Origin of the sequence: Brachybacterium sp. AG952, assembly GCF_004362645.1 — a bacterium.
Lineage (GTDB): Bacteria > Actinomycetota > Actinomycetes > Actinomycetales > Dermabacteraceae > Brachybacterium > Brachybacterium conglomeratum.
In genome coordinates this window covers 55,597-112,222 of the sequence record NZ_SNXV01000005.1, presented here as the reverse complement: position 1 = coordinate 112,222, position 56,626 = coordinate 55,597, and the positions used below count along the sequence as shown (strand labels likewise).

At 73.3% G+C, this 56,626-nt stretch carries 51 protein-coding genes (2 of these 51 running past the window's edge); 30 read left to right on the top strand and 21 right to left on the bottom strand.

Going from position 1 to position 56,626, the window contains the following annotated elements; all coding sequences use genetic code 11:
• Positions 1-803, top strand: partial view of an MFS transporter gene (locus DEU31_RS12945; RefSeq protein ID WP_133677457.1) — the 3' portion only. Its footprint begins 508 nt before the window's first position; only the last 803 of its 1,311 coding nucleotides appear in the window; its start codon lies beyond the left edge, outside the window; it ends in the stop codon at positions 801-803.
• A gap of 89 nt (positions 804-892) precedes the next feature.
• Here the strand turns inward: DEU31_RS12945 and DEU31_RS12940 are convergent, their stop codons facing one another.
• Together DEU31_RS12940 and DEU31_RS12935 are read right to left on the bottom strand one after the other, a co-directional pair.
• Positions 893-1,528, bottom strand: a complete 636-nt coding sequence (locus DEU31_RS12940) for an L-threonylcarbamoyladenylate synthase (protein WP_070499988.1) — start codon at positions 1,526-1,528, stop codon at positions 893-895.
• A gap of 91 nt (positions 1,529-1,619) precedes the next feature.
• Entirely contained in the window at positions 1,620-1,985 is a 366-nt protein-coding gene (locus tag DEU31_RS12935) for a DUF952 domain-containing protein (RefSeq protein ID WP_010551005.1), read from the bottom strand.
• A gap of 24 nt (positions 1,986-2,009) precedes the next feature.
• On the opposite strand from DEU31_RS12935, the gene DEU31_RS12930 reads away from it, so the two are divergent.
• From DEU31_RS12930 to DEU31_RS12915, 4 genes are read left to right on the top strand one after another with little or no spacing between them, the layout of a single operon-like run.
• Entirely contained in the window at positions 2,010-2,339 is a 330-nt protein-coding gene (locus tag DEU31_RS12930) for a GNAT family N-acetyltransferase (protein ID WP_053918891.1), read from the top strand.
• An 11-nt stretch (positions 2,340-2,350) separates the two neighbouring features.
• Positions 2,351-2,860, top strand: coding sequence for a low molecular weight protein-tyrosine-phosphatase (locus DEU31_RS12925; RefSeq protein WP_133677456.1), 510 nt, complete (start codon positions 2,351-2,353; stop codon positions 2,858-2,860).
• Positions 2,857-4,401 (top strand): amidase, encoded by a 1,545-nt coding sequence (locus DEU31_RS12920; RefSeq protein ID WP_133677455.1) that lies wholly within the window; start codon positions 2,857-2,859, stop codon positions 4,399-4,401. Before DEU31_RS12925 ends, DEU31_RS12920 begins: the two co-directional genes overlap by 4 nt.
• The gene (locus DEU31_RS12915) at positions 4,398-4,838 is read left to right on the top strand and encodes an RNA-binding S4 domain-containing protein (protein ID WP_126985047.1); all 441 of its coding nucleotides are present in this window, start codon (positions 4,398-4,400) and stop codon (positions 4,836-4,838) included. The genes DEU31_RS12920 and DEU31_RS12915 overlap by 4 nt, the downstream gene beginning before the upstream one ends.
• Before the next feature lie 90 nt (positions 4,839-4,928).
• Here the strand turns inward: DEU31_RS12915 and DEU31_RS12910 are convergent, their stop codons facing one another.
• Positions 4,929-6,326: a PrsW family intramembrane metalloprotease gene (locus DEU31_RS12910; RefSeq protein WP_133677454.1), complete on the bottom strand. Its 1,398-nt coding sequence runs from the start codon at positions 6,324-6,326 to the stop codon at positions 4,929-4,931.
• A gap of 286 nt (positions 6,327-6,612) precedes the next feature.
• Between DEU31_RS12910 and clpB the strand changes: the two genes are divergently transcribed.
• On the top strand, positions 6,613-9,255 hold the full coding sequence (clpB, locus tag DEU31_RS12905; protein WP_133677453.1) for an ATP-dependent chaperone ClpB: 2,643 nt from the start codon (positions 6,613-6,615) through the stop codon (positions 9,253-9,255).
• A 92-nt stretch (positions 9,256-9,347) separates the two neighbouring features.
• Here the strand turns inward: clpB and DEU31_RS12900 are convergent, their stop codons facing one another.
• From DEU31_RS12900 to panD, 5 genes are all read right to left on the bottom strand, one after another.
• Complete coding sequence (locus DEU31_RS12900; RefSeq protein WP_133677452.1) at positions 9,348-10,223, bottom strand: hypothetical protein; 876 nt, start codon at positions 10,221-10,223, stop codon at positions 9,348-9,350.
• Positions 10,224-10,324: 101 nt separating this feature from the next.
• Positions 10,325-11,539, bottom strand: coding sequence for a hypothetical protein (locus DEU31_RS12895; RefSeq protein ID WP_133677451.1), 1,215 nt, complete (start codon positions 11,537-11,539; stop codon positions 10,325-10,327).
• Between the two features lie 211 nt (positions 11,540-11,750).
• Positions 11,751-14,708: a leucine--tRNA ligase gene (gene leuS, locus DEU31_RS12890; RefSeq protein WP_133677450.1), complete on the bottom strand. Its 2,958-nt coding sequence runs from the start codon at positions 14,706-14,708 to the stop codon at positions 11,751-11,753.
• A 251-nt stretch (positions 14,709-14,959) separates the two neighbouring features.
• A complete protein-coding gene (locus DEU31_RS12885; protein ID WP_010551015.1) occupies positions 14,960-15,886 on the bottom strand; it encodes an AEC family transporter in 927 nt (308 codons plus the stop codon).
• 159 nt (positions 15,887-16,045) lie between these two features.
• Positions 16,046-16,471 carry an aspartate 1-decarboxylase gene (gene panD, locus DEU31_RS12880; RefSeq protein WP_029360570.1) on the bottom strand — a complete coding sequence of 142 codons (426 nt, stop codon included), beginning with the start codon at positions 16,469-16,471 and terminating at the stop codon, positions 16,046-16,048.
• A gap of 69 nt (positions 16,472-16,540) precedes the next feature.
• Between panD and DEU31_RS12875 the strand changes: the two genes are divergently transcribed.
• Positions 16,541-18,181, top strand: a complete 1,641-nt coding sequence (locus tag DEU31_RS12875; RefSeq protein ID WP_133677449.1) for a DEAD/DEAH box helicase — start codon at positions 16,541-16,543, stop codon at positions 18,179-18,181.
• A 111-nt stretch (positions 18,182-18,292) separates the two neighbouring features.
• Entirely contained in the window at positions 18,293-19,687 is a 1,395-nt protein-coding gene (locus tag DEU31_RS12870; RefSeq protein WP_010551018.1) for an L-serine ammonia-lyase, read from the top strand.
• Here the strand turns inward: DEU31_RS12870 and DEU31_RS12865 are convergent.
• The 3 genes from DEU31_RS12865 to DEU31_RS12855 are packed head-to-tail and all read right to left on the bottom strand — an operon-like array spanning position 19,668 to position 22,943.
• The gene (locus DEU31_RS12865; RefSeq protein WP_133677448.1) at positions 19,668-20,975 is read right to left on the bottom strand and encodes an AMP-binding protein; all 1,308 of its coding nucleotides are present in this window, start codon (positions 20,973-20,975) and stop codon (positions 19,668-19,670) included. The two genes, DEU31_RS12870 and DEU31_RS12865, sit on opposite strands and share 20 nt — an antisense overlap.
• Positions 20,972-21,820: an SDR family NAD(P)-dependent oxidoreductase gene (locus tag DEU31_RS12860; RefSeq protein ID WP_133677447.1), complete on the bottom strand. Its 849-nt coding sequence runs from the start codon at positions 21,818-21,820 to the stop codon at positions 20,972-20,974. The genes DEU31_RS12865 and DEU31_RS12860 overlap by 4 nt, the downstream gene beginning before the upstream one ends.
• 19 nt (positions 21,821-21,839) lie before the next feature.
• Positions 21,840-22,943: an NADH:flavin oxidoreductase/NADH oxidase gene (locus DEU31_RS12855; RefSeq protein ID WP_133677446.1), complete on the bottom strand. Its 1,104-nt coding sequence runs from the start codon at positions 22,941-22,943 to the stop codon at positions 21,840-21,842.
• 139 nt (positions 22,944-23,082) lie between these two features.
• Here DEU31_RS12855 and acs point away from each other — a divergent pair, with 139 nt between their 5' ends.
• A complete protein-coding gene (gene acs, locus DEU31_RS12850; protein WP_133677445.1) occupies positions 23,083-25,062 on the top strand; it encodes an acetate--CoA ligase in 1,980 nt (659 codons plus the stop codon).
• A gap of 22 nt (positions 25,063-25,084) precedes the next feature.
• Here acs and DEU31_RS12845 read toward each other — a convergent pair whose 3' ends face one another.
• From DEU31_RS12845 to DEU31_RS12835, 3 genes are read right to left on the bottom strand one after another with little or no spacing between them, the layout of a single operon-like run.
• Positions 25,085-26,095, bottom strand: a complete 1,011-nt coding sequence (locus DEU31_RS12845; RefSeq protein ID WP_133677444.1) for a DUF4097 family beta strand repeat-containing protein — start codon at positions 26,093-26,095, stop codon at positions 25,085-25,087.
• Entirely contained in the window at positions 26,092-26,748 is a 657-nt protein-coding gene (locus DEU31_RS12840) for a response regulator transcription factor (RefSeq protein ID WP_062949631.1), read from the bottom strand. The genes DEU31_RS12845 and DEU31_RS12840 overlap by 4 nt, the downstream gene beginning before the upstream one ends.
• The gene (locus tag DEU31_RS12835) at positions 26,745-28,130 is read right to left on the bottom strand and encodes a histidine kinase (RefSeq protein WP_133677443.1); all 1,386 of its coding nucleotides are present in this window, start codon (positions 28,128-28,130) and stop codon (positions 26,745-26,747) included. The genes DEU31_RS12840 and DEU31_RS12835 overlap by 4 nt, the downstream gene beginning before the upstream one ends.
• Before the next feature lie 162 nt (positions 28,131-28,292).
• Between DEU31_RS12835 and DEU31_RS12830 the strand changes: the two genes are divergently transcribed.
• The 4 genes from DEU31_RS12830 (at position 28,293) to rlmB (ending at position 32,550) form a co-directional block, all read left to right on the top strand.
• On the top strand, positions 28,293-29,480 hold the full coding sequence (locus tag DEU31_RS12830; protein ID WP_133677442.1) for a LacI family DNA-binding transcriptional regulator: 1,188 nt from the start codon (positions 28,293-28,295) through the stop codon (positions 29,478-29,480).
• Positions 29,481-29,552: 72 nt separating this feature from the next.
• Positions 29,553-30,035: a phage holin family protein gene (locus DEU31_RS12825; protein WP_010551027.1), complete on the top strand. Its 483-nt coding sequence runs from the start codon at positions 29,553-29,555 to the stop codon at positions 30,033-30,035.
• A gap of 85 nt (positions 30,036-30,120) precedes the next feature.
• Positions 30,121-31,566, top strand: a complete 1,446-nt coding sequence (gene cysS / locus DEU31_RS12820; protein WP_133677441.1) for a cysteine--tRNA ligase — start codon at positions 30,121-30,123, stop codon at positions 31,564-31,566.
• Positions 31,567-31,587: 21 nt separating this feature from the next.
• Positions 31,588-32,550, top strand: coding sequence for a 23S rRNA (guanosine(2251)-2'-O)-methyltransferase RlmB (gene rlmB / locus DEU31_RS12815; protein WP_133677440.1), 963 nt, complete (start codon positions 31,588-31,590; stop codon positions 32,548-32,550).
• 81 nt (positions 32,551-32,631) lie between these two features.
• Here the strand turns inward: rlmB and DEU31_RS12810 are convergent, their stop codons facing one another.
• The 3 genes from DEU31_RS12810 to ugpC all read right to left on the bottom strand — a co-directional run bounded on the left by DEU31_RS12810 (position 32,632) and on the right by ugpC (position 35,889).
• Positions 32,632-33,318 (bottom strand): membrane protein, encoded by a 687-nt coding sequence (locus DEU31_RS12810; RefSeq protein ID WP_010551030.1) that lies wholly within the window; start codon positions 33,316-33,318, stop codon positions 32,632-32,634.
• 28 nt (positions 33,319-33,346) lie between these two features.
• Positions 33,347-34,588: a DUF4032 domain-containing protein gene (locus DEU31_RS12805; protein WP_010551031.1), complete on the bottom strand. Its 1,242-nt coding sequence runs from the start codon at positions 34,586-34,588 to the stop codon at positions 33,347-33,349.
• Positions 34,589-34,803: 215 nt separating this feature from the next.
• Positions 34,804-35,889 carry a sn-glycerol-3-phosphate ABC transporter ATP-binding protein UgpC gene (gene ugpC / locus DEU31_RS12800; RefSeq protein WP_062949645.1) on the bottom strand — a complete coding sequence of 362 codons (1,086 nt, stop codon included), beginning with the start codon at positions 35,887-35,889 and terminating at the stop codon, positions 34,804-34,806.
• 270 nt (positions 35,890-36,159) lie between these two features.
• Between ugpC and DEU31_RS12795 the strand changes: the two genes are divergently transcribed.
• Positions 36,160-36,846, top strand: a complete 687-nt coding sequence (locus DEU31_RS12795; RefSeq protein WP_010551033.1) for a peptide deformylase — start codon at positions 36,160-36,162, stop codon at positions 36,844-36,846.
• 206 nt (positions 36,847-37,052) lie between these two features.
• Positions 37,053-37,805, top strand: a complete 753-nt coding sequence (locus DEU31_RS12790) for a hypothetical protein (protein WP_243733838.1) — start codon at positions 37,053-37,055, stop codon at positions 37,803-37,805.
• Positions 37,806-37,911: 106 nt separating this feature from the next.
• On the opposite strand, the gene DEU31_RS12785 is transcribed toward DEU31_RS12790, so the two are convergent.
• Positions 37,912-38,424, bottom strand: a complete 513-nt coding sequence (locus tag DEU31_RS12785; RefSeq protein ID WP_010551035.1) for an inorganic diphosphatase — start codon at positions 38,422-38,424, stop codon at positions 37,912-37,914.
• Between the two features lie 93 nt (positions 38,425-38,517).
• On the opposite strand from DEU31_RS12785, the gene DEU31_RS12780 reads away from it, so the two are divergent.
• From DEU31_RS12780 to DEU31_RS12715, 15 genes are all read left to right on the top strand, one after another.
• Complete coding sequence (locus DEU31_RS12780) at positions 38,518-39,927, top strand: D-alanyl-D-alanine carboxypeptidase (RefSeq protein ID WP_243733837.1); 1,410 nt, start codon at positions 38,518-38,520, stop codon at positions 39,925-39,927.
• Complete coding sequence (tilS, locus tag DEU31_RS12775) at positions 39,927-41,021, top strand: tRNA lysidine(34) synthetase TilS (RefSeq protein WP_010551037.1); 1,095 nt, start codon at positions 39,927-39,929, stop codon at positions 41,019-41,021. The genes DEU31_RS12780 and tilS overlap by 1 nt, the downstream gene beginning before the upstream one ends.
• Positions 41,022-41,064: 43 nt before the next feature.
• Positions 41,065-41,619 carry a hypoxanthine phosphoribosyltransferase gene (gene hpt / locus DEU31_RS12770; RefSeq protein ID WP_010551038.1) on the top strand — a complete coding sequence of 185 codons (555 nt, stop codon included), beginning with the start codon at positions 41,065-41,067 and terminating at the stop codon, positions 41,617-41,619.
• A gap of 4 nt (positions 41,620-41,623) precedes the next feature.
• Positions 41,624-43,762 carry an ATP-dependent zinc metalloprotease FtsH gene (gene ftsH, locus DEU31_RS12765; protein ID WP_010551039.1) on the top strand — a complete coding sequence of 713 codons (2,139 nt, stop codon included), beginning with the start codon at positions 41,624-41,626 and terminating at the stop codon, positions 43,760-43,762.
• A gap of 1 nt (position 43,763) precedes the next feature.
• Positions 43,764-44,330, top strand: a complete 567-nt coding sequence (gene folE, locus DEU31_RS12760; RefSeq protein ID WP_010551040.1) for a GTP cyclohydrolase I FolE — start codon at positions 43,764-43,766, stop codon at positions 44,328-44,330.
• A gap of 4 nt (positions 44,331-44,334) precedes the next feature.
• Entirely contained in the window at positions 44,335-45,192 is an 858-nt protein-coding gene (gene folP / locus DEU31_RS12755; RefSeq protein WP_010551041.1) for a dihydropteroate synthase, read from the top strand.
• Entirely contained in the window at positions 45,189-46,154 is a 966-nt protein-coding gene (gene folK, locus DEU31_RS12750) for a 2-amino-4-hydroxy-6-hydroxymethyldihydropteridine diphosphokinase (RefSeq protein WP_133677437.1), read from the top strand. The genes folP and folK overlap by 4 nt, the downstream gene beginning before the upstream one ends.
• Positions 46,151-46,657, top strand: a complete 507-nt coding sequence (locus tag DEU31_RS12745) for a DUF3180 domain-containing protein (protein WP_133677436.1) — start codon at positions 46,151-46,153, stop codon at positions 46,655-46,657. The genes folK and DEU31_RS12745 overlap by 4 nt, the downstream gene beginning before the upstream one ends.
• A 152-nt stretch (positions 46,658-46,809) precedes the next feature.
• Positions 46,810-47,382 carry a PH domain-containing protein gene (locus DEU31_RS12740; RefSeq protein WP_010551044.1) on the top strand — a complete coding sequence of 191 codons (573 nt, stop codon included), beginning with the start codon at positions 46,810-46,812 and terminating at the stop codon, positions 47,380-47,382.
• On the top strand, positions 47,379-49,064 hold the full coding sequence (locus DEU31_RS12735) for a PH domain-containing protein (protein WP_010551045.1): 1,686 nt from the start codon (positions 47,379-47,381) through the stop codon (positions 49,062-49,064). The genes DEU31_RS12740 and DEU31_RS12735 overlap by 4 nt, the downstream gene beginning before the upstream one ends.
• Positions 49,061-49,963 (top strand): DUF2520 domain-containing protein, encoded by a 903-nt coding sequence (locus DEU31_RS12730; RefSeq protein ID WP_010551046.1) that lies wholly within the window; start codon positions 49,061-49,063, stop codon positions 49,961-49,963. The genes DEU31_RS12735 and DEU31_RS12730 overlap by 4 nt, the downstream gene beginning before the upstream one ends.
• Positions 49,964-49,977: 14 nt before the next feature.
• Positions 49,978-50,832, top strand: a complete 855-nt coding sequence (gene panC / locus DEU31_RS12725) for a pantoate--beta-alanine ligase (RefSeq protein ID WP_166649514.1) — start codon at positions 49,978-49,980, stop codon at positions 50,830-50,832.
• 43 nt (positions 50,833-50,875) lie between these two features.
• Positions 50,876-52,384, top strand: coding sequence for a lysine--tRNA ligase (gene lysS / locus DEU31_RS12720; protein ID WP_133677435.1), 1,509 nt, complete (start codon positions 50,876-50,878; stop codon positions 52,382-52,384).
• Position 52,385: 1 nt separating this feature from the next.
• Positions 52,386-52,559, top strand: a complete 174-nt coding sequence (locus DEU31_RS16870) for a hypothetical protein (RefSeq protein WP_010551049.1) — start codon at positions 52,386-52,388, stop codon at positions 52,557-52,559.
• A 152-nt stretch (positions 52,560-52,711) separates the two neighbouring features.
• Positions 52,712-53,044 carry an Lsr2 family protein gene (locus tag DEU31_RS12715; protein ID WP_133677434.1) on the top strand — a complete coding sequence of 111 codons (333 nt, stop codon included), beginning with the start codon at positions 52,712-52,714 and terminating at the stop codon, positions 53,042-53,044.
• A gap of 154 nt (positions 53,045-53,198) precedes the next feature.
• On the opposite strand, the gene DEU31_RS12710 is transcribed toward DEU31_RS12715, so the two are convergent.
• The 3 genes in view from DEU31_RS12710 to DEU31_RS12700 are tightly spaced (each overlapping or abutting the next) and all read right to left on the bottom strand, a layout consistent with a single transcriptional unit that may run on beyond the window.
• A complete protein-coding gene (locus DEU31_RS12710; protein ID WP_133677433.1) occupies positions 53,199-54,182 on the bottom strand; it encodes an aldose 1-epimerase family protein in 984 nt (327 codons plus the stop codon).
• Complete coding sequence (locus tag DEU31_RS12705; RefSeq protein WP_133677432.1) at positions 54,179-55,012, bottom strand: LUD domain-containing protein; 834 nt, start codon at positions 55,010-55,012, stop codon at positions 54,179-54,181. The genes DEU31_RS12710 and DEU31_RS12705 overlap by 4 nt, the downstream gene beginning before the upstream one ends.
• Positions 55,009-56,626, bottom strand: the 3' portion of a protein-coding gene (locus DEU31_RS12700) for a lactate utilization protein B (protein ID WP_133677431.1). 20 nt of this gene lie beyond the right edge of the window; the window shows 1,618 of its 1,638 coding nt (coding positions 21-1,638); its start codon lies off the right edge, out of view; the stop codon is at positions 55,009-55,011. The genes DEU31_RS12705 and DEU31_RS12700 overlap by 4 nt, the downstream gene beginning before the upstream one ends.

The following is a 56,626-nucleotide window of genomic DNA, read 5'->3' as shown; positions in this document are numbered from 1 at the left end:
AGGTGGGACTGCCGCTGTGGGCGCAGGGCGTGGCGAGCCTGATCGTCTTCGGCGCGCTCGTGCTCGGCTCCTATCGGTTCCTGCTCCCGGGCGACGACTCGACCGAGCGCGCCCCGGTCGCCCCGACGGACGGCGCCGGTGGGGCGTCGAGCGACTCCCCGGCGGGTCCGTCGGCCGCCTCCGCCGCAGAGGTGCCGCCGGTCGCGCCCGCGGGACGGCGCATCGCGGGGATGGGCCTGCGCTCGCTGGGGCTCGTGGCGGCGCTGGGCATGGTGCTCGTGTTCGCGGGGTCGACCGAGGACGCCGGAAACACCTGGGGCGCGCTGTTCATGCGCTCCACCTTCGAGGCGACCCCGTTCCTGGCCGGCATGGCCTTCGTCGCCCTCCAGGGCGCCCAGACGATCGGCCGCTTCACCGGCGACGCGATCGTGGACCGGCTCGGCGACCGCGTCACCGCCCGCGTCGGCGCCCTCATCGCCCTGGTCGGGATGAGCATCGCCCTGCTGCTGCCCAGCCCGGCGACCGCGCTGCTCGGCTTCGCGGCGGCGGGCTGGGGGATCGCCACCCTGTTCCCGGCGGCCTTCCGCACGGCCGACAACCTCCCGGGCGTGCCCTCCGGCGTCGGCATCACGGTGGTGGGCTGGTTCGCGCGGCTCGGCTTCTTCCTCACCCCGCCGCTCGTCGGCGCGCTCGCGGACGCGCTGACGCTGCGCTACGCGCTGTGGCTGGTGCCGATCTACGCGCTGGGGATCCTCGCGTTCTCCGGGGTCCTCTCCACCCGCCGGACCGCGGCGCAGGGCTGACGATCCCGGGGTCGGGGCGCGGCGAGGCGGCGGGGAGCCGCGAGGAGGGGCCGGTGCGGGGTCGGACGGACGGGGCGGGAGCTCGCCGATCAGATCCGGTCGACGTCCCCCGCGCCCTCACGGGCGATCACGGGCTCGGACCCGGTGAGGTCCACGACAGTGGTCGGCTCGATCCCCACCTCGCCGGAGTCGATGATCACGTCGACCTGCTCGCCCAGCAGGTCCTGCACCACCCAGCCCTCCGAGGGCGGGTCCTCCTGCCCGGGCAGCAGCAGCGTCGAGGACAGGATCGGCTCGCCGAGCGCCTCGACCAGCGCATGGGCCACCCGGTGATCGGGGATCCGCACCCCGACGGTGTGCTTCTTGGGATGGGCCATCTTGCGCGGCACCTCCCGGGTCGCGGGGAGGATGAAGGTGTACGGCCCCGGGGTCGCGTTCTTGACCAGGCGGAAGGTCGGGTTGGAGACCAGCACGTACTGCCCCAGCTGGGCGAAGTCCGCGCAGACGAGCGTGAAGTGGTGGTCCTTGCCGACCTGGCGGATGCGACGGATCCGCTCGAGGCCGTCCGCGTCCCCGAGACGGCAGCCCAGCGCGTAGCAGGAGTCCGTCGGATAGGCGATCAGGCCGCCCTCCTCGAGCGCGGCGACCGCCTGCTCGATCAGGCGGGGCTGCGGATCCTCCGGATGGATGTCGAGATACTTCGCGGAGCGACGTGATCTGGCCATGCCCGATGGTACGCCCGCACGGAGCGGGCGGGGCGGTCCCGCGCGGACAGGGCGCGCGTCGGGGCCGGTGCCGGGGCGGGCACGGGCCGGGTCAGGCGACGACCACGAACTCCCGGCCGATCCACTTGGTGCGCCGCAGACGCACCACGGCGCTGACCGGGAGCGGCCCCATGATGTGCGGGTAGCCGCGGCCCTTCCCGTCGACGTCGGCCTCGATGTCCACGGCGATGCCGGCCGCCTCGACCCGGCCCACGTCGATCTCGAGGATCACGAGGTCCGAGGGGCGGTCGGGGTAGATGCGCTTGGCGACCTTCGAGACCTGCTCGGGCCAGGAGGCGTGGAGGAAGCCCTCCTCGGCGAGGTCCCTGCCGCGGGTCGCGCGGGTGTAGACGCCCTCCGGGACCGCCGCCTCCCAGGCGGCCGACTCGGTGATGTGCCAGATCAGGGGCGAGGGCATGAGCGGCAGTGTACCGTGACCGGCATGGATGAGACCTCCGCCGACCAGGGCGCGGTGCGCCTGGTCCACGACGACGATCGCGACCGCTTCGCCGCCCTCGAGGGCGAGACCGTCGTGGCCGTCCTCGCCTTCGAGGACGAGGACGAGGTGCGCGACCTGCGCTCGACCGTCGTCGCCCCGGACCGCTCGGGGCGCGGGATCGGCTCGGCGATCGTCCGCTTCGCCCTGGAGGACACTCGCGCCCGAGGGTTGAAGGTCCGCCCCACCTGCTGGTTCGTCCGCGGCTTCATCGAGCGTCATCCCGAGTACGCGGATCTGCTGGAGGACCCCGGGACGACCCCTTCGACCACCTGACAGGAGAGACGTTGACCTACCGCATCCTCACCGTCTGCACCGGCAACATCTGCCGCTCGCCCATGGCCGAGTACGCGCTGCGCGAGGCCGTCGAGGCGAAGGGCCTCGCCGGGGAGGTGGAGATCGCCTCCGCCGGCACCACCGGCTGGGAGAGCGGCAACCCGATCGATCCGCGCGCCGGGGCGCTGCTGCGCGAGCACGGGATCGACCCCTCCGGCCACCGGGCCCGACGGATGGATTCCGAGGAGCTGAGGAGCGCGGATCTCGTGCTCGCCCTGGACCACGACCACGTCGACCCGATCCGTTCGGTGCTCGGCGCCGACCGGGCCGCCGAGACGCTGCGCATGGTCCGCGACTTCGCCCCCGAGCCCGTGGAGGACACCGGCATCCGCGATCCCTGGTACGGCGACGAGAGCGACTTCGAGCTCACCTGGGAGCAGATCAGCGAGGCCGTCGACGGGATCCTCGACCACGTGCGGGCCGGTCTCGAGCAGGGCGCCCAGGACGGGGTCAGGCGGTGACCGCCGCGACTCCGCAGCCCGAAGACTCGGCGAGCGCGGCCCAGGGGGCCGACGGGGGAGCGGGAGCGCCTCGGGGCGCCTCCGGGCCGACGGATGCGCCGCTCGGCGCCCTCTCCACCGCCGCGGCCCTTCGCTCCGGCGAGATCGACCCCGTCACCCTCGCCGAGGCTGCGCTCGACGGCGCCCGCACCGTCGGCGCCGAGGTCGGGGCCTTCGCCCACGTCCTCGAGGAGCTCACCCTCGCCCAGGCCCGCGAGGCGGGGGAGCACCTGGAGGCGGCCCGCACCGACGGCGCCCTCGAGGAGCTCTCCCGCAGCCACCCCCTGCTCGGGGTGCCGATGCCGATCAAGGACCTCACCCAGCTCGCCGGCGCCCCCCTCGAGGCCGGCAGCGCGGCGCTGCGCGGGAACATGGCCACGCGCACCGACGGGGTCGCGCAGCGTCTGCTCGACGGCGGCACCCTCACCGTCGGCAAGACCACGACCCCCGAGTTCGGGATGCCCTGCTACACCGAGCCCGCGACCGGCGCGCCGGCCCGCACCCCCTGGGACCTGCGCCGCACCGCCGGAGGATCCAGCGGCGGCGCCGCCGCCGCGGTCGCCAGCGGCATCGTGCCGATCGCCCACGGCTCCGACGGCGGCGGCTCGGTGCGGATCCCCGCCGCCTGCTGCGGGATCGTGGGGCTGAAGCCGTCCCGCGGCCTCGTCTCGCCCGGACCGTACGGCGGCGAGGGGATGGGGCTGGTCACCGACGGGGTCCTCGCCCGTGAGGTGCGCGATCTCGCGGCGGGCCTCGACCTGATCGCCGGGCCCCGCCCCGGCGACTTCATGCCGGCCCCCGCCCACGAGGGGAGCTATCTCGCACGGCTCGAGCAGGGCGCGGCGCCGCAGGGGCTGCGCATCGGCGTGCTGCGCGAGCCGCTGGCCGCGGACACCGAGGTGCACCCGGCCGCGCTCGCCGGCCTCGAGCGAGCCGTGCGCCTGCTGGAGGACCTCGGGCACAGCACGCAGGAGATCCCCGCCCCGTTCACCCCGGAGCAGTGGACCGCCTTCATGCCGCTGTGGACCGTCGGCGCGGCGAGCATCCCGCTCGAGCCCGTGCAGGAGGGGCAGCTGCTGGAGCTGACCCGCTGGCTGCGCGAGCAGGGCAGGGCATGCACGGGCGTCGACCTCGCCGCCGCGTTCAGCGGGGTGCAGGCCCTCGCCCGCGGCACCCTCGAGGACTTCGCCTCCTTCGACGTGGTGCTCACCCCGTCCCTCGCGGCCCCGCCCGCGTTCCCGGAGACGCTCCAGCTCGCCGACGGCGCCGACGACTTCGCCGCCCAGTGCGCCTTCACCCCGTGGACCAGCACCTGGAACATGCTCGGCACCGCCGCGCTCTCGGTGCCGCTGCACCGCGAAGCGGTGGACGGCGTGGAGCTGCCCTTCGGCGTCCAGCTCGGCGCCACGCGGCCCGGCGACGAGCCGCTCCTGCTCGCCCTCGCCGCCCAGCTCGAGGCGCACGACCCGTGGCCGCTCGTGCGGACGCCGCACGCGGCATGAGCGACGGGGGAGCGGGCCCGGCCTCCGGGACCGGGGCCTCGTCGGGCCCGACGTCGGTGCGTCTGGACGTGTGGCTGTGGAGCGCCCGGCTGATGCCCACGCGCTCGGCCGCGACGGCCGCCTGCCGCGGCGGCCATGTGCGCCGCAACGGCGAGCCGGTCAAGGCCGCCCAGCGGATCTCCGTCGGCGACGAGCTGCGGGTGCGCTCCCCGGGCCGGGAGAAGATCGTGGTCGTCACGAGGATCCTCACCAAGCGCGTCGGCGCCCCCATCGCGCGCGAGGCTTACGAGGACCACAGCCCGGAGCCGGTCCCGCAGCTCGCCGCGGCGCCGCCCCGCCGTGAGCGGGGCACCGGCCGTCCCACGAAGCGCGAGCGGCGCCAGTTCGAGCGCCTGCGCGGCCGCGACCAGCACCCCTGGAGCGAGGACGAGCGCTGACCCGTCGTCCTTCACGGCACAGGCCCCGCCCCGGTGATCGGGGGCGGGGCCTGTGGCGTGAGGGCTGTGCCCTGGTCGTGACGGCGCTGCTCAGCGGGCGTGGGAGAGCAGCTCCTGGCGGTTGCTGGTCAGGCGCTGCAGGAGGTTCCGCTCGATCTGGACGACCTTCGGGTTCGCGCCGTCGGCCAGGAGGCGCTGGCGGATCGAGGCGAGGTCCGCGCTCTCGCGGATGAACCTCTTCATCACGGGCTTCGCGCCGATCTGGGTGGCCCAGCGCTTGCCCTCGCGGCGTCCCTTCCAGGTCGCGAGCATGTCGACCTCCTCGTGGGTCAGCCAGCCCTGGTTCGCGTAGTCGCCCAGGCGCACGCGGGTCAGCCGGGACTCGTCCCAGATCAGCACGACGATGAACACCAGGAAGCAGCAGGAGAGGAGGAACTTCGCGCCGTACATGAGCACCGTCATCCCGAGGCCGCCGCCGAGGCCGGCGGTGAAGTTCCACGCCGCGTGCAGCAGCATGCCGGGGATCAGCGCGGGGATGAACACGAGGAAGCCCATGATCGTGCCCCACTTGCGGGCCACGAAGCCGACGATGACGCCGGTGCAGGCGGTGTAGATCGCGTGGCCGAAGATGTTGCCCAGCCCGCGCAGCAGGAACAGGAACAGCACGCCGTAGCCGCCCGCCTCCTCGAGGATCCGGGTGTAGTAGATGATGTTCTCGGTGAAGGCGAAGCCGCCGCCGATCAGGGAGCCGTAGATCAGCCCGTCCAGCGGGCCGTTGAAGTAGCGGCGCGCCAGCAGCATCAGCACGAGCAGGCCCGCGCCCTTGGTGGTCTCCTCCACCAGCGGTGCGCTGATCACGGGGCCGGCGAACGCGACGGCCGCCTCGCTGCCGGTGACCATGTAGACCAGCAGGCTGTTGAGGGAGTTGATCCAGTAGCTGCCGAAGGCCGCGATCGCCGCGCCCCAGAACACCGCGATGAGCAGCAGCGGGAAGGGCTGCGGGTCCCATCGGTCGGCCAGGAACATCACCAGGCCGATCACCACCAGGGAGATCCCGGCGAGGAAGGCGGTCACCGGCCACCAGGCCGGGCTCGAGCTCGCGGTGAGCACGAACTCGAGGAAGAAGTAGCCCAGCACCAGCAGCAGGGCGAAGCCGAGCACGATCAGCGAGATCCACACCAGGATGCTCACCGCGGGCAGCTGCGTGGGGTTCTGCGAGACCTCCTGCACCCGACGGGTCTGGGTGGACCAGGCCGACTGCGGCTGGGCCTGGTCGGGGCGCTGGATCTGCGCCGGCGCGAAGCGCGCGGCGGTCAGGCCCGAGGCAGGACGCACCGAGGTGTCGTAGGCCCGGGGATTGCCGTAGTCGATGTAGCGCGGCTGCTGCTGGAAGGACGGTGCCCCGGGCGCGGACTGCGTCGCTCCCGGCCGCGGGCGACCGTTGGGCATGTACTGGCCGCCCTGCGGCGAGTACGGGGACTGGGACATGGAGGCCTCGGTCTCTGGAGGAGGTGCAGGGATGCAGGCGGGGCCGACGCCCCCGTCGGCGTCGGTTCCCCTGGACGGACGGTGCGCGGCTCCGGGTCGATGCTACAGGGGAGACGCGCCGCACACCCGGGCGCCGGGCCGCCTGTGGACGAGCTCGCGTCCCTGCGGCTCGACCACCGCGAAGTTGAGCGGAATAGACTCAACCCTGTCGACGTTGACCCCATCGAGCAGGGATGATCATCCCGAGACCACCGCCCGGAAGGGCCCGCACAGCAGAAGGAGCACCGTGGAGTTCAAGTTCACCACCCGCTCGCAGGAGGCCGTCACCGCGGCAGCGGAGAAGGCCGTCGAGCTCGGCAACCCCCAGATCAGCTCGATGCACCTGCTGTGGGCGCTCGCCGGGCAGGTCGACGGGATCGCCCGCGCCGCGCTCGAGGCCGTCGGCGTCGATCCCCTGGACGTGATCCGTCGCGCGGAGCAGGCGATCGACTCCCTGCCCCGCGTCTCCGGCAGGGGCGCGGAGTCCTCGCCCACCTTCGTCGGCACCGGCTACGACGCCCTCGAGGCGGCGCGCCACGAGGCCGACGCCGCCCACCGCACCTACCTGTCCACCGAGCATCTGCTGATCGGCATCGCACTCGGCAAGGACGCGGCCTCGAGGCTGCTCAGCAGCGTCGGCGCCACCCCACGAGCTCTCCGCGATGCCGTCCGCACACTCACCCCAGGAGATGACCGCATGAATCAGATGGACTCCCAGAACCCCGAGGGCACCTTCCAGAGCCTCGAGAAGTTCGGCATCGACCTCACCGAGCAGGCCCGCGAGGGACGCCTCGACCCGGTGATCGGACGCGACGCCGAGATCCGCCGCGTCGTGCAGGTGCTCAGCCGCCGCACGAAGAACAACCCCGTCCTGATCGGCGAGCCCGGCGTGGGCAAGACCGCCGTGGTCGAGGGTCTCGCCCAGCGCATCGTCGCCGGCGACGTCCCCGACTCCCTGCGCGGCAAGCGCCTGATCTCCCTGGACCTCTCCTCGATGGTCGCCGGCTCCAAGTACCGCGGCGAGTTCGAGGAGCGGATGAAGGCGGTCCTGGAAGAGATCCGCACCAGCAACGGCCAGATCATCACCTTCATCGACGAGCTGCACACTGTGGTCGGCGCGGGCGGCTCCGGCGACGGCTCGATGGACGCCGGCAACATGCTCAAGCCCATGCTCGCCCGCGGCGAGCTGCGCATGGTCGGCGCGACCACGCTGGACGAGTACCGCGAGAACATCGAGAAGGACCCCGCGCTCGAGCGCCGCTTCCAGCAGGTGCTGGTGGGGGAGCCGAGCGTCGAGGACACCGTGACGATCCTGCGCGGTCTGAAGGACAAGTACGAGGCGCACCACAAGGTCACCATCACCGACTCCGCACTGGTCGCCGCGGCCTCCCTCTCCGACCGGTTCATCGCCGGGCGCCAGCTGCCGGACAAGGCGATCGACCTGGTGGACGAGGCCGCCTCGCGCCAGCGCATGGAGCTGGACTCCTCCCCCGAGGAGCTGGACATCCTGCGGCGCCAGGTGGACCGGCTGAAGATGGAGGAGCTCGCGCTCGACGGGAGCGACGACCCGGGCTCGCTGGCCCGCCTGGACTCCGTCCGCTCCCAGCTCGCCGACCGCACCGAGGCGATGCAGGAGCTCTCCGCCCGCTGGGAGCGCGAGAAGGCCGGGCTGAACCTGGTCGGCGACCTCAAGGCGCAGCTCGAGCAGCTGCGGATGCAGGCCGACCGGGCGCAGCGCGAGGGCGACCTCACCGCGGCCTCGAAGATCCTCTACGGCGACATCCCCTCCCTAAAGCAGCAACTGCGCGAGGCCGAGGAGCAGGAGGGCCGCGCAGAGGGCGAGGACGAGCGGCCGATGGTCGCCGACCATGTCGGCCCCGATGACATCGCCGACGTGGTCGCCGCCTGGACGGGCATCCCCGCCGGGCGCCTGATGCAGGGGGAGACGGAGAAGCTGCTGCAGATGGAGCAGCTGATCGGCAAGCGGCTGATCGGGCAGGAGCGTGCGGTCTCCGAGGTCTCCGACGCGGTGCGACGGGCCCGGGCCGGGATCTCCGACCCGAACCGTCCCACCGGCTCGTTCCTGTTCCTCGGCCCGACGGGCGTGGGCAAGACCGAGCTGGCCAAGGCGCTGGCCGAGTTCCTCTTCGACGACGAGCGGGCGATGATCCGCATCGACATGTCGGAGTACTCCGAGAAGCACACCGTCGCACGGCTGGTCGGTGCGCCTCCGGGCTACGTCGGCTACGACGAGGGCGGCCAGCTCACCGAGGCGGTGCGGCGACGCCCCTACTCGGTGGTGCTGCTGGACGAGATCGAGAAGGCGCACCCGGACGTGTTCGACGTGCTGCTGCAGGTGCTCGACGACGGCCGGCTCACCGACGGTCAGGGCCGGACCGTGGACTTCCGCTCCACGATCCTGATCCTCACCTCGAACCTCGGCGCCCATGCTCTGCAGGATGCGGCGCTGACCGAGCAGGAGAAGCACGACCGCGTGATGCAGGTGGTGCGCGCCTCCTTCAAGCCCGAGTTCCTCAACCGGCTCGACGACATCGTGCTGTTCGACGCGCTCTCCCGCGAGCAGCTCGGCAGCATCGTCACCCTGCAGATCCAGGAGGTCGCGGAGCGTCTGGCCGAACGGCGCATCGCGCTGCAGGTCGACGAGGCGGCCACGCGCTGGCTCGCCGAGGAGGGCTTCGACCCGATGTACGGGGCGCGGCCGCTCAAGCGCCTGGTCCAGAAGGAGATCGGGGACGGCCTCGCTCGTCTCATCCTGCGCGGTCAGGTGCAGGACGGCCAGACGGTCACGGTGACCACTGCGGCCGACGGCGACGGGCTCGTGCTCGGCACGTCTGTCGAGGACGACGTCCCTGCATCCCGGGAGGAATGACCTCGGCACCTCTCTGCGGGATCGAGGTCCCGGTGCGGGCTCAGCCCTGCACCGGGACCTCGTCGTGCTCGGTCAAGCGATCTCGGACTTCGTCAGTCCCGTGAGTTCCAGACGCCGCTGGCCTGGTTCAGGAAACCTGTCGGGCCGAAGGCCGAGAACGTCGTCCACCCGGCGACTCCGCCGCCCGAGGTGATCAGGTTGTCCATCGTGCCTTCGTCCTCGAAACCCAGCAGGTGCGAGATGTCGCCCCCGACCTTCTCGCCGTAGCGCGCGCCGAAGCTCTCCTCCTGGATCTGTCCCCACTTCTCGAAGGGGGAGGTGGCGTCCTCGCCGGGACCCGTGAACTCCTCGTTCGCCATGGATCCGAGAGCCGCGACCGGGTGGGGAGCAGCACCCCAGACGATCTCGAAGCCATCGCCGATCGCAAGGCCGGTCTCGCCCGCGGCGAGGTGCTGGTACATCTCTTCCATCTCGGGGTACACGTTGACTCCGGCGGCGACTCCCTTCGTCAGTCGCCGCGCCCAGGTGGGCAGCTCCCGAGAGTCGCCGACCTTGTCCGCGACCTTGTTGAAGATCTCCTTCGAGACCTCCCGGAACTTCTCCTCGGCATCCGAGGTCCCGTCGGAGCTGGACAGGCCACCGAAGATCCGGCGTATCCGGTCGAGAGGGGTCGGGCCGCCCGGTCCGGCATCGGCACCCGCACCGCCGCCGGACGACGCTTCATCCTGCTCCTCGGCCTCCTGCTCGAGTCGGGAACCACGCTCGGCGACGTCCGATGCGGTCACGTCGGCCTGCTGCACGAGGCGCTCGAAGTCGGAGCGGAAGCGGTCGGCGTCCGGTCCCTGCCAGTCGACCGCGCTCACGACACCGGACAGGGTGGTCAGCAGCGTCTCGAGCGAGGTGGCGCCGCGCTCGAAGGCGGTGGCGGTCGCTCGCAACCGATCGGTGTCGGCACCCTGGAAGGTCATGGCGCAATATCATGCCGTGCTGCGTCGCAGCGGTCGATGGGGACTGCTCCCCATGCCGAGCCGGGGCGGCACGACGGAGATGCACGGCTCTGTCCCGCGTGTCAGCCCTGAGGGTCCCAGGGCATCGGCGCGTAGCGACGGCGTGCGTCGTACCAGGTCTCCCCGTCGGTGAGAGTCTCGCGGTAGTCCGTGAGGCCCTCGACGTCCTCCCGGACCGTGGCCTCGGCGCTCTCCAGCCCGGCAGCCGCCTCCGGGCTGATCCCGCGGACCGCGTCGGCCCCCTCGCCGAGGAGATCCGCGCCCGACTCCGCATAGGCCGGGATCGGCGAGATCGTGAGCAGATCCGCGGAGTTCTCCGCGCTGCGGAACAGCCCGCGCTCGCCGGCGCGCGCGGCCGCGGCGAGGTCGCCCTCGCCGACGGCAGCGGTCACCTCGGAACCGGTCTGGAGGACGTTCGCCCAGCTCCGATCGAGGTTTTCCGCCAGCTGACCGGCGGTGGAGCCCTCGCCGAGCACCGGTTCGGTCACGGTGTGGGGAACTCGCGCCACGCGGGCCAGGGGCTCGAAGACCGTGCCGCCGGCCGCCTCGTCGAGGCGATCGTTGAGGTGCCCGACCTCCTCGTGCAGGCCGAGCGCGGTCTGGATGTGACCGGCGACCGGGACGGAGCCGAGGGCGAGCTCACGGTCGCCACGCGCCTCGGCGACGATCTCCGGATCCAGTGCGAACTGCTCACCCTCGGGCAGCGGCCCCGACACCATGGGCGGAGGCGGGGAGGGCATGAAGGGCCCGCCGATCCACGGACCCCAGCCGCCGGACGGGGTCGGCAGAGATGGCAGCGGGGTCGTCGGGTCCGCCGGAGCCATCGGCCCTCCGATCCACGGGCCCCATCCCCCGGGCGGCGTCGGCAGGCCGCGCGGCCCGCGGAGACCGGGCAGCGGGTCGAGCGGGTCCGAGGGCGCCATCGGACCGCCGAGCCAGCGGCCGGGATCCGCGAAGATCCCCTCACCGGCCCCGTCCCCGGGGAGCTCGGCCCGCACCGCGGCTCCGGGGTCGAGCTCCGAGGCCCGCTCCTGCTCCCACGCATGGCGTCTCAGCTCCAGCGCCTTCGCGCGCAGGTCGGCGCCGGCGGCGAGGCCGTGCTCGGCCATCGTCGCGGTGCGGTGACGGTGGGCGTCGGCGTCCGGACCGGTCCAGTCGACCGACTCGGCGGCCTCGCGCAGCAGCTCGATCAGCTGGATCAGGCGCAGCGCGCCCTCGCGCACCCGCTTGGCCAGATCGTCCAGGGTCTCGGTGTCGCATCCGCAGAAGGTGTCCATGGCGCGAGGCTAGGGATCGCTCGGTCCGTGCCGCCCGGGGCCGGGCCTCGATGTGGACGACGGCCGGATGTGGAGGAACGGTCGCAGGCCCTCGGCCCGAGCCCGAGCCTGAGCCCGAGCCCGACACGACCACGGCCACGACCACGACCACGTCCGGACATGCGACGGCCCCGCCGCTCCAGGGAGCGACGGGGCCGTCGGTCGCCCGGTCTCAGACCACGATGTTCACGATCTTCGGGGCGCGGACGATCACCTTGCGCACCGTCTGCCCCTGGAGCAGCTCCTTGACCCGGTCCTCGGCCATGACGGCGGCCTCGAGGTCCTCGGCGGAGATCTCCGGGTCGACCTCGATCCGGTGGCGGACCTTGCCCTTGACCTGGACGACGCAGGTGACCTGCTCGGCCTTCAGCAGCTCCGGGTCCGCGACCGGGTACGCCACGCGGGAGATCCCGCCGGAGCGGCCCAGGCGCACCCACAGCTCCTCGGCCAGGTGCGGGGCCAGCGGCGAGACCATCAGCACCAGCGGCTCCACGGCCTCGCGCGGCACGGTTCCGGTCGAGGTGAGCTGCTTGGTGAGGTGGTTGACCAGCTCGATGAGCTTCGCGATCGCAGTGTTGAACTGCATCCGGTCCATGTCGCGGCGCACGCCGTCGATCGCGCGGTGCACGGCCTGCTTCGTGGGCAGGTCGGCCGGCTCGTCGGAGACGGTCAGCGTCCCGGTCTCCTCGTCGATCACGAGGCGCCACAGGCGCTGCAGGAAGCGCTGCGAGCCGACCACGGCGCGGGTCTCCCACGGGCGGGAGAGGTCCAGCGGCCCCATCGACATCTCGTACACGCGCAGGGTGTCCGCGCCGTACTCCTCGTACATGTCGTCGGGCGCGACCGCGTTCTTCAGCGACTTGCCCATCTTCCCGTACTCCTGGGTGACCGGCTCGCCCTGGTAGGTGAAGGTGCCGTCTGCCTCCGCGACGACCTCCTCGGCCGGCACGTGCACGCCGCGGGAGTCGGTGTAGGCGTAGGCCTGGATGTAGCCCTGGTTGAACAGGCGGTGGAAGGGCTCCTGGCTGGTCACGTCGCCGCGGTCGAAGAGCACCTTGTGCCAGAACCGCGCGTACAGCAGGTGCAGCACCGCGTGCTCCACGCCGCCGACGTAGAGGTCCACGCCGCCGACGCCGCCCTCCTCACGGGCGCCCAGCCAGTACTTCTCGTTCTCGGGCCGCACCAGGACCTCGTCCTCGGTGGGGTCGATGTAGCGCAGGTGGTACCAGGACGAACCCGCCCACTGCGGCATCGTGTTGGTCTCGCGCAGGTAGGTCTTCGGCCCCTCGCCGAGGTCCAGCTCCACCTCGACCCAGTCCTCGGCGCGCGAGAGCGGGGTCTGCGGCTCGGTATCGGCGTCCATCGGGTCGAAGGTCTTCGGGGAGAAGTCCGCGACCTCCGGCAGGTCCACCGGCAGCATCGACTCCGGCAGCGCGATCGGGGTCTCGGGATCCGCGGGGTCGTAGACGATCGGGAAGGGCTCGCCCCAGTAGCGCTGCCGGGAGAACAGCCAGTCCCGGAGGCGGTAGGTGGTGCGGGCCCGGCCGAAGCCCTTCTGCTCGGCGTAGGCGGTGGCGCGCGCCTTCGCCTCGTCCTTGTCCAGGCCGTTCAGATCCAGGTCCGCGGAGGCGGAGTTGATCTTCTCGCCCTCGCCGGTCCAGGCCCCGCCCTCGAAGTCCTCCGGCGGGCGGACGGTGCGGATCACGGGCAGCTCGAAGCGGTCCGCGAACGCGAAGTCGCGCTCGTCCTCGGCGGGCACGGCCATGATCGCGCCGGTGCCGTAGCCCATCAGCACGTAGTCGGCGGTGAACACGGGCAGCTCGCGGCCGTCCATCGGGTTCGTCGCGTACAGGCCGGTGAACACGCCGGTCTTCTCGCGGCCCTCCTCGGTGCGCTCGTCCTCGTCCAGCGAGGCGGCGCGCGCCTGGTAGGCGGCGACGGCCTCGCGGGGGCTCGCGGCGCCGCCGGTCCACGCCTCCTGCGTGCCCTCGGGCCACGCCTCCGGCAGGGCGGAGACGTCCGTCAGCAGGGAGTGCTCGGGGGAGAGGACGCAGAAGGTCGCGCCGAACAGGGTGTCGGCGCGCGTGGTGAACACGTCGAAGCCGGCGTCCTCGTGGTCCGCGAGACCGGCGACGGGGAAGCTGATCTGGGCGCCGTGGCTGCGGCCGATCCAGTTGCGCTGCATGGAGCGGATCGACTCGGGCCAGTCCACCCGGTCCAGGTCGTCGACCAGGCGGTCGCCATAGGCGGTGATGCGCATGTTCCACTGGCGCAGGCGGCGGGTGAAGACGGGGAAGTTGCCGCGCTCGGAGCGGCCCTCGGCGGTGACCTCCTCGTTGGCCAGCACCGTGCCGAGGCCGGGGCACCAGTTCACGGGGGTCTCGGAGATGTAGGCCAGGCGGAAGCCGTCGGCGAGCTGCGCGATCTCCGCGTCGGTGGCGCCGGGGACCTCGGCGGCGCTGCGGCCCTGCCAGGAGGCGGGGATCTCAAGGCCCTGGCGGCCCGCGAGGGCGAAGGGGTCGATCGTGCCGGCGCGCAGCTCCTCGCGCAGCTCGGCGATCGGGCGGGCGCGCCCGGTGACGCCGTCGGCGTTCGGGGCGTCCGGGTCGTACCAGGAGTCGAAGATGCGCAGGAAGATCCACTGCGTCCACTTCACGAACTCGGGGTCCGTGGTCGCGAGCGAGCGGCGCGGGTCATGGGACAGGCCCAGGCGGTGCAGCTGGCGGCGCATGTTCGCAACGTTCGCCTCGGTGGTGGTGCGCGGATGGGTGCCGGTCTGGACGGCGTACTGCTCGGCGGGCAGGCCGAAGGCGTCGTAGCCCATCGTGTACAGCACGTTCTTGCCGAGCATGCGCTGGTGGCGGGCGACCACGTCGGTCGCGATGTAGCCCAGCGGGTGGCCGACGTGCAGCCCCGACCCCGAGGGGTAGGGGAACATGTCCATGATGTACATCTTCTCGGACGAGGAGGTGGCTGCGGCGGTGGCCTCCTCGAGCGAGGGGGCGGTGCCGCGCAGCTCGCCGACGGGGTTGTCGGCGTAAAAGGTGCCCTCCTCGTCCCAGCGCTGCTGCCAGCGCAGCTCGATCTCGTCCGCCATCGCGGCCGTGTACCGGTGGGGTGCCTCGCTCATGGGTGGATCGTCCTCCGAAGGATCAGTGCGGCCGGGGCCGCCAGGCAGTGGGTCAGGCAGTGGGGTGATGGCCTCGTGACATGAAAAAACCCTCGCGCAGGCGAGGGGAGCCGCGTCGGTGCCTCGTCGTCGCCGGGCGCTCGCTCAGGAGCGCGACACGGTCGCGGGCCTTGTCCGACGCGGCTGCATAAGCAGCAGCCGTTCCGTCACCGGGCCATCCTAGCGCGCCCGTCGCGGAGGGCCCGGCCCGATCAGACCTCGAGCACCGCGGAGATGAGCAGCAGCACGAGCACCGTGCCGATCGTCGTGATGAGCACCGTGTCCCGGGCGAGGTTCTCCGAGGCGCGGTAGCGGGCGGCGGCGACGTACACGTTCTGCGCGGTGGGCAGCGCCGCCATCACGACGACCTCGTACAGATGGGCGCCCCGCATCCCCAGCAGCAGTCCGATCCCGAGCGCGATCAGCGGCATGGCGAGGAGCTTCGCACCGGAGGCGACGGCGATCAGCCCGCGATATCCGTCGTCCTTCGCGAGCGGGCGCGAGCCGTGCAGGGACAGTCCGTAGGCCAGCAGCATCGCCGGGATCGCCATGTCGGCCAGGGACTGGACCGGCTCGAGCACCACCCCGGGGACCTTCACCCCGATCAGCACGAGCACCAGCCCGATGGCCGAGGCGATGATGACGGGGTTCGCGACGATGCTGCGCAGCACCCCGGCCGCGCCCTGGGCGTCCTTCTCCGTGACCCGGTGCAGGACGAAGAGATAGAGGGGCGTGTAGACCGCCTGCTGGAAGAGGATCACCGGCAGGGCGTGGGAGATGTCCCCGAGCACGTAGGCGGCGATCGGGAAGCCCATGTTCGCGCCGTTGACGACGGAGCCGCTGATCGCGGTGACCACCAGGTCCGCGCCGCGCCGCTTCGTGAACAGGGCCACCCCGGCGATGAGCAGCGCGCCCGTGCCGAGCCCGGACAGCCCGGCCACCAGCATCGGCAGGGAGAACACGGAGCGTACGTCGGAGCCGAGCAGCCCCACCAGCACCAGCGCAGGGGAGGCGACGAAGAAGGTGGTGCGGTTCAGGACGTAGCGGCCGTGGGCGCCGAGCACGCCGGTGCGTCCCACCACCCAGCCCACGCCGATCATGGACCAGACGATGAAGAAGCCCGCGAGGACGCCGCTCACTGGGGAGGACGGGGCGAGGAGGAGGTCACCGCACCGATCCTATAGGGCGGGGCGGAAAGGGGCTTCCTGCGTTCGCGGGTCGGACACCGGCCGACGGGGAGGGCGCGAACCCGTGCCCGCCTCCGGGACCGTGCGGCCGGACGCCGCGGAGACGAGGAGTCAGCGGATGCCGTGCGAGGTACGGCCGTCGATCTGATCGGGCATGCCGGGGACGGGCTGCGCGCCGTCCTCGCCGATCGCGACGATGCGGTTGTCCTCGTCGACGTGGACCACGCGCGGGTGATGGGAGGCGACCTCGGCCGCGTCCAGCTGTCCGTAGGCCATGATGATCACGAGGTCGCCGGGGGAGACCAGGTGCGCCGCCGCCCCGTTGATGCCGATCACGCCGCTGCCGCGCTCGCCCTCGATCACGTAGGTGGTCAGGCGGTGGCCGTTGGCGATGTCCACGATCGTGACCTGCTCGTGCTCGACGAGACCCGCGGCCTCGGAGAGGACAGGGTCGATCGTCACCGAGCCCACGTAGTGCAGGTCCGCCTGCGTGACCGTGGCCCGGTGGATCTTCGAGGTCATGAGAGTGCGCAACATCGCTCCCATTATCCCATGAGTGCGAGATGCTGGATGATGGGAGTGCACGTCGTCGTCAGGAGGATCACCATGCCCAAGGCTCGCCGCCGCTCCGCCCATCTCTCGGAGCGGTTCGAGGACATGGCGCTGCCCGACGAGCTGCTCGGCGTGCTCGCCTCGCAGGGGCTCGAGCGCGCCTTCGAGATCCAGTCCGCGATCCTCCCCGACGCCCTCGCTGGCCGCGACGTGCTCGCCCGCGCGGAGACCGGCTCCGGCAAGACCCTCGCCTTCACCCTCGCGATGACCTCCCGCTTCCGCGGCCGCAAGGTGCATCGCCGTCGGCCGCTCGGCGTGGTGCTCGTGCCCACCCGCGAGCTCGCGGTGCAGGTCGTCGACACGATCCACCCCTTCGCCCGCGCGGTCGGGATCTCCGCCCAGCTGGTCTCCGGCGGCATGAACATCGAGAAGCAGGCCGACGCGGTCGCCCGCGGCGTCGGCATCGTGGTGGCGACCCCGGGACGCCTGATCGACCTCGCCGAGCGCGGCGCGCTGCAGCTGGACCTAGTGGAGTCGACCGTGATCGACGAGGCCGACCACATGTCCGACCTCGGGTTCCTGCCCGACGTGCGCGACATCCTCGCCGCCGTCCCGATGGGCACCCAGAAGATGCTCTTCTCCGCGACGCTCGACGGGCAGGTCGAGGACATCGTCGACACCTTCCTCGTCGACCCCATCAGCCACGAGACCACTCCGGTCACCGCGGCGGTGAAGACCATGGACCACACCGTCCTGGCGATCGCCCCGGCCGCGAAGCGCGCCGTGACCGCCCAGCTCGGCGCCCGCGAGGGACGCACCCTGATGTTCACCCGCACCCAGCTCGGCGCCGAGCGCGTCGCCCAGGAGCTCGTCGAGGTGGGGATCGGCGCCGCGGCCCTGCACGGCAACAAGCAGCAGGGGCTGCGCACGAACGTGCTGGCCGGCTTCCGCCAGGGAGCCTTCCCCGTGCTGGTCGCGACCGACGTCGCCGCCCGCGGCCTGCACATCGACGACGTCACGATGGTGGTGCACGTGGACCCCTCGGACGACGTGAAGGAGTACGTCCACCGCTCCGGCCGCACGGCCCGCGCCGGCGCCGCCGGCAGCGTGGTCACCCTCGCCCTGCCCCATCAGACCCGGCAGGCCCGTCGGATCCTGGGCGAGGCGGAGGTCGAGCCGCGCTGGGCGGAGGACGTCGAGAACGCCGAGCACCCCGTGCTCGAGGAGCTCGGCGGCCGCACCCCGGCCGGGGAGCCCGTCGAGGACCCTGCCCGCGTGAAGTACAAGGGCGCGCCCCGCAAGCTCGACCTCTCCCGCTCCCGCGGCGCCGACGAGCGCAAGGCCGAGGCACGACGCACGAACGAAGAGCGCCGCGCCTCCTGGGAGGAGGAGCCGTCGCAGGAGCGCCGCGCGGGACCGCGGCGCGGCGGCGCTCCCGGCCGGGGCAAGGGCGCGGGCGCCGGACGTGGCGGGGCGCAGGGACCCCGCGGCGGCGGGCGAGGTGCGGGCAAGGGCTCGGGCGCCGGTAAGGGGTCCGGCGGCAAGGGCTCCGGCGGCACCGGTCGCGGCGGCAGGGACTCCGGCGGCACAGGTCGCGGCCAGGACTCCGGCCAGGGCCGGGGCACCGGACGCACGGGCGGCCGCGGCCGCTCCGGCGCGCCGAGCCGCGGCCCGCGACGGCACGGGGGGCGATGATCGTCGTGCCGTGACGCGTCGGGGGAGAGCACTCCCGGTCACGGCACGCAGTGCCCGGCCGCATGCGCGGCGGGCACGACCGACACGACGAGGACGTCGAGGAGGACTGCGGTGAGCATCAGCACGTTCGACATGTTCAAGATCGGCATCGGCCCGTCGAGCTCCCACACGGTGGGGCCGATGCGGGCGGCGGCGCAGTTCGCGCACGAGGTGCTCTCGGACCCGGAGACGGGGCCGCGGGTCGCCGAGGTGGAGGTCCATCTGTACGGCTCGCTCGCCGCGACCGGCGAGGGGCACGGCACGCTCTCCGCGATCGTGATGGGCCTGGAGGGCTCGGATCCGGAGACCGTGGACCCGGTCGCGGGCAGGGAGCGCGTCGAGCGGATCGAGGCGGAGGGCGGGCTGCTGCTCGACGGCCGGCTCGAGGTGTCGCTGCGACCTTCCTCGATCGTGCTGCACCCGCTGACCTTCCTGCCCCAGCACTCCAACGGGATGACCTTCATCGCCCAGGACTCGGGCGGCGCCGAGCTCGTGCGCCGTCCGATGTTCTCCGTCGGCGGAGGCTTCGTCGTCGACGAGGCGGACATGGACCGCTCGATCGCGGAGGTCGCCGCGGAGGACGAGGGCCGCACCATCTTCACCACCGGGGCCGAGCTGCTGCGGGTGTGCGAGGACCGGGGCATCTCGATCTCCGACGCGATGCTGCTGCGCGAGAGGCAGTGGCGGGACGACGAGGAGATCCGCGAGGGCCTGCTGAGGATCTGGCGCACCATGGACGACTGCATCCAGCGCGGCATCCGCACCCCCGGGATCCTCCCCGGCGGGCTCGAGGTCAAGCGCCGCGCCGCCTCCTGGTACGACTCGCTCTCCGCCGAGGACCCGGCGCGTCTGCCCATGAACTCCTTCGAATGGGTCTCCCTCGCCGCGCTCGCCGTGAACGAGGAGAACGCCGCCGGCGGCCGCGTCGTCACCGCGCCGACCAACGGGGCCGCCGGGATCATCCCGGCCGTGCTCTTCTTCGCGACCAACTACATCGAGGGCGTGGACCCCGACGAGATCGCGGTGCGCTTCCTGCTGACCGCCGGGGCGATCGGCTCGCTCTACAAGGAGCACGCCTCGATCTCCGGCGCCGAGGTGGGCTGCCAGGGCGAGGTGGGCTCGGCCTGCTCGATGGCGGCCGCGGCGCTGTGCGAGGTGATGGGCGGCAAGCCCGCCCAGGTCGAGAACGCCGCCGAGATCGCGATGGAGCACAACCTGGGCCTGACCTGCGACCCCGTCGGCGGTCTGGTGCAGGTGCCCTGCATCGAGCGCAATGCGATGGCCGCCGTCAAGGCGATCACCGCGGCGCGCTTCGCGCTGCGCGGCACCGGCGAGCACTTCGTCTCCCTCGACACCGTCATCGAGACGATGCGGCTGACGGGCAAGGACATGTCCGAGCGGTACAAGGAGACCGCCATGGGCGGGCTCGCGGTCACCGCGGTGCCGGTCAGCGTCCCGGACTGCTGAGCGGAACGTCCATCGGCCCGCCGGGGCCCCAGGGGGCCGAGGGGCCCTCTCCCGACGGCGCGGGCCCCTCGCCGTCGGGTCCCGACGGCGCCGCGCTCGCCGCGCCCGGCGGCAGGATCCGCACCTCGCGGGGCACCGCCGCGGCGCCCAGCCGGTCCCGCACCAGGGTCCGGAGCTCCTCGGCGCTCGGCGGCACCGCGTCCGCCGCGGCGGGGGCGAGGACCACCTCGGCGAGGGTCCGCACGCCGAAGCGCGCATCGGGCACCACCTGCAGGCGCGCCGAGGCGACGCCGGGAGCGGAGCGCAGCACGCGCACCGTCGCGGCGGGGTCGTGGAGCATCCCGCCGGAGGAGACCGAGCCGTCCGCCCGGCCCAGCACCCGCACCCTCCCATCGGCCGTGATCTCCCCGCGGTCGGTGACCAGCTCCCGACCGCCCGTGAACGGGGTGCGGGCGCACAGCAGCCCGTCGAGCTCCCGCAGGTGCACGCCGTGCAGAGGGCGACCGTCCACGCACAGCGAGCCGGTCTCGGTGGTGCCGTAGACGTCGTGGACCCGGGCCCGGAAGTGGCGCGCGAGATCCGCGCGCAGCACGGGGGAGAGCGCGTCGGAGCCCGCGACGACGCGGTCGATCGCGAGCGGACGCCCGCCGCCGAGCTCCCGGTCAGCGCGCAGCAGGTCCGCGAGGTGCACCGGCACCCCGGTGAGCAGCGCGGGCGAGGTGCGGTGCAGCAGGGCGACGCGCTCCGCGGCGGGCAGATGGGTGAGGTCCACGAGCGGGGCGCCGAGGGCGAGGGCGCCCAGCGTCGCGACCAGTCCGTGGCCGTGCACCCCCGGCGCTGCGCAGGCCGTGACCCGGCCCGGCCGCAGCCCGATCCGACGGGCGAGGTCCACCAGGGAGAGCAGCTGCGCGGGGGAGAGGGGACCGCGCCGCTGCGGCCGGGGAGCACCGGTGGAGCCGCTCGAGCGCAGCTCCAGCATCTCGGGGCCGGCGAGCACCGCGGCGAGCACCTGGCGCAGCGAGGCCTCGGCCGGCAGGGCGGCGAGTCCGGCGCGGTCCGCCGTGGCGGTGCCGCTGCGGTGCAGACGCACGAGGTCCAGCAGCTCGTCTCCGGTGAGCGTGCCGTGACGGTCCACGAGCACCACGGCGCGCGGCCTCGCCCCGACCCGCGCGCGCAGCGCGGCGCCGACGTCCAGGGCGGGCAGGACCAGGGGAGCGCGGGGGAGGGAGGCCCGGGCCCGGGCCGCCCTCCCGCTGCCCCGGAGCCCGGCCGGCGTCCGGTGCCTCATCGCCGTCGCTCCTGGTCGGCGCGGCCCTGCCCGCCGGGTCCCCGGCCCTGCCCCTCGCGGCCGCACGGAGCGGAGGTGCGGGCGGCGAGCCTCCGTGCGACCTCCGCCCCGGCGCCCGCACCACGGGCCGCGAGGGCGGGTGCGGCCTGCGAGAGCACCGCGGCGAGCCGTGCCCAGGGCGGGGAGACCATCGCCGGGGCGCGGTCCAGCCCCCGCAGCACCCGGGCGGCGGCCTGCGCGGGCGTGAGCGCTCCCCGGGGCCGGTCGCCGTAGGTCGGGGCGGCCATCGCGGTCGCCACCAGCGGCAGCTCGACCACGGTGATCCGCACCCCGGCCTGCTCCGCCTCGGGCCGGATCGCCCGCAGCCAGGCGTCCATCCCCGCCTTCGAGGCGCCGTAGGCGGCCCAGCCCGGGGTCGGGATCCGGGCGGAGGCGCTGGTGGCCACGAGGAGCCGTCCCCCGCCGGCGCGGCTCATCGGCGCGAGCAGGGCGAGCAGCAGCGCGGCCGGGCCGAGCATGTTCGTACCCGTGAGACGCACGAGGTCGTGCGGGCGCCCGATCGTGTCGGCGAGGGGGCGGCGCAGCGAGTGGCCAGCGAGGGAGACGACGGCGGAGGGTGCCCCGTGCAGCGCGAGCACCTCCGCGGCGAGCTCCGCGACCGCCTCCTGGTCCCGCAGATCGCAGGGGTGGACCGTGGCGGTGCCGCCCGCCGCGCGCACCCGCTCGGCCAGCGCCTCGAGCCTGCCCCGATCCCGGGCGGTGAGCGCGAGGTCCTCGCCGCGCGCGGCCAGCTCCAGGCACAGCGCGGTGCCGACGCCGCCGCTCGCCCCGGTCACCAGGATCATCGTCGACCTGCCGTGCCGCTCACCAGGAGCCGCGGTGGTAGGCGCCGGGGTAGAGCGCAGGATCGCGCACCCCCAGCTCGTGCGCGGCGCGCTGGGGCCAGCCCGGCTCGCGCAGGGCCGCCCGGCCCACGGCCACGAAGTCGGCGTCCCCGCGCTCGAGCACCTCCTGGGCGCCGTGCGGATCGGTGATCAGGCCGACGGCCGCGACCGGCATCGAGACGGCATCGCGCAGCGTCCGTGCGAAGCCGACCTGGTACTCGGGGCCCACCGCGATGTCCGCGATGACGGCACCGCCGGTGGAGACGTGCAGCGCGTCGACGCCGACCTCCTCGAGCTCGCGGGCGAGCTCGACGGACTGGGTGATGTCCCAGCCCCCGTCGATCCAGTCGGTCGCGCTGATGCGCACGATCAGCGGGCGGTCGGCCGGCCAGGCCTCGCGCACCGCCGCGGCGATCTCCCGGGCCAGGCGGCGCCGTCCCGGCCCGTCGCCCCCGTACTCGTCGGTGCGCGTGTTCACCAGCGGCGAGAGGAACTCGTGGACGAGATAGCCGTGGGCGAAGTGCAGCTCGACCGCATCGAAGCCCGCCTCCTCGGCCCGGCCGGTGGCGGCGACGAAGTCGGCGACCACCCCGGCGATCTCCTCCTTCCCCAGAGCATCGGGCGCATCCAGCCCCGGGAAGGGCTCCGGGGTGGGGCCGACGGTGCGCCAGCCCGCGGCGAACTCCGGCACCGTGCCGCGCCGCGCGCGGTAGCGGGGCAGGGCCGGCCAGGTGGAGGCCTTGCGGCCGGCATGGGCGAGCTGCACGGCGATGCGGGCGCCCTGGCCCTGGCAGAAGGAGGTGATCTGCCGCCACGCGTCAGTCTGCTCGCGGTTCCACAGCCCTGTGTCCTGGGGGCTGATGCGCCCCTCCGGGGAGACCGCCGTCGCCTCCGTGACGATCATCCCGAAGCCGCCCGCGGCCCGCGCGCCGAGGTGCACCAGGTGCCAGTCGGTGGGCACGCCGTCCCGCTCCTCGACCATGTACTGGCACATCGGGGCGAGCCAGATGCGGTTGCGCATCTCGAGACGGCGCAGCTGCGCCGGGGCGAGCAGGGCGGGGGCGACGGAGGGGTCTGGGGCCATGGTCCCCCACGGTAGTCGGCCCGGCCGGGAGGGCGTCGGTCCGCCCATGACCGTCGTGAGCGTGACGTGCATCTCCTGCGATACGGTGTTCGCGTCCATCCGCCCCGGTCGCCCCGGGGCCCGTGAAGCAGGAGTGTTCATGACTGACGAGGCCGTCACCGGGATCGAGAACCTCTCCCAGGAGACCCGCACCTTCTCCCCGCCCACCGAGTTCGTGCAGGACGCGGTCGCCCGCCCCTCGCTCTACGAGGAGGCCGAGCGGGACCGCGTCGCGTTCTGGCGCTCGCGCGCGAGCCTGCTGAGCTGGGAGACGCCCTTCACCGAGACGCTGGACTGGTCGAACCCGCCCTTCGCGCGCTGGTTCGCCGACGGCACCCTCAACGTCGCCTACAACTGCGTGGACCGCCACGTCGAGTCCGGCCACGGCGACCAGGTCGCACTGCTGGCCGAGTACGAGGACGGCTCCGACGCCACGTTCACCTATGCGGACGTCAAGGACGAGATCTCCCGCATGGCGAACGCGCTCGTCGACCTCGGCGTGAGGACCGGCGACCGCGTCGCGATCTACCTGCCGATGATCCCCGAGGCCGTCTTCGCGATGCTCGCCTGCGCCCGCCTCGGCGCGCCCCACTCCGTCGTCTTCGGCGGCTTCAGCGCCGACGCGCTGCGCTCCCGGATCGAGGACGCCGAGGCGCGCGTGGTGATCACCGCCGACGGGCAGAACCGCCGCGGCAAGCAGCTCCCGCTCAAGCCCGCCGTCGACGAGGCGCTCGCCGGCGGCGCGGACTCCGTGGAGAAGGTCCTCGTGGTGCGCCGCACCGGCGGGGACGTGGAGTGGACCGAGGGCCGTGACGTGTGGTGGCACGAGGCGAGGGAGACCGCCTCGACCGAGCACGCGCCGGTGCCGGTGGAGGCCGAGCACCCGCTGTTCATCCTCTACACCTCCGGCACCACCGGGAAGCCCAAGGGCATCGTCCACACCACCGGCGGGTATCTCACCCAGGCCGCGTACACCCACCGCAACGTCTTCGACCTCAAGCCGAGGTCCGACGTGTACTGGTGCACCGCCGACGTCGGCTGGATCACCGGGCACACCTACGTCGTCTACGGCCCGATGGCCAACCGCGCCACGCAGGTGATCTACGAGGGCACCCCGGACACCCCGCACCAGGGCCGCTGGTGGGAGATCGTCGAGAAGCACGGGGTCACCCTGTTCTACTCCTCGCCCACCGCGATCCGCACCGCCATGAAGTGGGGCGAGGACATCCCCGCGAAGCACGACCTCTCCTCGCTGCGCCTGCTCGGCAGCGTCGGCGAGGCGATCAACCCCGAGGCGTGGATGTGGTACCGCCGCGTGATCGGCGGGGACCGCTGCCCGATCGTGGACACCTGGTGGCAGACCGAGACCGGCGGCATCATGATCTCGCCGCTGCCCGGCATCACCGCCACCAAGCCCGGCTCCGCGCAGGTGCCGCTGCCCGGGATCGGCGCGGACGTCGTGGACGAGAGCGGGACGTCGGTCGCGAACGGCGAGGGCGGCTATCTCGTGCTCGACAAGCCCTGGCCCGGCATGCTCCGCGGCATCTGGGGCGACCCGGAGCGCTTCAAGGAAACCTACTGGTCCCGCTTCGAGGGCCTCTACTTCGCCGGCGACGGCGCCAAGCGCGACGAGGACGGCGACATCTGGCTGCTGGGCCGTGTGGACGACGTCATGAACGTCTCAGGCCACCGCCTCTCGACCATGGAGATCGAGTCCGCGCTGGTCAGCCACGACTGGGTCGCCGAGGCCGCGGTGGTCGGCGCGAACGACGAGACCACGGGGCAGGCGCCCGTCGCCTTCGTGATCCTGCGCGGCGGCAGCGCGGAGGAGATCGCGGCCGCCGGCGGCGAGGAGAAGGTCCCCGAGCTGCTGCGGGCCCATGTGGGCAAGGAGATCGGCCCGATCGCGAAGCCGAAGCGGGTGCTGGTGGTCACCGAGCTGCCCAAGACCCGCTCGGGCAAGATCATGCGCCGCCTGCTGCGTGACGTCGCCGAGAACCGCCAGGTGGGGGACACCCAGACCCTCGCCGACGCCTCGGTGATGGACCTGATCCAGCAGGGGATGTCCGGGAAGTCCTGAGGGACGCCGGGCCCGGGGACGTTCAGCGCGTGAGCGTGACGTCCCCGGTCTCGGTGACGGCGGTCAGCGTGCCCGCGGACTCCGCCTCGGAGCCGCGGAGCGCGGGGTCCACGGTGACCTCGCCCAGCGAGCTGCGCGTCTCGACCTGCCACGTCGAGGTGCCCCCGACCGCGATCCGCACGTCGCCGAGCTCGGTCACCGCCCCGACCGCTCCGCTCGCCTCCGCGGGGAGCTGCAGGGAGATGTCCCCGAGGGTCGAGGAGAGGTCCACGGCCGTAGGGCCGGGGGCGGCGAGGTCGGCCTCGATCCCCCCGACCTCGGTCGAGACGGTGACGTCCTCCGCGATGCTCGTGGTGCCCAGGTGCACGTCGCCCACGTCGGAGCGCACCGCGAGGGAGCCGAAGTCGCCCTCGGCGACCACGTCCCCCACATCGGTGCGGAGGTCGAGGTCCAACTCGTGCCCGACCGGGACCAGCACGAGCACGTCGCGGGTGTCGTCGAGGCCGGGCCAGGTGGAGTAGCTCTCGGGCTGGCTCACGGCGATGGCCACGGCGGAGCCCGTGCCGCCGCGCTCGAGGCGGGCGTGGACCTGCTCCCCGGCCGGCGACGGGACCGTGGTGCCCGGGGTGACGAGCGAGAGCGTCACCTCGTCGACCTCCTCGGAGGGCTGCACCCGCACATCGCCGAGGGTGCTGGTCAGCTGCAGCGAGGAGGGGGTCCCGAGACCCGCGGTCGCGGGGACGTCCTGGTAGGCGCGGCCGTTCCACCAGGTGAAGGCTGTCGAGGCGGCCAGGAACAGGATCACCACCAGCATCACGGCGCCGCCGGCGAGGACCACGCCCCGGCGCCAGGGGCGGTCGCGCTCGCGGGAGGGAGTGAGCCGGCGCGGCGGGTCGTATCGACGCTCCGGGGGCAGGCCGCGCCCCGCCCCCGAGGCGCCGTCGCCCACCACGGCGGCGTCCACCTCCCGCAGCGCACCGCCGTCCGACGCGGCATCGCCGCGCGCGGCGAGCCCGCGGTCCACGGTGCTCACGTCCGGTCCTCCGACTCCAGATAGCGCAGCACCGCCATGACCCGTCGGTTCTCGCCGTCCACGGGCGGCAGGTCCAGCTTCGTGAGCAGGGAGGAGATGTGCTTCTCGACGCTTCCGGCGGAGACGAACAGCGCATCGGCGATCGCCTGGTTCGAGCGGCCCTGCGCCATCAGGGAGAGCACCTCGCGCTCCCGCGGGGTGAGCGCCTCGAGGGTGCGGCGCCGGCGGGAGCGGACGAAGATCTGCTGGACCACCTCGGGGTCCAGCCAGGTCCCGCCCTCGCCGACGTCGGCCACCACCCCGAGGAACTCCTCCACGTCCGCGACCCGGTCCTTGAGCACGTAGCCCAGGCCGTGCGAGGAGTCGGCGATGAGATCGGAGGCGTAGCGCTCCTCGACGTACTGGGAGAGCACCAGCAGCGCCACCTCGGGATCCTGCTGCCGGATCAGCACCGCGGCCCGCACGCCCTCGTCGGTGAACGTCGGCGGCATCCGCACGTCGATCACCGCGAGGTCGGGCCGGTGGTGGGAGACAGCGGCGAGCAGGCCCGCCGCGTCGCCCACCGCGGCGACCACCTCGTGGCCGGCGTCGGTCAGGAGCCTCTCGAGCCCGGCGCGCAGCAGCACGGCGTCGTCGGCGATCACGATCCTCATCGGGGGACCTCCAGGGTCTGGTCTCGGGTCCCGGTCCCGTCGGCCGGGCGCGGGAGGGGGACGGCGGTCAGGTCGGCGGACAGGGCCGGTCGCAGGGGAGCGGCGCCGGAGGCCGGCGCGCCGGTGGGCAGGACGGCCTCGAGCACGGTGCCGCCGCCGACGGGGCTGCTGATCCCGAGCACGCCGCCGGTCGCGCGGACCCGGTCGGTGAGCCCGGCGAGGCCGGTGGAGAGCCCGTCGCGGCGCACCCGCGCCCCGCCGCGCCCGTCGTCCTCGATCCGCACCCGCAGCGCGTGCGGGTCCTGGCGCACGCTCACGGAGACCTGCTCGGCCTCCGCGTGCTTGGCGATGTTGGTCAGCGCCTCGGCGACCACGAAGTAGGCCACGCCCTCCCGCTCCCGGTCCAGCCCGGCGTGCGCCGGCCCCAGCAGGGAGACGTCGAGGTCGACGGGGATGCGGGAGCGGGCGGCGAGGGCGGAGAGCGCCGCATCCAGGCCCCGGTCGGTGAGCACCGCCGGGTGGATCCCGCGGGCGAGCTGGCGCAGGTCGGTCATCACGGCCTTCGCCTCCGCATGCGCCTCACCGACGAGCCGCTCGGCCCGGTCCGGGTCGGTGCGGATCGCGGTGCGGGCGAGACCCAGGGTCATGGCGAGGTTCACCAGACGCGGCTGCACCCCGTCGTGGAGATCCCGCTCGATGCGCAGCCGCTCCTGGGCGGCGGCGTCGACCGCGCCCTGACGCCGTTCGGCGAGGTCCGCCACCTGCTCCCGCAGCTCCTCCTCGGAGCCGGAGATCAGGCCGCGGGCGAGACCGCGGTCGGCGAGCGCGCCGAGGGCGAGCAGCACCGCGCAGAGCGCCAGGGCCGCGGTGCCGAGCACGGCGAGGGCCCAGCGGGACAGCTCCAGGCTCGCGATCCGGACGGGGCCGTGCAGCAGCGCGAGCTCCCAGCCGGACCAGCCCAGCCACAGCATCGCGAGGGAGACGAGCAGGAACGCCCCGGCCACGATCATCGCGAGGTGGTGGTGGAGGACCCCGCGCCAGAACCCGCCGGTGCCGAGCTCGAACCAGCGGTCCTGCAGCCAGCCGGTCGCACCGCGACGCAGCGAGCGGCGCCGAGCGGGGATGTTCACCCCGATGCCGTGCACCGCGACCGCGCGGCGCCGCTCGATCCGCACCGCGACCTGCATCAGCAGCAGCCACGGGACCAGCAGCAGCAGCCCGCTGCCCAGCGCGGGCAGGGCGCTCAGCCCCGCCACGAGCATGACGATGCTCGCCACGCACCAGGTGAGGCTCAGCACCCCGCCGACGACCACCGAGGCCAGCGCGGCGGGGGAGATCCGGGACCGGGCGGGCGCCCCGGTCCTCTCGCTCGTGTCGTCCATGGGTCGACACTAGACGGGCCCTCGCGACCGGTCCCACCGGGTCCGCCGTCGGCATGCGCGGGGGATATCCCCCGCGCCGCCGGCGCCGGGTGAGCCATCCCGCACCGACCGCACCCGCGGACCTGCCGCCGCGGCCGCCGCCGATGCGGTTCAATGGAGGCCATGAGCAGTGACGCCACCTCCTCCGACAGCTCCCTGGACCCCCACAACGACGCGGCCGCCGCCCAGGCCGACGACGGCTCGACCGGCCAGATGGTCGAGAACGTGGAGTCGACCGCCGCCGAGCTCGACGCCGACGGCGCCTCCCGCGGCACCCTCCGCGACGTCGCGAACTCGCTGGGGATCTCCAGCGCGGTCGCGCTGCGCGCCCTGCGCGGCGCCGACGAGATCAAGCCCCGGATGGTGGAGCGCGTGCGCGAGGCCGCCGAGCGCCTGCACTTCCCGCTCGAGGAGCTCAGCGGGGAGACGGAGCACCGCGGCGTCGTCGCCGTGCTCGTGAACACCATGCGCAACACCTGGATCTCCGACCTCGTCCGCTCGATCCGCATCGAGCTCGCCGCGACCGGCCGCACCGCCGTGGTCGTGCCCACCCGTCGGCGCCTGCCGGAGTACCCGGTCGCCGTGGACACCGACGCGATCGAGAACCTCGTCCACCTCGGCGTGGACGGCTTCCTGATGGTCTCCGATCTCGCCGACATGGACGAGGTCCTCGAGGCCACCGGCAACCGCCCCCTGGTCGGGATCGGCTGCTCGAAGGAGCTCGTCGGCCGGATCGACACGGTCCGCATCGACGACGAGGTCGGGCAGGGCCTCCTGGTCGACCACCTGGTGAGCCTCGGCCACCGCGAGATCGCTCACGTCGGCGGGGTCGGCGCGGCCGTCGCCCGCGAGCGCGCCGACGCCTTCCGCGCCGCGATGGCGCGCCACGGCCTGGCGGACTCGGCCCGGGTCGAGCCGGGCGACTTCACCGAGCAGGTCGGCCAGACCGCCGGGTCGATGCTGCTGCGCGGGAGCCAGGTCCCCACCGCGGTCACCTGCGCCAACGACGTCACCGCCGTCGGCGTGCTCTCCGCGGCCCGCGAGGCCGGCTATGACGTGCCGGAGGCCTTCGCGGTCGCCGGCTACGGCAACACCTCGCTCGCCTCCTCCGGCGTCGCGGAGCTGACCAGCGTGGACCCGAACTCGGAGCGGCTCGGCGCCCTGGCGGCCCAGATGCTGGTGGACCGCGTCTCCGGCCACGAGGGACCCTTCCGGGACGTCGCGGTCGCCCCCTCCCTGGTGGCGCGCCGCACCACCGCCGCCGGCCCCCGCCCCGAGACCACCCGCCGCAAGCGGATCTCGGTGGACTGAGCCCTCGGCCCGCTCCCTCGATCCGGCACGATCCGACACAGAAACGCCCGCACCCTGCGATAGGCTCCGATCATGATCAACACCACGAACGACCCGAGCACGCCGCCCACCCAGCGGTCCATCGGCGAGCTCGTCCAGTCCATCCGCGATGAGCTCCTGGGCGTCGTCCATCACGAGATCGACATCGCCAAGAAGGAGATCACCGCCCTCGGCATCAAGATCGGCATCATCGCCGCAATGGCCGCCGTGCTGCTGTTCCTCCTGCTGTCGGCCTGGGTCATGCTGCTCTTCGCGGCCGCGACCGGCCTGCAGGCGCTCGGGCTGCCGGCCTGGGGCTCGTTCCTCATCGTCGCCGGCGTGTTCATCCTCCTCGGCGCGATCGCCGGTCTCGTCGCCTTCCTGGTCTCCAAGAAGCTGAAGGCCCCCGAGACCACGATCGAGACCGCCCAGTCCGCGGTCCAGGCCGTCCAGGGCAAGCGCCGCAGCAACGCCGTCTCCTACGACGACACCTTCGAGGAGCTCTACGGCAAGCAGGTCAGCGCCCGCACCGAGTGACCGCCCAGGGGCTAATCGCCCCGACCGCGCGCGCCCGACGAACGCTCTGAGCGGAGACGGCGCCACCAGGCAGTACCCTGGGGACGTGACTCTCCACCTGCACGACACCGCCACCCGCACCACTGCACCGTTCACCCCGGTGCGCGAGGGGGCGGTGTCGCTGTACGTCTGCGGTCCCACCACGCAGGGCGCGCCCCACCTCGGGCACCTGCGCACCTTCCTCTCCTTCGACGTGCTGGTGCGCTGGCTCGAGCGCAGCGGCTACGAGGTCGCGCACGTCCGCAACGTCACCGACATCGACGACAAGATCCTCGCGAAGTCCGCCGAGGCGGGCGCCGAGTGGTTCGCCTGGTCGCTGCGCTTCGAGCGCGAGTTCCAGGACGTGCTGGACCGGATCGGGAACCGCCGCCCCACCTACGAGCCGCGCGCCACCGGGCACGTGCCCGAGATGATCGAGCTCATGCAGCGCCTGATCGAGCGCGGCCACGCCTACGCCGACGGCGCCGGCTCGGTCTACTTCGACGTCGCCTCGCTGCCCGCCTACGGCGCGCTGACCCGCCAGTCCCTCGAGGACATGCAGGACGCGGGCGAGGAGATGGAGCCGGGCAAGCGCGACCGCCGTGACTTCGCCCTGTGGAAGGCGGCGAAGGCGACCGAGCCGGAGACCGCCTCCTGGGACACGCCCTTCGGCCGCGGACGGCCCGGCTGGCACCTCGAGTGCTCCGCCATGAGCCGCAAGTACCTCGGCGAGACCTTCGACATCCACGCCGGCGGGCTCGACCTGCGCTTCCCCCACCACGAGAACGAGCAGGCGCAGTCCCACGCCGCCGGCTACGGCTTCGCCCAACGCTGGATGCACTCCGGCATGGTCACGGTCGACGGGCTGAAGATGGGCAAGAGCCTGGACAACTTCGTCACCGCCGCCGATGCGCTCGGCGAGCACCCCGCCGCGGCGGTGCGCCTCGCCCTCGTCGGCGGCCACTACCGCGCGACGATCGAGTACAACACCACCGCGATGCGGGAGGCGGAGACGGTGTGGGAGCGGTTCTCCGCGACCGCGCGCCGCGCCGCCGAGCAGCTCGAGGGAGCCCCGATCGCCGCGGCCGACGCCGACCTGCGCGCCGTGGAGCTGCCGCAGGAGTTCGTCGCGGCGATGGACGACGACCTCTCCGTCCCCGAGGCGCTCGCGGTGATCCATCGCGAGCAGGCGGCGCTGAACACGCTCCTGGCCGCGCGCGGCGGGGCGGACGGCGCCCAGGTCGCCGAGGGCCTCGGCCGTCTGCGGGCCATGCTCGACGTGCTGGGGCTGGACCCGCTGGGGGAGCAGTGGGGTGGGGAGGCAGGCGCCGCCGGGGCGGAGCATGCGGCGCTCGAAGCACTGATCTCCGCGCAGCTCACCGCCCGCGAGGCGGCGCGCGCCGAGAAGGACTGGGCCCGGGCCGACGCGCTGCGTGATGCGCTGACCGCCGCCGGGATCCGCATCGAGGACGGCCAGGGCGGCGCCCGCTGGACCCTCGAGACCCGAGACTGAGCAGGACTGAGGAGACGATCCATGGCAGGCAACAGCTCGCGCCGCGGCGCGGTGCGCAAGGGCAAGAAGGGCGCGACCGTCGGCTCCGGCGGTGTGCGTCGACGGGGTCTGGAGGGCAAGGGCCCCACCCCGAAGGCCGAGGAGCGCCCGAACCACAAGAAGTACGCCGGCGGCTCGGGTTCCGGCGCCGCGGGACGACGCGGCGGGCCCAAGGCCAAGGGCAAGGCGCCCGGCAGCGACCAGGTCGCCGGGCGCAATGCGGTGCTGGAGGCGCTGCGGGAGGAGATCCCCGCCACTCAGCTGACCCTCATGGTGCGGATCGACGCCGACGAGCGCGTGCGGGAGATCATGCGCCTGGCCGCGGCGCGGGCGCTGCCGGTCGTCGAGGCGACCCGCACCGACCTCGACCGCATGACCGACCACTCGGTGCACCAGGGCGTGGCGCTGACGATCCCGCCCTACGAGTACGCCGAGGTCGACGAGCTGCTCGAGATCGCCGCGGACCGCTTCGAGCCGCCGCTGCTGGTCGCGCTCGACGGCATCACCGACCCCCGCAACCTCGGCGCGATCCTCCGCTCCGCCGACGCCTTCGGCGCGCACGGCGTGATCCTGCCGGAGCGGCGCAGCGTGTCGATGACCGCGAGCGTGTGGAAGGTCGCGGCGGGCGCCGCCGGCCGCGTCCGCGTCGCCCAGGTCACGAACCTCAACCGCACCCTCGCCGCCCTCAAGGAGCAGGACGTGTTCGTGCTCGGCCTCGACGCGGACGGCGACGTCACCTCGCGCGAGCTCGAGCTCGGCACCCAGCCGACCGTGCTCGTCGTCGGCGCCGAGGGCAAGGGCCTCTCCCGCCTCGCGCGGGAGACCAGCGACCAGGTGGTCTCGATCCCGATGGCGGGGCGCTCCGAGTCGCTGAACGCCTCGGTCGCCGCAGCGATCGCGCTCTACGAGATCTCCGGGGTCCGAGACCAGCACGGCCTGGCCTGACCCTCCCGGACTGGCCTGACCCTTCCGGCTCGGCCTGCCGCGAGAGTCCCGGCCTGGCCCGAGAGCCCCGGCCCGCGCGCCTCAGCGCGCGGCGCCGGGCTCCCTGCCCCGCACCGAGCGGACCGGGATCAGCATGTGGGGCAGCACCAGCTGGATGACGGGGCCGAGCGCGATCGCGTAGACGACGGTGCCGAGCCCGAGCGGTCCGCCCAGCAGCCATCCGGTCACCAGCACGATCACCTCGAGCACGATCCGCACCGGCCCGACGGGCCGGGAGAGCACCCGGCTGAGCGCCGTCATCAGCCCGTCGCGGGCGCCCGCACCGAGCTGCGCGCCGATGTAGACGGCGCCGCTGATCCCGTTGACCACCACGCCGAGCAGCATGAGGGCGATCGCGACGGGCAGCGAGCTCGCCTCCGGCAGGATCAGCATCCCGAGGTCGATGCTGACCCCCACCCAGATCGCGTTCGCGATCGTGCCGATCCCGAGCCGCTCGCGCAGCGGGATCCACAGCAGGAGCAGCACGAAGCTCACCGCGATGCTCATCGACCCCACGGTCGCGCCGAGCCGCTCGGCGAGCGCCGCGTGGAAGACGTCCCAGGGCGCGCCGCCCAGCCCCGAGCGCAGCAGCATCGCCAGCGACAGCCCGAAGCCGGTCAGCCCGATCATCATCTGGACGAGCCGGCGCGCCAGCCGGTCCACGCCCAGCTGATCGCGCAGGGACAGGTTGTCGAGCCGGGGATGCCGGCGCCGCTCCGACGCAGCCACGTCTCGTCCCGGTCTCCTCCCGGCCCGCTCAGGCCTCGACGATCGGCAGGGCCGAGGTCTCGGTGGTCACCAGCGATTTCTCGTCGGGCCGGTGGATGAGCTCGTTGAGGATGTAGTGCCGCACGGTGTCGTCGAGGCTCACGTCGACTCCGGCCTGCTCGGAGAGGAACCACTTGTGCTCGAGCACCTCGTGGAAGAACTCCGGCGGCTCGAGCTTCGAGCGCATCGACCGGGGGATCGCCCGGACCACGGGCTCGTACTGATCCTTGAGCCACTCGTGGGCGACGAACTCCTCCTCCTCGGCCTGCTGCTCCGTGTCCGCGCGGAACTGGTCGAGATCGTTCAGGAGTCGACGTGCCTGGTTCTCCTGGGCGTCGATGCCGGTCAGGCGCATCAGGCGCCTCGAGTGGTGACCGGCGTCGACGACCTTGGGGCGGATCGAGAGGGTCGTGCCGTCGAGGTCGGTGGTGATCTCGAGCTCGCCCACGTCGAAGCCGAGCTTGTTCAGCCGCTCGATCCGGGCGGAGACGCGCCAGCGCTCGTCGGCGGAGAAGCGCTCCGAGGAGGTCAGCGCCTCCCACAGCTCCTCGTAGCGGGCCACGAGGTCGTCGCCGATCTCGACAGGGTCGACCTCGGGGCCGATCATGTCGCCGGCCTGCAGGTCCATCAGCTCGCCGATGATGTTGGTGCGGGCCAGGTCGAGGTCGTAGTGGCGCTGCCCGGTCGTGAGCGTCTCGTGCAGGGAACCGGTCTCGACATCGACGATGTAGGCGGCGAAGGCCCCCGCGTCACGGCGGAACAGCGTGTTCGACAGCGACACATCGCCCCAGTAGAAGCCCTCCAGATGCAGCCGCACCAGCAGCACGGCGAGCGCGTCGAGCAGGCGCTGGGCGGTGTTCTGGCGCGAGACCTGGCTGAACACGGCCCGGTAGGGGAGGGAGAACTGCAGATGGCGGGTGATCAGCACGGCGTCCAGCGCCTCGCCGGAGCGGCCCGTGCGACCGGAGACCACGGCGAAGGGCTCGACCGAGGGGATGCCGATCCGGCCGAGCACCTTGAGCGTGTCGTACTCGCGCTGGGCGAGGTGGTGGTTGATCTCCTTGAGCGCGAGCACCCGCCCCGAGACCCGGACGAAGCGGACCACATGGCGGGAGATGCCGCGGGGGAGCGCGGCCAGGATCTCGTCGGGCCACTGCTCCAGCGGCGTCTCCCAGGGCAGATCCAGCAGTGCAGGGTCTGCACGGGACGCGGTGATCTCCAGGGGTGCCATGGGTCCATTCTCTCCCGAGCGTGAGGGCCAGGCCCATACGCTTCCACATTTCACGTCGGACCGACGGGAAGATCACGGCTCAGGACTTCGTGTCGTCGCGGCCCCGAGGTCCCCGGGAACCGTCCCGGAGCCGATGGGCGAGGCGCCGAGGCCGCCGGGGACGGACGACGGGCGCCCGGCCGGAGCCGGACGCCCGTCGCGCGGAGCGGGGGTGCTCAGTCGCCGAGGCGCTTGCCCGACTTCGCGTCGAAGAGGTGCAGGTGGCCCTCCTTGGGACGGAAGTAGACGGTCTCGCCCTTGGCCGGGGGACGGCGGCCGTCGACGCGCGCGATGAACGGCTTGGCGGTCTCGTCGCTGCCGGCGCGGCGACCGTAGATGAACGCGTCCGCGCCGAGCTCCTCGACCACGTCGACCTCGACCGCGATGCCCTGCTCGTCGCCGACGAGCTCGAGGTCCTCGGGGCGCACGCCCACGGTGACGGTGGACTGGTCGGTGTCCGAGAGGGTCGCACGGTCCACGGGCAGCACGGCGCCGCCGAACTGGACGCCCTGGTCGGTGAGCTTCTCCTCGAGCAGGTTCATGGCGGGGGAGCCGATGAAGCCGGCCACGAACACGTTGTTCGGGTGGTCGTACATGCGGCGCGGGGAGTCGATCTGCTGGAGCACGCCGCGGTCGAGGACGGCCACGCGGTCGCCCATCGTCATCGCCTCGGTCTGGTCGTGGGTGACGTACACGGTGGTGACGCCGAGACGACGCTGCAGCGAGGCGATCTGGGTACGGGTCGAGACGCGCAGCTTCGCATCGAGGTTCGACAGCGGCTCGTCCATGAGGAACACCTGCGGGGAGCGCACGATCGCACGGCCCATGGCCACACGCTGGCGCTGACCGCCGGAGAGCGCCTTCGGCTTGCGGTCGAGGTACTCGGTGAGGTCCAGGATCGCCGCGGCGTCCTCGACGCGCTTGCGGATCTCCGCCTTCGGGGTGCCGGCGATCTTCAGGGCGAAGCCCATGTTGTCGGCGACCGTCATGTGCGGGTACAGCGCGTAGTTCTGGAACACCATGGCGATGTCGCGGTCCTTCGGCGGGACGTCGGTGACGTCACGATCGCCGATGAGGATGCGGCCCGCGTCGATCTCCTCGAGACCGGCGAGCATGCGCAGGGAGGTCGACTTGCCGCAGCCCGAGGGGCCGACGAGGACGAGGAACTCGCCGTCGCCGATCTCGATGTTGAGGTTGTCGACCGCGGGGCGCTCCTGGCCCGGGTAGACCCGGGAGGCGTTGTCGAACGTGACTGTTGCCATGGTGGTTCTCCTTCACCGGCAGGTACGTGCCGGACGATCCGTTGTGAAGTGACTGTGACACCGGTTCGGGGAGCTCCTCGGGGGTGCTCCATCGCACCGGCACGGCAGAGTGTATCCCACGTCTCACCCTCCCGGTCCGCCCTGCCACCGGCGGCGCGCCGCCTACCCGGCCGCGCCTCGACGGGACCGTCCCTCCGCCGCGTCCGCTCCTCGGCAGGACCCGGCCCGGCGCGCTCCCGGGCACGGCGCCGGGCACGGGATACTGGGGAGGTGGACACTGCTGAGCTGACCCGGAAGATCCTGGACCGACGCCCCCGCGAGGGCGCCCCGCTGCGCATCGTGCAGGCAGGGCATCCCGCCCTCCGCCGCACCGCCGTCGCCGCCCGCGACCGCCTCGAGCCCGCGCTCCTGGCGGAGCTCGCGGACGCCATGACCGTGACGATGAGGGACGCTCCCGGCGTCGGTCTCGCCGCCCCGCAGATCGGGCTGCCGCTGAGCTTCTACGTCGTCGAGGACCCCTTCGCCGCCGAGGAGGGGGAGGACCCCGAGGACGAGCTGCTCGAGCGCCGCCCGCTCGCGCTGCGCGCCCTGCTGGACCCCGTCGTCGATCCCGTAGGGGACGAGACCGTCTTCGCCTTCGAGGGCTGCCTCTCGGTCGACGGCTGGCAGTCGATCGTGCCCCGCTCGCGCCGGGTGCGCCTGCGCGCCCACGAGCTGCTGCCCGGCGGCTCCCTGCGCGAGATCGACGAGGAGCACGTGGGCTGGACCGCGCGGATCCTCCAGCACGAGACGGACCACCTGGGCGGGACCCTCTGCCACGACCGGATGGTGGCGCGCTCCTTCGTGGAGGCCGGCTACGTCCACCACTACGCCGACCTCGGCGAGGCCGTGCGCCGCCTGGGCCTGAGCGGCGACATCACCGAGCTCGGCGAGGGAGAGGTCGTGCTGCGCCGCTGAGGCGCCGCGCCGCCCCGTCCGCGCTGCCCCTTCCGCACTGCCCGGTCCGCGCCGGGGGTGTCCGGCGCTCGCGGTGTCGCCCCGTCCCCGTCGGGCGGGGAGCCGACCGGGGGCCGGGCGCCCGCCGTGCGCACCCGCCCTCCAGGAGCGCGGCCCCGTGCGCGATACCGTTGCCCTGTTCAGGACCCCGACGAATGGAGGCCCAGGTGGCCACGAACTCCCCGCAGCCCGTCCCGCGCGACCACGGCGCCGCCGCGACGCGACCCGACGACCTGCCCCTCGAGGAGGGCACCCTCGACGAGCAGCTCGACGAGCGCTGGCTCTCGCTGATCGACGCCGCGCTCAAGGTCCAGGCGCCGCTGGCCCGCACCTACGTCGAGCACCTGCGCGCCAAGCACCCGGAGGCGAGCGACCGTCAGCTGCTGGAGAAGGTCACCACGCGCTTCACCGCGCTGACCACCGCGACCGGCGCCGGCATCGGCGGCGTCGCGGCGCTGCCGGGCCTCGGCACCGCCGCCGCGATCGGCCTCACCGTGGGGGAGGGCCTCTCCTTCGCGGAGTCCTGCGCCTTCCTCACCCTCGCCGCCGCCGACATCCACGGCGTCGACATGACCGACCGCGAGACCCGACGTCTCGTGCTGCTGGGCGTGCTCGGCGGCGAGCGCGGCGCCGAGATCATCGGCAAGGCGCTCGGCCGGCAGGGCATGCGCTGGAACTCGGTCCTCGGCGGCGGGGGCCTCCTGCCCGGCTTCGTCACCAAGCAGGTCAACAAGTACGTGCGGCGCCGGGTCGTGGCCCGCACCGGCGGTCTGTGGCTCGCACGCCTGGTGCCCTTCGGGATCGGCGCGGTCCTCGGCGGCCTCGGCGCCCGCGTCGTGGCCCGCTCCGTGGTCGAGGCGATGCTCGAGATCTTCGGCCAGAGGACGCAGGGCCCGGAGGGCGAGCTCACCCGGCGCTGAGCGGGAGGCCCGGGCGTCGCGCCCGCGGCCCCGCCCGCACATGACGACGGGGCCGGTCCCTCAGGACCGGCCCCGTCGTCGTGCGTCCTGCGCGGACGGACCGCGCTCAGACCTCCTGCGTGAACTCGTTGGCGTGCTCGGTGCCGACCGCACGCTGGTAGGAGCGGCGGATCTCCGCCTCCGCGTCGCTGCGGCCCTCCCAGTGCGCGCCCTCGACGCTCTTGCCCGGCTCGAGATCCTTGTAGACCTCGAAGAAGTGCTGGATCTCCAGACGGTGGAACTCCGAGACATCGGTCAGCTCCTGGCGACGCACCTGACGGCGATCGCCCACGGGCACCGCGACGATCTTGTCGTCGCCGCCGGCCTCGTCGCGCATGCGGAACATGCCCAGCGCGCGGCAGCGGATCAGGCAGCCCGGGAAGGTCGGCTCCTCGAGCAGGACCAGGCAGTCCAGCGGGTCGCCGTCCTCGCCGAGGGTGCCCTCGATGAAGCCGTAGTCGTCCGGATAGCGCGTCGCGGTGAAGAGCATCCGGTCCAGGCGGATCCGCCCGTTGTGGTGGTCCACCTCGTACTTGTTCCGGTTCCCGCGAGGGATCTCGATGGTCACGTCGAATTCCACGACAGCCGCTCCATTGCTCCGGCCCCGTGGGCCACTTCATTGCTCCGGCCCCAGGGGCCGCTTCCGATGACCGGGACACCATATCGTGGGGACATGGCCCTTCGAGCAACCGAGCGCATGTGGCGCACCGTCGCCGTCGTGATGTGCGCGGCACTGCCCGTGAGCTTCTACGTCCTCGGCGACCTGATGGACGCCTTCCCCGGGTTTCTCACCGTGCGCAGCGCCGAGGGGGACCCCGGCTCCGGCCCCCGCGCCGTCGCGGAGGACTGGGAGCGGGTCGATCCGGCCGAGGCCGTGGCGCCCGTCGGCTCCTCGCCCTCCCCGGTCGATCCCACCGACCTGCAGCAGCGCATGGCCGCGAAGGCCGAGCTGCCCGTCGTGGGCGGGGGCCTGGCCTTCAGCGTCGTCGGGGCCGAGGACGGCCAGGTGCTCGCCGAGCGGGACTCGTCCAGCGCCCTCGTGCCCGCCTCGACCCTCAAGCTGCTCACCGCCGCGGCCGTGCTGCGGCAGTACACGGGGGATGAGGTGCTGGTCACCCGCGCGACCGTCCAGGACGGCGTGGTGACCCTGGCGGGAGAGGGTGACATGACCCTCACCGAGGAGGATCTGCGCGAGCTCGCCGCGCAGACGGCGGCGCTGGCGGCCGAGCAGGGGACCTCTTCCGTCGCCCTCGCCCTGGACGACTCGTACATCGTGGGCGGGGCGAACCCGGCCTGGGGGGACAACGGCACGGCGGGCGGCTGGGTCACGCCCACCGCCTCCCTCGCACTCGAGGAGGGATGGCTCGACGGGGAGCAGTACGGCCCGAAGTCCGCCGATCCCGCCGGCGACGCCGCCCGGCGCTTCGCCGAGCTGCTCGGCGAGGAGGGCCTCGAGGTGACCGGCGGGATCACCGCGGCCGCCGCCCCGGAGGGCGCGCCCGCCGCGGAGATCTCCTCCGATCCGCTCTCGGAGATCGTGCGCCACACCCTGCTCATCTCCGACAACACCACCGCCGAGCTCCTCGCGCACCTGGTGGCGCTCTCCCGCGGCGAGGAGGCCACCCCCGCCGGCGCCGCCGCCGCCGTCGAGGCGGAGATCCGCGAGCTCGGCGCCGAGATGGGGCTGCCCGAGGAGGACCTCGCCGGGCTCGACCTCCACGACGGCTCCGGCCTCTCGCGGGAGAACCGGGTCCCGCCGGCGCTGCTCGCCGCGGTGCTCGCCCAGGTCGCCTCCGGCGAGGTGCCCGCCCTCGAGCAGATCCTCTACGACGTGCCCGTCGCGGCGCTCTCGGGCACGCTCGCGGACCGCTTCGGCCACGGCGACGACACGGCCGCCGCCGGACAGGTGCGCGGCAAGACCGGCTATCTCGGCGGTGCCGCGACCCTCGCCGGCGTGACCGTGCTCCCCGACGGTCGCACCGTCGGCTACTCGATCGTGGTCCACGGCTTCGACGGAGCCGACGCGGACGCCGCCCGCGCCGCGGTCGACGACGTCGCCGCCGAGATGGTGCAGGTCGACTGATGGCCGGCCCTCCTCCCGTGGTCGCCCGTGCCCGCCGCGCCGTGCGCGCCGCCCTCGCCGAGCGGCTCGAGCAGCTCGCCGACGACACCGGCTCCGGCCACCTCTCCCCGCGCCTGCTGGTCGGCGTCTCCGGGGGCGCCGACTCGCTCGCGCTGCTGGCGACCACCTGCTGGGTGGGGGAGCGGATGGGGCTCGCGACCGAGGCCGCGATCGTCGACCACGGGCTCCAGGACGGCTCCGCCTCCGTCGCCGCGCGCGCCGCCGCGCAGGCCGAGCGGCTGGGCGCCGAGGCGCACGTGCTCACGCCGTCCGTCGACCTCGCCGCGCCCGGCGGTCTCGAGAACGCCGCCCGCACCGCCCGACACGACGCCCTCGAGCACCTCGCCCGGGAGCGCGGTGCGCTCGCCGTGCTGCTGGGCCACACCCTCGACGACCAGGCGGAGCAGGTCCTGATGGCCCTCGCCCGCGGCGCCGGGCCCCGGGCGCTCGCCGGGATCCGCCGCAGCCGCGGCCACCTGCTGCGCCCCTTCCTCGGCACCGGCCGCGACGAGACCACGGCCCTGCGACGCGCCGACACCGAGGAGATCTGCACCCTCCACGACCTCGAGTGGTGGGAGGACCCGATGAACGCGGATCCCGAGCTGCTGCGCTCGCGGGTGCGCCACCGGGCCCTGCCGCTGCTGCGAGAGATCCTCGGGGAGCAGATCGACGAGAACCTCGCCCGCAGCGCCGACCTGGTCCGCCCCGATGTGGACCATCTCGACGAGGAGGCGCGGGCGCTGCTGCCCGCCCTGCGCCGCGACGCCGGGGAGCTCGCCGAGGAGGGAGACCTGCTGCACCTCGACGTCCACGCCCTCGCCGCCGTCCCCGCCCCCGTGCGCACCCGCGTGCTGCGTGACGCCTCCCGTTCCGCTCAACGCGCAATCGATGCAGGTGACGCAGGTGGATCCACGAAATCGCTGCTGCGCAGGCAGGTGCTCGCGCTGGATGCGCTGGTCGTCTCATGGCACGGTCAGGCAGCGGTGCCCGTTCCGGGTAGGATCGAGGTCGCTCGCCGTGACGGCCTGTTGGTGTGGCGCCGTCCCGCTCCGTGAGCCGCGGCGGACGCACCCACCACATCACCTGGAGGAGATCCGCGTGCCCCAGACGCACCCCCACCCCGATGTCGACCGCGTGCTGCTGGACGAACAGCAGATCCGTGACCGGCTCGCCGAGATCGGCGCGCAGATCGCCGCGGACTACGCCGAGGAGCCCCCGATCCTGGTGGGCGTCCTCAAGGGGGCGGTGATGGTGATGGCGGACCTCGCCCGTTCCATCGACCTCAAGGTCGAGATGGACTGGATGGCGGTCTCCTCCTACGGCTCGGGCACGAAGTCCTCGGGCGTGGTGCGGATCCTCAAGGACCTCTCCGGCGACATCACCGGGCGCAACGTCCTGATCGTCGAGGACATCATCGACTCGGGCCTGACCCTGAAGTGGCTGCTGGCCAACCTCCGCTCCCGCGGGCCGAAGTCCGTGGAGATCGCGACGCTGCTGCGCAAGCCCGAGGCCGCGCGCGTCGAGATCGACGTGAAGTACGTCGGCTTCGACATCCCCAACGAGTTCGTCATCGGGTACGGGCTCGACCATGCGGAGAACTACCGCAACCTTCCCTACGTGGGCGTCCTCGCACGCTCGGTCTACGAGGACTGAACCGGTGGCAGATTCCCCCAAGAGCACGGGCCGCGGCTCGGGCGGCAGGAAGCGCCGCCCCTTCACCTCCGTCGCCCTCTGGATCGTCGTCGCGCTGCTGCTGGGCATGGCGCTGTTCTCCCTGCTGGGCCGTGACGGCTACCAGCAGATCGACACCGAGCAGGGCCTCGAGCTGCTGCAGGGCGACACCGTCCAGCAGGCGAAGATCATCGGCGGCAACCAGCAGCGCGTCGACCTGGTCCTGACCGAGGACTTCACCGACGGCGAGGAGAACAAGGGCACCCGGGTGCGCTTCGCCTACGTCGACGCGCGCGGCGAGTCGATCGTCTCCGCGGTCGAGGAGTCCGCCCCCTCCGGCGGCTACACCGACGAGATCGCCACCAGCTCGTGGTGGTCCACGCTGCTGCTGTCCTTCCTGCCGCTGCTGATCTTCATCGGCCTGTTCTGGTTCCTCATCATGAACGCCCAGGGCGGCGGCCGGGCGATGCAGTTCGGCAAGTCCAAGGCCAAGCTGTTCAACAAGGAGGCCCCGAAGGTCACCTTCGCCGACGTCGCCGGCGCCGAGGAGGCCGTCGAGGAGCTCGACGAGATCAAGCAGTTCCTCGTGGACCCGGGCCGCTACCAGGCCGTCGGCGCGAAGATCCCCAAGGGCGTGCTGCTCTACGGCCCGCCCGGCACCGGCAAGACGCTGCTGGCCAAGGCCGTCGCCGGCGAGGCGAACGTGCCCTTCTACTCGATCTCCGGCTCGGACTTCGTGGAGATGTTCGTGGGCGTCGGCGCGAGCCGCGTGCGCGACCTGTTCAACACCGCGAAGGAGAACTCCCCGGCGATCATCTTCATCGACGAGATCGACGCCGTCGGCCGCCACCGCGGCGCCGGCATGGGCGGCGGCCACGACGAGCGCGAGCAGACGCTGAACCAGATGCTCGTGGAGATGGACGGGTTCGACGAGAACCAGAACGTCATCCTCATCGCCGCGACCAACCGCGTGGACATCCTCGACCCGGCGCTGCTGCGCCCGGGCCGCTTCGACCGCCAGATCGCGGTGACCGCCCCGGACCTCAAGGGCCGGCTGCACATCCTCGGCGTGCACGCCAAGGGCAAGCCGCTGGCCCACGACGTGGACCTCGAGGCCGTCGCCAAGCGCACCATCGGCATGTCCGGTGCGGACCTCGCCAACGTGCTGAACGAGGCGGCGCTGCTCACCGCCCGCTCGGGCAACCAGATCATCGACAACCGCGCACTGGACGAGGCGATCGACCGCGTCTCCATGGGCCCGCAGCGCTACTCCAAGGTGATGACCGAGCGCGAGCGCCAGATGACCGCGTACCACGAGGGCGGTCACGCCCTGGTCGCGGCGGCGATGAACAACTCCGCCCCGGTCACCAAGGTGACGATCCTGCCGCGCGGTCAGGCCGGCGGCTACACGATGGTGGTCCCCACCCAGGACCGCAACTACCAGTCCCGCAACGAGCTGCTGGACCGCCTCGCCTACGCGATGGGCGGCTACGCGGTGGAGGAGTCGATCTTCCACGACGTCACCACCGGCCCCAGCTCCGACCTCCAGAACGCCACCAAGATCGCCCGCACCATGGTCATGCAGCTGGGCATGAGCGCGGCCGTCGGCCAGGTCGCCCTCTCGGGCGACCAGGACGAGGTGTTCGTGGGCATGCAGCAGGGGCAGGGCCCCCGCTTCTCCGGCGAGACCGCGAGCATCGTGGACCAGGAGGTGCGCACGCTCCTGGACAACGCCCTGGACGAGGCCTGGTCCGTGATCGTGCAGAACCGTCACGTGCTGGACCGCCTGGTCGAGGAGCTGCTGGAGAAGGAGACGCTGAACGAGCACGAGCTCGCCGCGATCTTCGCGGACGTCACCAAGCTGCCGCCGCGCGAGGTGTGGGTCTCCAGCGAGGAGCGCCCCTCCCTCGAGGCGCCGTCGGTCGGCTCGACCACCACCGGCACCGGCACCGAGGAGCACGACGCGGGCGAGCCGCTGCAGCCCGGCGCCCCCGAGCTGCCCCATCCGGGCGGCGACGGACCCGACATCCCCGGCGCCCCGCACGGAGGTGCCCCCGGCGGCTCCGGCCAGCCCGGTCCCGGTCAGGGCTACGGCTACGGCGACCACGACGAGACGGAGCGCTGAGATGGCGGTGGACCGGCCTCGGGTCGAGGCGGCCGTGCGGGAGCTCCTCGCCGGGATCGGCGAGGACCCCGACCGCGACGGCCTCCTGGACACCCCCGCGCGGGTGGCGCGAATGTACGCGGAGGTCTTCGAGGGGCTGGAGCAGGACGCGCACGAGCCGCTGTCGACGACCTTCGACATCGAGCACCAGGAGCTGGTGCTCGTGCGCGACATCGCCTTCCACTCGATGTGCGAGCACCACCTGCTGCCCTTCCACGGGATGGCGCATGTGGGGTACATCCCCGGCGGCGGTGCCGTCACGGGGCTGAGCAAGCTCGCCCGCCTGGTCCACGTCTACGCCCGACGGCCGCAGGTGCAGGAGCGGCTCACCTTCCAGATCGCCGATGCGCTGATGGACGAGCTCGGTGCGGCCGGCGCGATCGTCGTGATCGAGGCGGAGCACATGTGCATGTCGATGCGCGGCGTGCGCGCCGCCGGGGCCCGAACCATCACCAGCGCCGTGCGCGGCATGCTCCGGGACAGCTCGAGCACCCGCAGCGAGGCCATGGCCCTGATCAACGGACGGTGAGCTCGTGACCATCCCCGTGCATCGCCCCGAGGGCCTGCCGGACCGCCTCGGCGGGGACGACACCCTCGTCATGGGGGTCCTGAACGTCACCCCCGACTCCTTCTCCGACGGCGGGGAGCACGACAGCGCCCCCGACGCGATCGCCCACGGCCGCCGCCTGGTCGCCGAGGGCGCCGCGATCATCGACATCGGCGGGGAGTCCACCCGCCCCGGCGCCCCGCGCGTCCCCGAGGAGGAGGAGCTGCGCCGGGTGATCCCCGTGGTCGAGGCCCTCGCCGCCGAGGACGTCGTGCTCAGCGTGGACACCATGCGCGCCTCCGTCGCCGCCGCGAGCATCGCGGCCGGGGCCCTCATCGTCAACGACGTCTCCGCCGGCCAGGCCGACGTGCGGATGGGGGCGCAGGTCGCCGAGCTGCGGACGCGTCTGGGCACCCCGCCGGTGTTCATCGCGATGCACTGGCGCGGCCACAGCGACGTCATGAACGACCTCGCCCGGTACGAGGACGTCGCCCACGACAGCACCGCCGAGCTCGGCGACCGCCTCAGCACGCTGCGCGAGGCCGGGATCGAGGACCGCTTCCTCGTCGCCGATCCCGGCCTCGGCTTCTCCAAGACGGGGGAGCAGAACTGGGACCTGCTGGCGGACTGGGACGCGATCGCCTCCCACGGCCTTCCCGTCCTCATCGGCGCCTCGCGCAAGCGCTTCGTCAGCGCCCTCGACGTGGACCGCGACGCGGCGACCGCCGCGATCAGCGCCTACAGCGCCGAGCACGGCGCCTGGGCGGTGCGCGTCCACGAGGTCCCCTCCAACCTCGCCGCGGTGCGGGTCGGGGACCGGCTGCGTCGGAGCAGGCGCCGATGAACCCGCACGATGGCAGCGCGCATCACGGCTCCGCGCCGGCGTCGATCGGACGCCTGGACCGCATCGAGGTCACCGGCATCCGCGCCTGGGGCCATCATGGCGTCCTCGCCGCGGAGAAGGAGATCGGCCAGGAGTTCGCGGTCGACGTCGTCCTGCACGTCTCGACCGCCGCGGCCGGCCGCACCGACGTCCTCTCCCGCACCGTGAACTACGCCGAGGTCGTCACGGCCGTGCACGAGGAGATCGGCGCCGGCCCCCACGACCTCGTCGAGACCCTCGCCGAGCAGATCGCCTCGAGGATCCTCGAGGAGACCGGCCACCCGCTGGTGCGCCGCGTCGGCGTGCGCGTGCACAAGCCCGCCGCCCCGGTCGGTCTGCCCGTCGGCGGGGTGGCCGTCGCGATCGAGCGCGACGCGCGCCCCGTCCTCGCCGTGCTCGCGCTCGGCAGCAACCTCGGCAACCGCGAGACGCATCTGCGCGGGGCGCTCGACGTGCTCGCCTCCCACCCGGGCACCGAGGTCGCCTGGACCTCGCCCGTGCTCGAGACCGCCCCCGTCGGCGGGCCGGACGGCCAGGGCGCCTATCTCAACGCCGTGGTCGGCGTGACCACCGAGCTCGGTCCCCACGACCTCCTCGCCCTGGCCCACCGCGCCGAGCGGGCCGCCGGACGGCAGCGACTGGTGCGCTGGGGGGAGCGGACCCTCGACGTCGACGTGATCGCCTACGGCGACTGGCGCAGCGAGGACCCCGACCTCACCGTGCCCCACCCCCGCGCCCACGAGCGCGCCTTCGTGCTCGGCCCCTGGCATGCCGCGGACCCCGCCGCCGAGCTGCCCGGCCAGGGACCGGTCGAGGCGCTCCTCGCCTGCGCCGCGGACCGCGAGGACCTGCGCCCGGGCCCGGCCCTCGAGGGCTTCGACGACCCGCCCTCCCGGACGGGGGAGGGAGCGGCGGAGACGTGAGGCCCCTGAACATCCCCGTGCTCGTGCTGATCCTCGTGATCGGCGCGGGCTTCGGGGCCCAGATGCTCGAGGCCCTCGCGGCCCGAGGCCACTCCCTTCCGGTCGCGGGATGGCTGACCACCCTGGTGCTGCTGGCGCTGGCCGCGGTGCTGCTCGCCTACGGCCTCCCGATGCGCCGCTACCTCCAGGAGAGCGAGGAGCGTCGCGACAAGCCCTCCTACGCGCCGCGCCGGCACCAGATCGACCTGCCCACCGCCTATCGCACGGTCCTGCTGGCCCGGGCCTGCGCCTACACCGGCGCGATCATGGGCGGGATCTTCGCCGGCCAGGCGCTGTTCCTGCTGATCACCGGCACCGGCGACCTGCTCGGCGCGATCCTTCCGACCGCCGCCGCCGCGGTCTCCGGCATCGTGCTGGGTGTGCTCGGGGTGACCGTGGAGCGATGGGGAAAGCTCCCGCCCGACGGCGACGGCTCCGCCGAGGGCGCGGAAGCCGGGTCCTGACCGCTCGCGACGCGCACCTCCGACTCCGCCGGACGGCGGGCTTCCGACCTGCCGGTCGCCGGAGCGGGGCACGGGCGAGGACCGACCTTCGGCGGGGCGGACAGCGCCGAGCGTCGCACGGCGTCTCCGCCCCGGGATGACACGATGTCCCCATGACCTCCTCCGCTCCCGATGCCCGCCCGCCGCTCCCCACGGCGACGCCCCACGATGCCCCGCCGACCGAGGTCTCCGACGCCCCCGGGGCGCGACTCGGCGAGCAGGGGCTGCAGCCGGTCTCGCCGAAGCTCGTCCCGGCCCGCTATCTCGCGGGGATCCCCGGCTACGTGATCGGGGTGCTGCTGACCATCGGTGCGATCGTCGCGGCGGCCCTGACAGGATGGTGGTGGCTGGGGCTGATCGGCATCGTGCCGCTGGTGCTGGTGGTGCAGGGCCTCGCGCTCACCCCGCGACGGGTGCGGGCGATCGGCTATCGCGAGGGGGAGGAGGACCTCACCGTCGCCCTCGGGATCATGTTCCGCTCCGTGCACACGATCCCCTACGGCCGCGTGCAGTCGGTGAAGATCGACGAGGGGCCGGTGGACCGCCGCTACGGCCTCGCGAAGCTCACGCTCAGCACCGCCCATGACGGCGCCGGCGTCACCCTGCCCGGCCTGCCGAAGGACGAGGCCGAGCGCCTGCGCGCCCTGCTCACCGCGCGCGGCGTCGAGCTGATGGCGGCGCTGTGACCGCCCCCGGCCCCGATCCCGATCCCGTCCCGGGAGCGCCCCGCCACCGCACGCATCCGATCACGCCGCTGGTGACCGGCTGGAAGGTCGTCGTGGGCATCATCGCGGTGCTCACCGCCCAGAACATCGCCCAGCTGGCGAACGAGTTCACGATCCGTCGCGCGCTGATCGGACTGGGCATCCTGCTCGTCGTCGTCCTCGTGGCGATCGTCCTGTCGGCCCTCAGCTGGTGGTTCACCACCTATGCGGTGGACGAGGACGGCGTCTCCGTCCACAGCGGCATGATCAGCCGCTCCCGCGAGTACGCGCCGCGGGCACGCATCGAGTCCGTCTCGATCGAGCGCCCGCTGCTGGCCCGCCTGCTGGGACTGGCGAAGGTGCGCGTCGAGGTCGCCGGCGGCGGCGAGTCGTATCTCGACATCGAGTACGTCTCCTCCGCCCGCGCCGAGGAGCTGCGCCTGGGCATCCTCGAGGTCGCGGCCGGGACGTCGGCCGCGAGCTCCTCCGCCGTTCCCGTCGAGGGCGCTCCGGCCGACGGGACGGGCGCGGAGGCCCGCGCAGCCCTCGCCGGCGGCCCGACCGCGGGCTCCTCCGCCGCGGCGGACCATCAGGACTCCGGCGACGCCGCGCGCGAGCACGGCGGTCGTCTCGAGGAGGTCCTGTACGACGGGGTGACCGACGGCGAGCTCATCGCGAGGATCCCCACCGAGCGGCTCGTCCGCTCCCTCGTGCGGGACCTCGGATTCCTCACCGGGATCGTCATGAGCGTCGTCGGCGTGGTCGTCGCGGTGCTCCTCGCCCTGTGGCAGGAGGGCTTCTCGATCGCGATCCTGGTCGCCCTGGCACCCACCGCGATCGCGGTGCCGAAGTACGTCTTCGGCCGGATCGACTCCGGCTGGGGTTTCGTCTCCCGCTTCAGCGAGCGCGGGCTGCGGATGCGGCGGGGCCTGGCCAACACGCGCACCGACAACATCGCCGCCGGTCGCATCCAGCGCTTCGACCTGCGCCGACCCTTCCTGTGGCGCGGCCCCGGCTGGACCGCCGTCTCCGCGACCGTGGCCGGGATCGATGACGACGACGAGAACGGCGCGACCAGCGTGCTCCCGGTCGGCACCCGCGAGGAGCTGCGGCAGACCCTCGGCCGGCTCAGCGCGCCGCTGGGCACCGACGACGACCTCGCGACCCTCGAGCACCTGCTGACCGCCCGCGCCCGCGACCTGCCCGGGCTGCGCACCCCGGTGCGCTGGTACTGGATCGCCCGCCGCACCGAGGTGAGCATCCTGCTGCCGGGTGCGCTCGTGCACCGCAGCGGCCTCGTGTCCCGCAAGCTCAGCATCGTCCCCCGCGAGAGGATCCAGGAGCTGAGGCTCGAGGACGGCCCGCTCGCCCGCCGTCTCGGCGTGCTGGACCTCCACGTCGAAGGGGCCGGGGACTCGCTCCTGCTGGAGAACCTGCGCCGCGATGACGCCCTCGCCGTGCACGCCGTGCTCGCCGCCGATGCCCGCACCCTGCGCCGCTACCGGGACCGGGAGAGCTGGCCCCGCCCCGCGCTCGCGCCCGTCGGCACCGCCGCGCCGGCGCCCGGCAGTGACCCCGCGAGCGCCCCCGGGAACGCCCCCGAGCAGGAGCGGCCCGCCGCATCCGCCCCCGGCCCGCGCCCCGACGGGCGGGAGACCCGATGACCCCGCCCCGCCTCGGCATCGGTGTGATCGGCGCCGGACGCGTCGGCGCCGTCCTCGGCGCCGCGCTGCGCGCCGAGGGGCACGCGCTCACCGGCGCCTACGCCGTCTCCGACGCCTCCCGTGAGCGGGCCGCCGAGCTCCTGCCCGGTGTGCCGCTGCTGGACGTCCCCGCCCTCGTCGAGCGCAGCGAGATGCTGCTCCTGGCCGTGCCCGACGACCAGCTCGGACCGCTCGCGAGCGGGATCGCCGCGACCGGACTCGCCCCCGGCGGGCAGCTCGTCGTCCACACCTCCGGCCGCTACGGCACCGAGGTGCTCGCCCCGCTCGCCCGCGCCGGCGCCGCGACCCTCGCGATCCACCCGGCGATGACCTTCACCGGCACCCGCACGGACCTGCGCCGGCTCGTCGGATGCCCGATGGGGATCACTGCCACCGAGGAGTTCCTGCCCGTCGCCGCCGCGCTCGTGGTGGAGATGGGCGGCGAGGCCGTCGTCATCGCCGAGGGCGACCGCCCGCTCTACCACGCCTCCCTCGCCCACGCCGCGAACCATCTCGTGGTCCTCGTGGACCAGTCCCGCAGGGCGCTGGCCCGGCTCGGCATCGAGGACCCCGGCGCCTACCTCCGCCCGCTGCTCGAGGCGGCGCTCGAGGAGTCGCTGCAGCGGGGGAGCGGGGCGCTGACCGGACCGGTGGTCCGCGGGGACGCCGGCACCGTCGCCGCCCACCTCGACGCCCTCGCCGATCTCGACGCGACCGCCGCCCCGCTCGAGCCCGGCGACGTGAGCGACACCTACCGCGCCCTCGCCCTCGCGGCGCTCGCGCGTGCGAGACTCCCCGAGGGCGACCGGGAGACGATCCGGGCGCTGCTGGAGGCGGCCCCGCCCCCGGAGGAGAGCTGAGGAAGGACCCCGCCGTGCCCGAGAGCACCCCGCGCACCACGCTCGTCACCACCAAGTCCGCGCTGCGCGAGCACCGCGTCGCGATGGACGGGACGGTCGCGGCGGTGCTCACCATGGGCTCCCTCCATGCCGGGCACCTGGCCCTGGTCGAGAGGGCCCGCGAGCTCGCCGACCACGTGATCCTCACCGACTTCGTCAACCCCCTCCAGTTCGGTCCCGGGGAGGACTACGAGGCCTATCCCCGCGACCTCGAGGCGGATCTCGCCCTCGTCGACGGGCTCGTCGACCTCGTCTTCGCCCCGGGCGTGGAGGAGATGTACCCCGTCATGCCGCCGACGGTCTCGGTGAGCGCGGGACGCGCCGGCACGGTCCTCGAGGGCGCCGCCCGGCCCGGCCACTTCGACGGCGTGGTCACCGTCGTCGCGAAGCTGCTGCGCCTGACGGATCCGCACCTGAGCGTGTTCGGGCGCAAGGACACCCAGCAGCTCGCGATCATCCAGCGCCTGGTCACCGACCTCGACCTGCCCGTGCGGATCGAGCCCGTGGAGATCCAGCGGGAGGAGACGGGCCTCGCCCGCTCCAGCCGCAACGCCTATCTCTCCGCGGCCGGGAAGGAGCAGGCCCTGGCCCTGTCCCGCACGATCGCCGCGGCGCTCGCGGCCGCCCCCTCCCTCTCCGGCATCCAGGACGCGCTGGAGGCCGCGCGGGAGCGGGCGGAGATCGACTGGGACTACGCGCTCGCCCTGGACCCCGCGACCCTCGAGCCCGCCGGCCCCGACCACCGCGGCGAGGTGCTCGTCGTGCTCGCCGGACGCGTCGAGGGCACCCGGTTGCTGGACGCCGCTGTGGCGGTGGCGACAGCACCCTGATCCCTGAGGACGTCACGCGCGCGGTGATGAGACAATCGCAGCCATGAGCGAGAACCCCCCTGCCTCCGAGGTGACCGACAGCTCCGACCAGATCGCGGTCCGACGGTCCAAGCGGGAGCGCCTGCTGGCGCGCGGGGAGGAGCCCTATCCCGTCTCCGTCCCCGTGACCGCCACGATCGCCGAGGTCCGCGCGGAGTACGGCCACCTCGAGGCCGGCGTGGAGACGGACGACGAGGTCGGCGTCTCCGGTCGCGTCGTCTTCCAGCGCAACACGGGCAAGCTCGCCTTCGTCACCCTCCAGGACGGCGCCGGGGAGCGTCTGCAGATCATGGCCTCGCAGGCCGTGATCGGCGAGGAGCGCCTCGCCGATCTCAAGGCCGACGTCGATCTCGGCGACCACGTCTTCTTCCACGGCCGGGTCGGTGCGTCCCGTCGCGGCGAGCTGAGCATCTTCGCCGACTCCTGGCAGATGGCCGCGAAGGCGGTGCGCCCTCTCCCGGTGCTCCACGCGGACCTCTCCGAGGAGTCGCGGGTGCGCCGCCGCTACGTCGACCTGATCGTGCGCCAGGAGGCGCGGGACGCGGTGCGCCTGCGCTCCGAGGTCATGCACTCCCTGCGCGAGTCCCTCCGCGGCCGGGAGTTCGTCGAGGTCGAGACCCCGATGCTGCAGGTGATCCCCTCGGGTGCGGCGGCACGGCCGTTCGTCACCCACATGAACGCCTTCGACCTGGACCTGTACCTGCGGATCGCGCCGGAGCTCTTCCTCAAGCGCGCCGCGGTGGGCGGGCTCGAGAAGGTCTACGAGATCAACCGCAATTTCCGGAACGAGGGCGCCGATTCCACGCATTCGCCCGAGTTCGCGATGCTCGAGTCCTACCAGGCCTACGGGGATTACGACTCGATCGGCGAGCTCACGCAGTCGCTGATCCAGGAGGCCGCCGAGGCCGCCACCGGCTCCCAGGTCGTCACCCTCGCCGACGGCACCGAATACGACTTCTCCGGGGAATGGGCGAAGATCACCGTCTACGGCTCGCTCTCCGAATCCCTCGGCGAGGAGATCACCCCCGAGACCACCCCGGCGCGCCTGCGGGAGATCGCCCGCTCGCTCGAGCTGGACCTCGACCACCCGAAGTACGGCCACGGCAAGCTCGTCGAGGAGCTCTTCGAGCATCGCGTGGGCGACCACCTGCACGAGCCGACCTTCGTGCGCGACTTCCCGGTGGAGACCAGCCCGCTGGTGCGCGCCCATCGCAGCACGCCCGGCGTGGTCGAGAAGTGGGACCTGTACGTGCGCGGCTTCGAGCTCGCCACCGGCTACTCCGAGCTGGTCGATCCCGTCATCCAGCGCGAGCGCTTCGCCCAGCAGGCGGAGCTCGCCGCCCAGGGCGACGACGAGGCGATGCGCCTGGACGAGGACTTCCTCGAGGCGATGGAGTACGCGCTGCCGCCGACGGGAGGCATGGGCATGGGCGTGGACCGCCTGCTCATGGCCCTGACGGGGCTCGGCATCCGCGAGACGATCCTGTTCCCGCTCGTGAAGCCGGGGGCCTGAGATGGACTCCGGGTTCTGGTTCGAGGCCGGTGCGCTGCTGCCCTCGATCGGCGTGGGGCTGCTGTTCTGGTTCGTGATCCGCTCGCTGCTGCGGGCCGACCGCCGCGAGCGGGAGGCCGAGCGCCAGGCGGAGCAGGAGCTGCTCGAGCGGAAGCAGCCCCGGAAAGATCCCTGAGACGGCGGCGCGAGTGACGAGGAATGCCCCTTCGTCCACACGCCTCGTAATCAGATTGAAATGACCGGCCTCGTAATGGATACTGGGCGATATCGTGAACACCGCATGCGTTCATGACGAAGTCCGGAAACCACCAGCGAGGGAGAACCCCTATGGCACGGAAGACCTACGTGGAGCTCATCGACGACATCAACGGTGACAAGGCCGAGGAGACGGTGAGCTTCGCCCTGGACGGCGTCGCCTACGAGATCGACCTGACGGCCGAGAACGCGGAGAAGCTCCGCGAGGAGCTGAGCGGCTGGGTCGGCAAGGCGCGCCGCGTCGGGGGTCGCCGCACCCGCGGCACCGCCTCCGGCTCCCGTGCGAGCTCGAACGACTCCTCGCGCATCCGCGAGTGGGCGCGTGAGGCGGGCTACGAGGTCCCCGATCGCGGCCGGATCTCCGGCGCGATCCGCAAGGCGTACGAGGAGACCCACGGGGAGTGATCCCCGCCCGGCGGCCGTGAGCCGCCGACGCCTTCGACGAGGGCCCGCGACCATGACGGTCACGGGCCCTCGTCCTGTCCTGGGCCGCGCTTCGTGCGGCGCGCCGGCGCGGCGTCCCCCGCCCGCCGTCGGGCCGGCCGCGCCGATCAGCCGGTCACCAGCCGCGGATGCTCCAGGAGGCGGCGTGCTCGTCGCCCGGGGCCAGGCGCACCACGTCGGTGCCGCTGCGGAAGGCGTCCGGCGGGCAGGTCATCGGCTCGACCGCGAGGCCGCGGCGGTGGTGCTCCGGCTCGGGGCGGTCCCCGGTGTGGATCTGGAGCCACGGGCACTCGGGACCGGCGGTGAGCTCCACCCCGGTGCCGCCGGGAGCGGTGACGGCGACATCCAGGCGCCCCTCCGCGTCCCGGCCGAGGTCGGTGAAGGCGTGGTCGATGAACAGGTCGCCCAGCACGCGCGGAGCGGAGAAGTCGAAGGGATCGCCGGGCGGGACCGGCGCGGTGCCGGTGGGCAGCAGCCGGTCCTCGGTCACCGTCAGCACCGTGCCCGCCGCGACCTGCAGCGACCACTCGTCCAGCGGCTCGGGGCCGGCGACGAGATAGGGATGCGGGCACACCCCGTAGGGGGCATCGCGTCGGCCGAGATTCCGGGCGGTGACCGTGGTGGTCAGCCCGGCCTCGGCGGAGAGGGAGTACCGGACCGTGAGCAGCAGGTGGAAGGGGTAGCCGGGGGTGGGGAACAGCTCGGTGCGCAGCACCGCCTCGTCGTCGTCCACCGACGCGGGGGTGAAGGACTGGAAGGAGACGAGCCCGTGGAGGGCGTTGCCGCGCTCGGGCTCGCTGAGCGGGGTGCGCAGCTCCTCGCCGTCCCACACGTAGGTGCCGTCCCCGATCCGGTTCGGCCAGGGCGCCACGATCGCGCCCCGGTAGAACATCATCGGCCCCTCCTCGGGGCTGCGGAGCACGAGATCCCGACCGCCGACGGTGAGGGACTCGAGGGTCGCGCCGACGGTGGAGATCTCGGCGCGGTAGTCCCCGGCGACGAGGACCAGCAGGTCGCCGCGATCGCGGGCGGCACGGCCCGCGTCCCCGGGAGCGTCTGCGGGGGCGCCGAGGTCGGCGGGCGTGAGGGGAGTGGTCATCGGCTGCTCTCCTGGGAGGTGGGGGTGGTGGGGCCGCTGTCGGCCGGAGGGCGGGCGGGGGCGTCGGGGCCGGGCTCCGGTGCGGGCGCGGGCGACAGCTCGGGTGTCGGCTCGGGCTCGGGTGTCGGCGTCGGCTCGGGCTCGACGAGCACGACCTCGAGACGGCGCGGTCCGTGCACGCCCTCGACACGGTCGAGCTCGATGTCGCTGGTCGCGCTCGGCCCGGAGATCATCGTCCACGCGGCACGGGGATCCTCGGCCATGCGCTCGATGCCGCGCGGCACCCCGAGCACGACCTGCTCGGCCTCGACGACCACGACGTGCCGGTCCGGGACCAGCGAGATCGCGCGCCGGCCGCCGAGGTCGTCGCCCCGCAGCACGATCGTGCCGGTCAGCGCGATGGCGGTGTGGCAGCCGGTGAGCACGGCGTCGATCCCGTCGAGCTCGCGGGGCGAGGCGGTGCCGTCGTCGACGGTGACCGCGACGCCGGGCGGCGGCCTCCACTCGGGCGGCAGACCGGCGGGGACCACCGCCGAGGCGGCGTCGCCGAGCGCCGCGGCGATCGCGGCCGACAGCTCCGACGCCGTGGTGCGGTGCACCACCGCGGTGTAGTCCTCGAGCCGCTGGACGAGCACGTCGCGCACCTTCTCCGGGGCGGTGCCGAGCTCCTGCCTGTCATCGGAGCGCTGGTAGTCGCGGGGCACGTCCTCCGCCTCCGTCACCGCATCGCGGCGCGGAGCCGCGAGCGCGGTGCGCACGCGCGCGAGGATCTCCTCCTTCGCGCTCATCCCCGGCGTGCGGGCGGGGCGGGCGTCGGTCCAGTCGTTCACGGCTGCTCCTCCCCGTCAAGGGCGCCGGCGGCCGAGGCGTCGCCGTCCGGGGCGGGCCCGTCGGCCGGCCGCGCGCGGCCGTTCTCGCCGGGCCCGTCGGACGCCGGTCCCTCCGGGCCCCGAGCGACGCGCTCCTTCTCGCGCTCGTCCCACCAGGACCGGAAGGACTGCGGGGGGCTGGGCAGGTCACGGTGGTCGGTCCAGCCCGGGATGATCGGCAGGGCCCCCGGCAGCCGTCCGATGTTCGCGCCGGGCAGCAGCGAGGACAGCGGCTTCGCCGAGCGGACGGCGAGGTCGTAGGCGCGAGGGGAGGACATCAGGCGGCTCGCGCCCTTCAGCGCCAGGTCCCAGCTGCCGTGGAACTCGCCGCGCGCCTCGCGGCGCCGGTCCACGTCCTTCGCACGCAGGTGCACGAGGATCTCGGGGATGTCGATCTTCACCGGGCACACGTCGTAGCAGGCGCCGCACAGGCTCGAGGCGTAGGGGAGGGTCGAGTTCGGGTCGTCGGTGCCGCTCATGCCCGTCATCTGCGGGGAGAGGATCGCGCCGATCGGGCCGGGATAGGTAGAACCGTAGGCGTGGCCGCCCGTGCGCGCATAGACCGGGCACACGTTCAGGCAGGCCGAGCAGCGGATGCAGTGCAGGGCGCTGCGCCCCTCGGGGTCCTCCAGCACCGACGATCGCCCGTTGTCCAGCAGCACCAGATGGAACTCCTCGGGGCCGTCGCCCTCGTGCACGCCCGTGAACAGGGTGGTGTACGGGTTCATCCGCTCTCCGGTCGAGGAGCGGGGCAGCAGCTGCAGGAACACCTCGAGGTCCTGGAAGGTGGGGACGATCTTCTCGATCCCGACCACGGAGATCAGGGTCCGCGGCAGGGTCAGGCACATCCTCCCGTTGCCCTCGGACTCCACGACCACCAGCGTGCCCGTCTCGGCGACCGCGAAGTTCGCCCCGCAGATCGCGACCGAGCCGGGCATGTCCAGGAACTTCTCGCGCAGGAAGCGGCGCGCCGCCTCCGCGAGCTCGGCCGGGTCGTCGGTGATGGACGGATCGAGATCCGGCATCGCCGCCAGGAAGATCTCGCGGATCTCCGCGCGGTTGCGGTGGATCGCGGGGACCAGGATGTGGGAGGGGGTGTCGTCCGCGAGCTGGACGATGAGCTCCGCGAGATCGGACTCGAGCGCCCGGATGCCCGCATGTGCGAGCGCCTCGTTCAGGCCGATCTCCTGGGTCGCCATCGACTTGACCTTCAGCACCTCCCGGGCATCGCGCTCGAGGGCGAGGCGGGTGACGATCTCGGAGGCCTCCTCGGCATCGCGGGCCCAGTGCACGACGCCCCCTGCGGCTGCTACCGACTCCTCGAGCTGCTCGAGCAGCTCCGGGAGATGATCGGTGACCTGCCACTTCAGGGCGCTGCCGGCGCTGCGGAGCTTCTGCCAGTCGCGCACCTCGCGCACCGCCCCGGCGCGCTTGGCCTGGATCGTCGAGGTCGCGTGGCGCATGTTCGCGCGCAGGGTCGCATCGCCCAGCGCCTCCCGCGCCGCCTCCGGGAACCCGCGCTCGCCCCGCAGGGTCGAGACGGGCGAGGCGTGCTGGGGGCGGACGGTCGGCATG

What these genes read in the sequence shown, in the direction of transcription:
- DEU31_RS12740 (WP_010551044.1), top strand. Translation starts at nt 46,810, where the DNA reads ATGACCTCCTCCGCTCCCGATGCCCGCCCGCCGCTCCCCACGGCGACG.
- DEU31_RS12715 (WP_133677434.1), top strand. Translation starts at nt 52,712, where the DNA reads ATGGCACGGAAGACCTACGTGGAGCTCATCGACGACATCAACGGTGAC.
- DEU31_RS12780 (WP_243733837.1), top strand. Translation starts at nt 38,518, where the DNA reads ATGGCCCTTCGAGCAACCGAGCGCATGTGGCGCACCGTCGCCGTCGTG.
- DEU31_RS12930 (WP_053918891.1), top strand. Translation starts at nt 2,010, where the DNA reads ATGGATGAGACCTCCGCCGACCAGGGCGCGGTGCGCCTGGTCCACGAC.
- DEU31_RS12860 (WP_133677447.1), bottom strand. Translation starts at nt 21,820, where the DNA reads ATGATCCTGGTGACCGGGGCGAGCGGCGGCGTCGGCACCGCGCTGTGC.
- rlmB (WP_133677440.1), top strand. Translation starts at nt 31,588, where the DNA reads ATGGCAGGCAACAGCTCGCGCCGCGGCGCGGTGCGCAAGGGCAAGAAG.
- DEU31_RS12900 (WP_133677452.1), bottom strand. Translation starts at nt 10,223, where the DNA reads ATGACCTTCCAGGGTGCCGACACCGATCGGTTGCGAGCGACCGCCACC.
- lysS (WP_133677435.1), top strand. Translation starts at nt 50,876, where the DNA reads ATGAGCGAGAACCCCCCTGCCTCCGAGGTGACCGACAGCTCCGACCAG.
- ugpC (WP_062949645.1), bottom strand. Translation starts at nt 35,889, where the DNA reads ATGGCAACAGTCACGTTCGACAACGCCTCCCGGGTCTACCCGGGCCAG.
- panD (WP_029360570.1), bottom strand. Translation starts at nt 16,471, where the DNA reads ATGTTGCGCACTCTCATGACCTCGAAGATCCACCGGGCCACGGTCACG.
- folE (WP_010551040.1), top strand. Translation starts at nt 43,764, where the DNA reads ATGGCGGTGGACCGGCCTCGGGTCGAGGCGGCCGTGCGGGAGCTCCTC.
- DEU31_RS12730 (WP_010551046.1), top strand. Translation starts at nt 49,061, where the DNA reads ATGACCCCGCCCCGCCTCGGCATCGGTGTGATCGGCGCCGGACGCGTC.
- acs (WP_133677445.1), top strand. Translation starts at nt 23,083, where the DNA reads ATGACTGACGAGGCCGTCACCGGGATCGAGAACCTCTCCCAGGAGACC.
- DEU31_RS12710 (WP_133677433.1), bottom strand. Translation starts at nt 54,182, where the DNA reads ATGACCACTCCCCTCACGCCCGCCGACCTCGGCGCCCCCGCAGACGCT.
- DEU31_RS12940 (WP_070499988.1), bottom strand. Translation starts at nt 1,528, where the DNA reads ATGGCCAGATCACGTCGCTCCGCGAAGTATCTCGACATCCATCCGGAG.
- DEU31_RS12915 (WP_126985047.1), top strand. Translation starts at nt 4,398, where the DNA reads ATGAGCGACGGGGGAGCGGGCCCGGCCTCCGGGACCGGGGCCTCGTCG.
- leuS (WP_133677450.1), bottom strand. Translation starts at nt 14,708, where the DNA reads ATGAGCGAGGCACCCCACCGGTACACGGCCGCGATGGCGGACGAGATC.
- DEU31_RS12830 (WP_133677442.1), top strand. Translation starts at nt 28,293, where the DNA reads ATGAGCAGTGACGCCACCTCCTCCGACAGCTCCCTGGACCCCCACAAC.
- DEU31_RS12895 (WP_133677451.1), bottom strand. Translation starts at nt 11,539, where the DNA reads ATGGACACCTTCTGCGGATGCGACACCGAGACCCTGGACGATCTGGCC.
- DEU31_RS12935 (WP_010551005.1), bottom strand. Translation starts at nt 1,985, where the DNA reads ATGCCCTCGCCCCTGATCTGGCACATCACCGAGTCGGCCGCCTGGGAG.
- DEU31_RS12805 (WP_010551031.1), bottom strand. Translation starts at nt 34,588, where the DNA reads ATGGCACCCCTGGAGATCACCGCGTCCCGTGCAGACCCTGCACTGCTG.
- DEU31_RS12855 (WP_133677446.1), bottom strand. Translation starts at nt 22,943, where the DNA reads ATGGCCCCAGACCCCTCCGTCGCCCCCGCCCTGCTCGCCCCGGCGCAG.
- folK (WP_133677437.1), top strand. Translation starts at nt 45,189, where the DNA reads ATGAACCCGCACGATGGCAGCGCGCATCACGGCTCCGCGCCGGCGTCG.
- DEU31_RS16870 (WP_010551049.1), top strand. Translation starts at nt 52,386, where the DNA reads ATGGACTCCGGGTTCTGGTTCGAGGCCGGTGCGCTGCTGCCCTCGATC.
- DEU31_RS12835 (WP_133677443.1), bottom strand. Translation starts at nt 28,130, where the DNA reads ATGGACGACACGAGCGAGAGGACCGGGGCGCCCGCCCGGTCCCGGATC.
- tilS (WP_010551037.1), top strand. Translation starts at nt 39,927, where the DNA reads ATGGCCGGCCCTCCTCCCGTGGTCGCCCGTGCCCGCCGCGCCGTGCGC.
- DEU31_RS12865 (WP_133677448.1), bottom strand. Translation starts at nt 20,975, where the DNA reads ATGAGGCACCGGACGCCGGCCGGGCTCCGGGGCAGCGGGAGGGCGGCC.
- DEU31_RS12875 (WP_133677449.1), top strand. Translation starts at nt 16,541, where the DNA reads ATGCCCAAGGCTCGCCGCCGCTCCGCCCATCTCTCGGAGCGGTTCGAG.
- DEU31_RS12825 (WP_010551027.1), top strand. Translation starts at nt 29,553, where the DNA reads ATGATCAACACCACGAACGACCCGAGCACGCCGCCCACCCAGCGGTCC.
- DEU31_RS12840 (WP_062949631.1), bottom strand. Translation starts at nt 26,748, where the DNA reads ATGAGGATCGTGATCGCCGACGACGCCGTGCTGCTGCGCGCCGGGCTC.
- DEU31_RS12910 (WP_133677454.1), bottom strand. Translation starts at nt 6,326, where the DNA reads ATGTCCCAGTCCCCGTACTCGCCGCAGGGCGGCCAGTACATGCCCAAC.